This window comes from Paraburkholderia sp. BL18I3N2, assembly GCF_003001875.1.
Lineage (GTDB): Bacteria > Pseudomonadota > Gammaproteobacteria > Burkholderiales > Burkholderiaceae > Paraburkholderia > Paraburkholderia phytofirmans.
On record NZ_PVNC01000017.1, the window covers coordinates 57,303 to 114,103 of the forward strand.

54 protein-coding genes and 3 tRNA genes (2 of these 57 cut by a window edge) are annotated in these 56,801 nt (G+C 63.4%); 26 read left to right on the top strand and 31 right to left on the bottom strand.

Annotated features, from left to right (window positions below; genetic code table 11):
- The 7 genes from B0G75_RS30945 to guaD all read left to right on the top strand — a co-directional run.
- On the top strand, positions 1-1,077 hold the 3' portion of the coding sequence (locus B0G75_RS30945; RefSeq protein WP_106313830.1) for an amidase. Its footprint begins 300 nt before the window's first position; only the last 1,077 of its 1,377 coding nucleotides appear in the window; the start codon falls outside the window, past its left edge; its stop codon occupies positions 1,075-1,077.
- Between the two features lie 123 nt (positions 1,078-1,200).
- Positions 1,201-1,710 carry a disulfide bond formation protein B gene (locus B0G75_RS30950; protein WP_106313831.1) on the top strand — a complete coding sequence of 170 codons (510 nt, stop codon included), beginning with the start codon at positions 1,201-1,203 and terminating at the stop codon, positions 1,708-1,710.
- A gap of 381 nt (positions 1,711-2,091) precedes the next feature.
- Positions 2,092-3,639, top strand: a complete 1,548-nt coding sequence (gene xdhA / locus B0G75_RS30955) for a xanthine dehydrogenase small subunit (RefSeq protein WP_181309389.1) — start codon at positions 2,092-2,094, stop codon at positions 3,637-3,639.
- Positions 3,639-6,044, top strand: a complete 2,406-nt coding sequence (gene xdhB / locus B0G75_RS30960; RefSeq protein WP_106313833.1) for a xanthine dehydrogenase molybdopterin binding subunit — start codon at positions 3,639-3,641, stop codon at positions 6,042-6,044. Before xdhA ends, xdhB begins: the two co-directional genes overlap by 1 nt.
- A gap of 96 nt (positions 6,045-6,140) precedes the next feature.
- Positions 6,141-7,157: a xanthine dehydrogenase accessory protein XdhC gene (xdhC, locus tag B0G75_RS30965; RefSeq protein ID WP_106313834.1), complete on the top strand. Its 1,017-nt coding sequence runs from the start codon at positions 6,141-6,143 to the stop codon at positions 7,155-7,157.
- An 82-nt stretch (positions 7,158-7,239) separates the two neighbouring features.
- Positions 7,240-8,292, top strand: a complete 1,053-nt coding sequence (locus tag B0G75_RS30970; RefSeq protein ID WP_106313835.1) for an adenosine deaminase — start codon at positions 7,240-7,242, stop codon at positions 8,290-8,292.
- Between the two features lie 105 nt (positions 8,293-8,397).
- Positions 8,398-9,771, top strand: a complete 1,374-nt coding sequence (guaD, locus tag B0G75_RS30975; protein ID WP_106313836.1) for a guanine deaminase — start codon at positions 8,398-8,400, stop codon at positions 9,769-9,771.
- A gap of 108 nt (positions 9,772-9,879) precedes the next feature.
- Here the strand turns inward: guaD and B0G75_RS30980 are convergent, their stop codons facing one another.
- From B0G75_RS30980 to B0G75_RS30990, 3 genes are read right to left on the bottom strand one after another with little or no spacing between them, the layout of a single operon-like run.
- On the bottom strand, positions 9,880-10,353 hold the full coding sequence (locus tag B0G75_RS30980) for a DUF3828 domain-containing protein (RefSeq protein WP_106313837.1): 474 nt from the start codon (positions 10,351-10,353) through the stop codon (positions 9,880-9,882).
- A gap of 8 nt (positions 10,354-10,361) precedes the next feature.
- A complete protein-coding gene (locus B0G75_RS41880; protein WP_308705938.1) occupies positions 10,362-10,973 on the bottom strand; it encodes a hypothetical protein in 612 nt (203 codons plus the stop codon).
- A complete protein-coding gene (locus tag B0G75_RS30990) occupies positions 10,973-12,217 on the bottom strand; it encodes an NAD(P)/FAD-dependent oxidoreductase (RefSeq protein WP_106313839.1) in 1,245 nt (414 codons plus the stop codon). The genes B0G75_RS41880 and B0G75_RS30990 overlap by 1 nt, the downstream gene beginning before the upstream one ends.
- 136 nt (positions 12,218-12,353) lie before the next feature.
- On the opposite strand from B0G75_RS30990, the gene B0G75_RS30995 reads away from it, so the two are divergent.
- On the top strand, positions 12,354-13,082 hold the full coding sequence (locus B0G75_RS30995; RefSeq protein WP_106313840.1) for a class I SAM-dependent methyltransferase: 729 nt from the start codon (positions 12,354-12,356) through the stop codon (positions 13,080-13,082).
- Between the two features lie 139 nt (positions 13,083-13,221).
- Here B0G75_RS30995 and B0G75_RS31000 read toward each other — a convergent pair whose 3' ends face one another.
- From B0G75_RS31000 to B0G75_RS31085, 18 genes are read right to left on the bottom strand one after another with little or no spacing between them, the layout of a single operon-like run.
- Positions 13,222-13,665 carry an excinuclease ABC subunit A gene (locus B0G75_RS31000; RefSeq protein WP_106313841.1) on the bottom strand — a complete coding sequence of 148 codons (444 nt, stop codon included), beginning with the start codon at positions 13,663-13,665 and terminating at the stop codon, positions 13,222-13,224.
- A gap of 60 nt (positions 13,666-13,725) precedes the next feature.
- Positions 13,726-14,148, bottom strand: coding sequence for a hypothetical protein (locus tag B0G75_RS31005; protein ID WP_012434020.1), 423 nt, complete (start codon positions 14,146-14,148; stop codon positions 13,726-13,728).
- Positions 14,149-14,187: 39 nt separating this feature from the next.
- A complete protein-coding gene (locus B0G75_RS31010) occupies positions 14,188-15,429 on the bottom strand; it encodes a beta-ketoacyl synthase (protein ID WP_106313842.1) in 1,242 nt (413 codons plus the stop codon).
- Positions 15,426-16,652: a beta-ketoacyl-ACP synthase gene (locus B0G75_RS31015; RefSeq protein WP_106313843.1), complete on the bottom strand. Its 1,227-nt coding sequence runs from the start codon at positions 16,650-16,652 to the stop codon at positions 15,426-15,428. The genes B0G75_RS31010 and B0G75_RS31015 overlap by 4 nt, the downstream gene beginning before the upstream one ends.
- The gene (locus B0G75_RS31020; RefSeq protein WP_012434023.1) at positions 16,652-17,377 is read right to left on the bottom strand and encodes a 3-ketoacyl-ACP reductase FabG2; all 726 of its coding nucleotides are present in this window, start codon (positions 17,375-17,377) and stop codon (positions 16,652-16,654) included. The genes B0G75_RS31015 and B0G75_RS31020 overlap by 1 nt, the downstream gene beginning before the upstream one ends.
- Complete coding sequence (locus B0G75_RS31025) at positions 17,374-17,859, bottom strand: hotdog family protein (RefSeq protein WP_106313844.1); 486 nt, start codon at positions 17,857-17,859, stop codon at positions 17,374-17,376. Before B0G75_RS31025 ends, B0G75_RS31020 begins: the two co-directional genes overlap by 4 nt.
- A gap of 20 nt (positions 17,860-17,879) precedes the next feature.
- A complete protein-coding gene (locus tag B0G75_RS31030; protein ID WP_106313845.1) occupies positions 17,880-19,061 on the bottom strand; it encodes a beta-ketoacyl-[acyl-carrier-protein] synthase family protein in 1,182 nt (393 codons plus the stop codon).
- On the bottom strand, positions 19,058-21,466 hold the full coding sequence (locus B0G75_RS31035; RefSeq protein ID WP_106313846.1) for an MMPL family transporter: 2,409 nt from the start codon (positions 21,464-21,466) through the stop codon (positions 19,058-19,060). Before B0G75_RS31035 ends, B0G75_RS31030 begins: the two co-directional genes overlap by 4 nt.
- Positions 21,466-22,152 (bottom strand): outer membrane lipoprotein carrier protein LolA, encoded by a 687-nt coding sequence (locus tag B0G75_RS31040; protein ID WP_106313847.1) that lies wholly within the window; start codon positions 22,150-22,152, stop codon positions 21,466-21,468. The genes B0G75_RS31035 and B0G75_RS31040 overlap by 1 nt, the downstream gene beginning before the upstream one ends.
- A complete protein-coding gene (locus B0G75_RS31045) occupies positions 22,140-22,571 on the bottom strand; it encodes a thioesterase family protein (RefSeq protein WP_106313848.1) in 432 nt (143 codons plus the stop codon). The genes B0G75_RS31040 and B0G75_RS31045 overlap by 13 nt, the downstream gene beginning before the upstream one ends.
- A complete protein-coding gene (gene hutH, locus B0G75_RS31050; protein WP_106313849.1) occupies positions 22,568-24,163 on the bottom strand; it encodes a histidine ammonia-lyase in 1,596 nt (531 codons plus the stop codon). The genes B0G75_RS31045 and hutH overlap by 4 nt, the downstream gene beginning before the upstream one ends.
- Positions 24,150-25,874: a glycosyltransferase gene (locus tag B0G75_RS31055; RefSeq protein ID WP_106313850.1), complete on the bottom strand. Its 1,725-nt coding sequence runs from the start codon at positions 25,872-25,874 to the stop codon at positions 24,150-24,152. Before B0G75_RS31055 ends, hutH begins: the two co-directional genes overlap by 14 nt.
- Positions 25,874-27,580: an AMP-binding protein gene (locus B0G75_RS31060; protein ID WP_106313851.1), complete on the bottom strand. Its 1,707-nt coding sequence runs from the start codon at positions 27,578-27,580 to the stop codon at positions 25,874-25,876. Before B0G75_RS31060 ends, B0G75_RS31055 begins: the two co-directional genes overlap by 1 nt.
- Positions 27,577-28,236 (bottom strand): hypothetical protein, encoded by a 660-nt coding sequence (locus B0G75_RS31065; RefSeq protein ID WP_106313852.1) that lies wholly within the window; start codon positions 28,234-28,236, stop codon positions 27,577-27,579. The genes B0G75_RS31060 and B0G75_RS31065 overlap by 4 nt, the downstream gene beginning before the upstream one ends.
- On the bottom strand, positions 28,236-28,487 hold the full coding sequence (locus B0G75_RS31070; protein WP_007180827.1) for an acyl carrier protein: 252 nt from the start codon (positions 28,485-28,487) through the stop codon (positions 28,236-28,238). The genes B0G75_RS31065 and B0G75_RS31070 overlap by 1 nt, the downstream gene beginning before the upstream one ends.
- Before the next feature lie 3 nt (positions 28,488-28,490).
- Entirely contained in the window at positions 28,491-28,790 is a 300-nt protein-coding gene (locus B0G75_RS31075; protein ID WP_106283313.1) for a phosphopantetheine-binding protein, read from the bottom strand.
- Positions 28,765-29,559: a 1-acyl-sn-glycerol-3-phosphate acyltransferase gene (locus tag B0G75_RS31080; protein WP_106313853.1), complete on the bottom strand. Its 795-nt coding sequence runs from the start codon at positions 29,557-29,559 to the stop codon at positions 28,765-28,767. Before B0G75_RS31080 ends, B0G75_RS31075 begins: the two co-directional genes overlap by 26 nt.
- Positions 29,543-30,298, bottom strand: coding sequence for a beta-ketoacyl synthase chain length factor (locus B0G75_RS31085; protein WP_106313921.1), 756 nt, complete (start codon positions 30,296-30,298; stop codon positions 29,543-29,545). Before B0G75_RS31085 ends, B0G75_RS31080 begins: the two co-directional genes overlap by 17 nt.
- Positions 30,299-30,604: 306 nt before the next feature.
- Between B0G75_RS31085 and B0G75_RS41555 the strand changes: the two genes are divergently transcribed.
- Positions 30,605-30,727 carry a hypothetical protein gene (locus B0G75_RS41555; protein ID WP_258194794.1) on the top strand — a complete coding sequence of 41 codons (123 nt, stop codon included), beginning with the start codon at positions 30,605-30,607 and terminating at the stop codon, positions 30,725-30,727.
- Between the two features lie 256 nt (positions 30,728-30,983).
- On the opposite strand, the gene B0G75_RS31090 is transcribed toward B0G75_RS41555, so the two are convergent.
- Positions 30,984-31,688, bottom strand: a complete 705-nt coding sequence (locus tag B0G75_RS31090) for a DUF4136 domain-containing protein (RefSeq protein ID WP_106313854.1) — start codon at positions 31,686-31,688, stop codon at positions 30,984-30,986.
- Between the two features lie 227 nt (positions 31,689-31,915).
- Between B0G75_RS31090 and pepN the strand changes: the two genes are divergently transcribed.
- From pepN to B0G75_RS31125, 6 genes are all read left to right on the top strand, one after another.
- Entirely contained in the window at positions 31,916-34,612 is a 2,697-nt protein-coding gene (gene pepN / locus B0G75_RS31095; protein ID WP_106313855.1) for an aminopeptidase N, read from the top strand.
- A 203-nt stretch (positions 34,613-34,815) separates the two neighbouring features.
- Complete coding sequence (locus B0G75_RS31100; protein ID WP_012434039.1) at positions 34,816-35,097, top strand: type II toxin-antitoxin system RelE/ParE family toxin; 282 nt, start codon at positions 34,816-34,818, stop codon at positions 35,095-35,097.
- 16 nt (positions 35,098-35,113) lie between these two features.
- A complete protein-coding gene (locus B0G75_RS31105) occupies positions 35,114-35,569 on the top strand; it encodes a HigA family addiction module antitoxin (protein ID WP_106313856.1) in 456 nt (151 codons plus the stop codon).
- A 121-nt stretch (positions 35,570-35,690) separates the two neighbouring features.
- On the top strand, positions 35,691-36,707 hold the full coding sequence (locus tag B0G75_RS31110; RefSeq protein ID WP_106283319.1) for a class 1 fructose-bisphosphatase: 1,017 nt from the start codon (positions 35,691-35,693) through the stop codon (positions 36,705-36,707).
- Between the two features lie 55 nt (positions 36,708-36,762).
- Positions 36,763-36,838, top strand: a tRNA-Thr gene (locus B0G75_RS31115).
- A gap of 546 nt (positions 36,839-37,384) precedes the next feature.
- A complete protein-coding gene (locus tag B0G75_RS31125; protein WP_106313858.1) occupies positions 37,385-40,072 on the top strand; it encodes an excinuclease ABC subunit UvrA in 2,688 nt (895 codons plus the stop codon).
- Positions 40,073-40,090: 18 nt separating this feature from the next.
- Here B0G75_RS31125 and B0G75_RS31130 read toward each other — a convergent pair whose 3' ends face one another.
- Positions 40,091-41,002 carry a LysR family transcriptional regulator gene (locus tag B0G75_RS31130; RefSeq protein WP_219908307.1) on the bottom strand — a complete coding sequence of 304 codons (912 nt, stop codon included), beginning with the start codon at positions 41,000-41,002 and terminating at the stop codon, positions 40,091-40,093.
- A 128-nt stretch (positions 41,003-41,130) separates the two neighbouring features.
- Here B0G75_RS31130 and B0G75_RS31135 point away from each other — a divergent pair, with 128 nt between their 5' ends.
- The 4 genes from B0G75_RS31135 to B0G75_RS31140 all read left to right on the top strand — a co-directional run bounded on the left by B0G75_RS31135 (position 41,131) and on the right by B0G75_RS31140 (position 43,780).
- Entirely contained in the window at positions 41,131-42,246 is a 1,116-nt protein-coding gene (locus B0G75_RS31135) for an aldo/keto reductase (RefSeq protein ID WP_106313860.1), read from the top strand.
- A 201-nt stretch (positions 42,247-42,447) separates the two neighbouring features.
- Positions 42,448-42,609, top strand: coding sequence for a hypothetical protein (locus B0G75_RS40855; protein WP_181309390.1), 162 nt, complete (start codon positions 42,448-42,450; stop codon positions 42,607-42,609).
- Between the two features lie 153 nt (positions 42,610-42,762).
- A complete protein-coding gene (locus B0G75_RS40860) occupies positions 42,763-42,912 on the top strand; it encodes a hypothetical protein (RefSeq protein WP_181309391.1) in 150 nt (49 codons plus the stop codon).
- A 271-nt stretch (positions 42,913-43,183) separates the two neighbouring features.
- The gene (locus B0G75_RS31140) at positions 43,184-43,780 is read left to right on the top strand and encodes a chorismate mutase (protein ID WP_106313861.1); all 597 of its coding nucleotides are present in this window, start codon (positions 43,184-43,186) and stop codon (positions 43,778-43,780) included.
- 131 nt (positions 43,781-43,911) lie between these two features.
- Here B0G75_RS31140 and B0G75_RS31145 read toward each other — a convergent pair whose 3' ends face one another.
- Both B0G75_RS31145 and B0G75_RS31150 read right to left on the bottom strand, forming a co-directional pair.
- On the bottom strand, positions 43,912-45,063 hold the full coding sequence (locus B0G75_RS31145; RefSeq protein WP_106313862.1) for an exonuclease domain-containing protein: 1,152 nt from the start codon (positions 45,061-45,063) through the stop codon (positions 43,912-43,914).
- A 352-nt stretch (positions 45,064-45,415) separates the two neighbouring features.
- Complete coding sequence (locus tag B0G75_RS31150; RefSeq protein ID WP_064268598.1) at positions 45,416-45,619, bottom strand: cold-shock protein; 204 nt, start codon at positions 45,617-45,619, stop codon at positions 45,416-45,418.
- Positions 45,620-46,030: 411 nt separating this feature from the next.
- On the opposite strand from B0G75_RS31150, the gene B0G75_RS31155 reads away from it, so the two are divergent.
- Together B0G75_RS31155 and B0G75_RS31160 are read left to right on the top strand one after the other, a co-directional pair.
- Complete coding sequence (locus B0G75_RS31155; protein ID WP_106313863.1) at positions 46,031-46,279, top strand: hypothetical protein; 249 nt, start codon at positions 46,031-46,033, stop codon at positions 46,277-46,279.
- Between the two features lie 530 nt (positions 46,280-46,809).
- On the top strand, positions 46,810-47,955 hold the full coding sequence (locus B0G75_RS31160; protein WP_106313864.1) for a porin: 1,146 nt from the start codon (positions 46,810-46,812) through the stop codon (positions 47,953-47,955).
- A gap of 115 nt (positions 47,956-48,070) precedes the next feature.
- Here B0G75_RS31160 and greB read toward each other — a convergent pair whose 3' ends face one another.
- On the bottom strand, positions 48,071-48,640 hold the full coding sequence (gene greB / locus B0G75_RS31165) for a transcription elongation factor GreB (RefSeq protein ID WP_106313865.1): 570 nt from the start codon (positions 48,638-48,640) through the stop codon (positions 48,071-48,073).
- Positions 48,641-48,760: 120 nt separating this feature from the next.
- Between greB and B0G75_RS31170 the strand changes: the two genes are divergently transcribed.
- Together B0G75_RS31170 and B0G75_RS31175 are read left to right on the top strand one after the other, a co-directional pair.
- Positions 48,761-48,837, top strand: a tRNA-Arg gene (locus tag B0G75_RS31170).
- Positions 48,838-48,916: 79 nt separating this feature from the next.
- Positions 48,917-48,993 (top strand) — tRNA-Arg (locus B0G75_RS31175).
- Between the two features lie 114 nt (positions 48,994-49,107).
- On the opposite strand, the gene B0G75_RS31180 is transcribed toward B0G75_RS31175, so the two are convergent.
- The 5 genes from B0G75_RS31180 to B0G75_RS31200 form a co-directional block, all read right to left on the bottom strand.
- Positions 49,108-49,617 carry a phage protein NinX family protein gene (locus B0G75_RS31180; RefSeq protein WP_106313866.1) on the bottom strand — a complete coding sequence of 170 codons (510 nt, stop codon included), beginning with the start codon at positions 49,615-49,617 and terminating at the stop codon, positions 49,108-49,110.
- A 109-nt stretch (positions 49,618-49,726) separates the two neighbouring features.
- Positions 49,727-52,090, bottom strand: a complete 2,364-nt coding sequence (locus B0G75_RS31185; protein WP_106313867.1) for a bifunctional (p)ppGpp synthetase/guanosine-3',5'-bis(diphosphate) 3'-pyrophosphohydrolase — start codon at positions 52,088-52,090, stop codon at positions 49,727-49,729.
- Between the two features lie 148 nt (positions 52,091-52,238).
- Positions 52,239-52,442, bottom strand: a complete 204-nt coding sequence (rpoZ, locus tag B0G75_RS31190; RefSeq protein WP_006025620.1) for a DNA-directed RNA polymerase subunit omega — start codon at positions 52,440-52,442, stop codon at positions 52,239-52,241.
- Positions 52,443-52,502: 60 nt separating this feature from the next.
- Positions 52,503-53,183, bottom strand: coding sequence for a guanylate kinase (gene gmk, locus B0G75_RS31195; RefSeq protein ID WP_106313868.1), 681 nt, complete (start codon positions 53,181-53,183; stop codon positions 52,503-52,505).
- An 18-nt stretch (positions 53,184-53,201) separates the two neighbouring features.
- The gene (locus B0G75_RS31200; protein ID WP_012434053.1) at positions 53,202-54,125 is read right to left on the bottom strand and encodes a YicC/YloC family endoribonuclease; all 924 of its coding nucleotides are present in this window, start codon (positions 54,123-54,125) and stop codon (positions 53,202-53,204) included.
- Positions 54,126-54,335: 210 nt separating this feature from the next.
- Between B0G75_RS31200 and rph the strand changes: the two genes are divergently transcribed.
- The 3 genes in view from rph to hemW are tightly spaced (each overlapping or abutting the next) and all read left to right on the top strand, a layout consistent with a single transcriptional unit that may run on beyond the window.
- Entirely contained in the window at positions 54,336-55,076 is a 741-nt protein-coding gene (rph, locus tag B0G75_RS31205) for a ribonuclease PH (RefSeq protein WP_106313869.1), read from the top strand.
- On the top strand, positions 55,069-55,716 hold the full coding sequence (rdgB, locus tag B0G75_RS31210; protein WP_106313870.1) for an RdgB/HAM1 family non-canonical purine NTP pyrophosphatase: 648 nt from the start codon (positions 55,069-55,071) through the stop codon (positions 55,714-55,716). The genes rph and rdgB overlap by 8 nt, the downstream gene beginning before the upstream one ends.
- Positions 55,713-56,801, top strand: partial view of a radical SAM family heme chaperone HemW gene (gene hemW / locus B0G75_RS31215; RefSeq protein ID WP_106313871.1) — the 5' portion only. 141 nt of this gene lie beyond the right edge of the window; only the first 1,089 of its 1,230 coding nucleotides appear in the window; it begins with the start codon at positions 55,713-55,715; its stop codon lies off the right edge, out of view. Before rdgB ends, hemW begins: the two co-directional genes overlap by 4 nt.

The window sequence follows — 56,801 nt, forward strand, 5'->3', positions numbered from 1 at the left end:
GCCGACGCCCCCGCCGCCAAGGCGGACGCCGTCGCGGTCGCGCGTTTGAAGCGCGCGGGCGCGGTGATCGTCGGCCGGACCAATATGAGCGAGTTCGCGTTTTCCGGACTGGGCCTGAACCCGCACTACGGCAATCCGCTGTCGCCGTACCAGCGCGGCGTGAAAGGCGACGAACGGATTTCCGGCGGCTCGTCGTCGGGCGCGGCGGCCTCCGTCGCGGACGGCATGGCGGCCATTGCGCTCGGCACCGACACCGGCGGCTCGATCCGCATCCCGGCGGCGCTGTGCGGCCTGACCGGCTTCAAACCGACCGCCGACCGCATTCCCAAACAGGGCGGCGTGCCGCTTTCGTCGACCCTCGATTCGTTCGGGCCGATCGGCGTTTCCGTGGCCTGCTGCGCGTTGGTCGACCGCATGCTGGCCGGGCTCGAGCCGCGTATTCCTGCCGCCCGTCCGCTGGAAGGCGTGCGCCTCGGCGTGCTGACCAATTTCGTCACGGACGGCGTCGAGCCGGCGGTCGCCGCGGCAATCGACACGGCGCTCAAGCATCTGGAAGCGGCCGGCGCGATCGTCAGCGAAGTGCGTTTCGCACCGCTCGACCGTTTGCCCGAGATCAACCGCTTCGGGTTCTCGCCGATCGAGGCGTATGCGTGGCATCGTCCGCTGCTGGAAAAGCATCGCGACCAATACGATCCGCGCGTGCTGGTGCGCATTCTGAAGGGCCAGCCGGCCAGCGCCGCCAATTATCTCGACCTGCTCGCCGAACGCGAGGCGATGTTGGCCGAAGCCGCCCGCACGCTGTGGCAACGTTTCGACGCGGTCGTGGCGCCCACGGTGCCGGTGGTGCCGCCGCGCGTCGCCGATCTGGTCGACGACGACGTCTTCGGCCGCACCAACGCGTTGATCCTGCGCAACCCGAGCGTGTTCAACTTCCTCGACAGCTGCGCGCTGTCGCTGCCGTGCCATCTGCGCGGCGATGCGCCGGTCGGCCTGATGCTGGCCGGCGCGCCGCACGCCGACGACGCCCTGCTGGCCATCGGCCGCGGCGCCGAAGCGGTGCTCAAGGCGATTCGCTGATCGAGGGACAACCAGGACGCCGATCGGGGAATACGTCGTAAAAGCAGGATAAGCGGCGGGGCGGGGGTTCGCGCTAGAATCGCGGGCACCCGCCCTTTCCGTTTCGAGACAGCCACACGATCCATGAATAACGACACTGCAATGCTGCGCCGAGAGCGCTCCCTGCTGGTTCTGCTTGGCCTGATCTGCGTCGCCCTTGTGGGTGGCGCGCTGTATCTGCAGTATTTCCTGCACGAAGACCCCTGCCCGTTGTGCATCATCCAACGGTATTTCTTCCTGCTGATCGCGATCTTCGCGTTCCTCGGCGCGCGTTTCAACAACTGGCGCGGCGTGCGTCTGCTCGAAGTGCTCGCGGCCTTGTCGGCGCTGGCCGGTATCGTCACGGCCGTGCGCCATGTGTATGTTCAGGCGAATCCGGGCTTTAGCTGTGGCTTCGACGCACTGCAGCCGTTGGTAGACAGCTTGCCGCCCGCGCATTGGCTGCCGGGCGTGTTCAAGGTCGCCGGCCTGTGCGAAACAGCCTATCCGCCGATTCTGGGTCTGACGCTGCCGCAATGGTCGCTGGCCGCATTCGTGGTCGCTTTCATCCCGCTGGTGCTGACGCTGGTTCGCAACCGTCGCCGGATTGCCTGACCGGGGTTCTGCCGCCCCGCGTTCGCCACGCTGAACAACGAACGCCGGATTTTGCGCCGCCGAGTGCGAGGACGCGAAATCCGGCGTTTTTCGTCCCGAAGCCGCGCCGCTTCTGGTCCGCCAGACCATCCATTTCTCCTGCAGCGCCCCGCCCCGCCTGGCTTTCTGCCTTCCGCCCCGACTCACGCAACTTCCCGCCTTGGTGCGAATCGTACCTATCTCATGACCGCTTCCGAATAAGCTTCATGCGACATGGGAAATCTTTTTGGGACAAGGTAATGCTATCTTCGGAACTGGATGGCGATCTACGTGCGCGAGGCCGGCTTTGGCGCGACCCCATGCGTAACGCGCGCCCGGTCCGCAGTGTCTTCTGGATTCGCCATGACAACGCAAACCATCCGCTTTTATCACCAGGGGGCCGTCCGTGAGGTCGCGGGCGTTCCTGCGTCGCGCACCGTGCTCCAGCACCTGCGCGAAGATCTGCACTGCACCGGCACGAAGGAAGGCTGCGCGGAGGGCGACTGCGGCGCCTGCACAGTCGTCGTCGGCGAGCTGGACGCGCAAGGCGGCCTCGCGCTGAAAGCGGTCAATGCCTGCATCCAGTTCCTGCCAACTCTAGATGGCAAGGCACTTTTCACCGTCGAGGATCTGCGCGCCGCCGACGGCGCCCTGCACCCCGTGCAACAAGCCATGGTCGACTGCCATGGTTCGCAATGCGGCTTCTGCACGCCCGGTTTCGTCATGTCGATGTGGGCGCTGTATGAAAATCAGCCGGCCGCCGCCGGCCTGCCCACCCGCGACGAAATCAACGCCGCCCTCTCCGGCAATCTGTGTCGCTGCACCGGCTACCGGCCGATCGTCGACGCGTCGCAGAAGATGTTCGACTATCCGCAATACCCGCGCGTAACGCTTGACCGCAAGGCCGTCGCGGATCAGTTGCGCGAACTGCAACGGCGCGACACCTTCGAATACCGCGCGCCCGACGCGCGCGGCGCCGCTTTCGGTTCACCCGCCTTTCATGCACCCGTCTCGCTCGACGCATTTGCCAAACTGCGCGCGGACCATCCGCATGCGCGATTGCTCGCCGGCAGCACCGATGTAGGCCTGTGGGTCACCAAGCAATTCCGCGATCTCGGCGACATTCTGTACATCGGCAACGTCGCCGAATTGAAGACGATCGAGCGGGATGCGCAGACGCTGACAATCGGCGCCGCCGTCACGCTCGAAGATGCCTATGCGGCACTCGCCATCGACTACCCCGAACTCGCCGAACTGTGGACGCGTTTCGCGTCGCTGCCGATCCGCAACGCCGGCACGCTCGGCGGCAACGTCGCGAACGGCTCGCCGATCGGCGATTCGATGCCGGCGCTGCTCGCGCTCGACGCCGAAGTCGTGCTGCGCCACGGTCCGAAAACACGCACGCTGCCGCTCGACGCGTTCTACCTCGGCTACCAGAAGACCGCGCTCGTGGCCGGCGAATTCGTCGCGGCGCTGCGCGTGCCGCGGCCGGCAGGCAACCTGCGTTTTCGCACCTACAAAGTGTCGAAGCGTTACGACCAGGACATCTCCGCCGTGTGCGCGGCGTTCGCGCTCCACCTCGACGAACACGGGGTCATCGAGCAAGCGCGTATCGCGTTCGGCGGCATGGCGGCCACACCGAAGCGGGCCGCGCAAACCGAAGCCGTCCTGAATGGCGCAAGCTGGGACGAAGGCACCGCGCGGCAAGCCATGAATGCGCTCGTCGCCGATTACCAGCCGCTCACCGACATGCGCGCGTCGAGCACGTATCGATTGAAGGTGGCGCGCAATCTGCTGTGGCGCTTTCACCTTGAAACGCGCGATGACGCGCCGCTGGCCCTCTTCGACGTGAATGCGTTCGCGTTCGAAGCCGGCACGCCGGACGCCGCCGTTGCGAAGGAGCCGTCGTGATGAACCGGACCGATGCTTTCGTCGAACACGCTGGCAGGCACGTCGCTCACGAGAGCGGCGCGGCGATCGGCGTCTCGCTGCCGCATGAATCGGCTGCGCTGCACGTAAGCGGCGAAGCCACCTACACGGACGACGTGCCCGAGTTGCAAGGCACGCTGCATGCGGCGCTCGGCCTGTCGCGCCATGCCCACGCGCGGATTGTGTCGATGGATCTGGACGCGGTCAGGAAAGCGCCGGGCGTAATCGCCGTGCTGACCGCCGAAGACATCCCAGGTGAAAACAATTGCGGTCCGGTATTGCACGACGATCCGATTCTCGCGGTAAATGAGGTGCTCTATCTCGGCCAGCCGGTGTTCGCCGTGATCGCCGAAAGCCATGAGCTCGCACGCCGTGCAGCCGCGCTGGCGAAAAGCGACGACGTGATCCGCTACGAACCGCTCGAAGCCATTCTCACACCCGCCGATGCGAAAGCCGCGAAGCAGTTCGTACTGCCGCCGCTGCATCTGAAACGCGGCGAGCCGGATGCAAAGATTGCCGCAGCGCCCAACCGGATCAGCGGCACGTTCGAAGTCGGCGGCCAGGAACAGTTCTATCTGGAAGGCCAGATCGCCTACGCCGTACCGAAGGAAATGGACGGCATGCTCGTCTACAGTTCGACGCAGCACCCGAGTGAAATGCAGCAGGTGGTCGCGCATATGCTCGACTGGCCGCAGCACAATGTATTGTGCGAATGCCGGCGCATGGGCGGCGGCTTCGGCGGCAAGGAATCGCAATCGGCAGTGTTCGCCTGCGTGGCTGCGCTGGCGGCGCAACGGCTGCGCCGTCCGGTCAAACTGCGCGCCGACCGCGACGACGATTTCATGATCACCGGCAAGCGCCACGACGCGGTCTACGTGTACGAAGCAGGCTTCGACGACAGCGGGCGTATTCTCGGCGCGCGCGTCGAAATCGCGTTACGTGCAGGCTATTCCGCGGATTTGTCCGGTGCTGTCGCCACGCGTGCTGTCTGCCACTTCGACAACGCGTACTACCTCTCCGATGTCGACATCGTCGCGCTGTGCTGCAAGACCAACACGCAATCGAATACCGCGTTCCGTGGCTTCGGCGGTCCGCAAGGCGCGCTCGTGATGGAAGTGATGCTCGACAGCATCGCGCGTCAGTTGAACTGCGATCCGCTCGATGTGCGCCTCGCCAACTACTATGGCGTCGGCGAGCGCGACACCACGCCGTATGGACAGCGCGTCGAAGACAACATCATCGCGCCGCTGACCGACGAACTGCTCGCTACCAGCGACTATCGCGCGCGCCGCGCAGCGATCGCCGCATTCAATGCAAGCAGTCCGGTGCTCAAGCGCGGCCTCGCGTTTTCGCCGGTGAAGTTCGGCATCTCGTTCAATGTGCCGTTTCTGAATCAAGCGGGCGCGCTGGTGCACGTGTACAAAGACGGTTCCGTGCTCGTCAATCACGGCGGCACGGAAATGGGCCAGGGGCTCAATACCAAAGTCGCGCAAGTGGTCGCCAACGAGTTCGGCTTGCCGCTTTCGCGCGTGCGGGTCACGGCAACCGACACGTCCAAGATCGCGAACACGTCGGCAACGGCCGCGTCCACCGGCAGCGATCTGAACGGCAAAGCCGCCGAAGCGGCGGCAAAAACCATTCGCGCGCGGCTCGCTGAACTCGTCGCCAAACAACTCGGCGGCACTGCGAACGATGTGCAATTTGCCAACGGCGAGGTTTCGGTGAACGGCGGCGCGATGCCGTTCGAACAGCTGGTCGGCGCTGCGTATCTGGCGCGCGTGCAGTTGTGGTCGGACGGTTTCTACACCACGCCGAAAGTGCATTGGGATGCGAAAACGCTGACCGGTCACCCGTTTTATTACTTCGCGTATGGCGCGGCGGTATCCGAAGTCGTGATCGACACACTGACGGGCGAGTGGAAACTCGTGCGTGCGGACGTGCTGCACGACGCCGGGCAGTCGATCAACCCGGCCATCGACATCGGTCAGGTAGAAGGCGGCTTCATTCAGGGCATGGGCTGGCTCACCACCGAGGAACTCTGGTGGAACCGCGATGGCCGTCTGATGACGCACGCGCCATCCACCTACAAGATTCCCGCGGTCAGCGACACGCCCGCCGCGTTCCACGTGCAGCTCTATCAGAACCGCAATGCCGAGCCGACCGTGTTCCGCTCGAAGGCCGTCGGTGAGCCGCCGTTGCTGTTGCCGTTCTCGGTGTTCCTCGCGATTCGCGACGCGATCGCGGCCGCGGTGCCAAACGCGCAAGAGGCACCTCGATTGCGCGCACCGGCCACGCCCGAAGCGATTCTCGACGCACTGGACGCCTTGCAGCCGCAGCCCGCACCCCGACCGGCAACGGAACCCGCGACGACCGACACGACCGCGTGAAAAGATAACCCCACGGCCTAGCGCGACACGAACGCGCCAGGTCAAACTCAACCGGCCGCACGGACACCCCGCGCGGCCACGTATGGAGAACGCCGGATGCAAGCCTGGCTACCTGACCTGCAACAACTGCTCGCGCACGGCGATGCCGCCGTGCTGGTGACGGTCGCGCGCGTCGAAGGTTCGGCGCCCCGCGAAGCCGGCACCAAGATGATCGTCACGCGCGATTCGGCGAAACACACCATCGGCGGCGGACACCTGGAATGGAAAGCCATCGAGACCGCGCGTCAGGTTCTGCGCGACGGCATGCGCTCGCCGCATATGCGTCGTCTGGAGCGTTTCGCGCTCGGCCCAAGTCTCGGCCAATGCTGTGGCGGCGCGGTGATTCTCGCCTTCGAGCGGCTCGATGTGGGCGACCTCGGCTGGATCACGACGCTGGCGAAACGCGTGGCCGCGGGCCAGTCGACGGTGCGTAGCGTATCATTCGGCCCCGCACCGGATGCGGTGATGCTGTCCGACCCCGAGTCGGGCGTCGACGCCGCTGACTGCCTGCTGTGGGACGGCGCCGGTTTCGACGACAGCGGCGCGCTGCTCACGGAAACCGTCGCGCCAGGCGACTTCTCGGTCGTGCTGTTCGGCGCCGGTCACGTGGGCGCCGCACTGGTTCGCGTGCTGGCCACGCTGCCGTGCGCGGTTCGCTGGGTCGACGAGCGCGACGCGCAATTTCCGCCCGCGGAAACGCTGCATGCGCCGAACGTGAAGATCGATCCGAACGACGCCCCCGACGAAGCCATCGACCAGGCCGCGCCGAATACGTACTTCATCGTGATGACGCACAACCATGCGCTCGATCTCGAATTGGCCGAGCGCATTCTGCGGCGTGGCGACTTCGCGTTCTTCGGCATGATCGGCTCGCATAGCAAGCGCAAGCAGTTCGAACATCGGCTGGCCGCGCGCGGTCTCGATCCGTCGCTGATCGCGCGGATGAAGTGCCCGCTCGGCGTGGACGGTATCGTCGACAAGTCGCCGGAGATCATCGCGATCTCGGCGGCGGCGCAGGTGCTTCAGGCCGTCGAAGCGAACGCGAGCGTGCATCACGCCACGCAGACGGTGTGATGCGCGGCATGTCGTCGATACAACGCTGACGCATCCGGCGCGCGATGACTCCAAAAGCCATTCAACAAACTCCTGACCGACCATGACTACAACGACTGTTACCCCCACGCCGCTGGCCGAAAAAACCGCGCTGGCACCGAAGGCCGAATTGCATATTCATATTGAAGGCTCGCTCGAACCCGAACTGATCTTCGCGCTCGCCGAGCGCAACGGCGTGAAGCTCGCCTACGACTCGATCGAAGCCCTGCGCGCCGCGTACGCATTCACCGACCTGCAATCGTTCCTCGACATCTACTATGCGGGCGCGAGCGTGCTGCTGCACGAGCAGGATTTCTACGACATGACGATGGCGTATGTCGAGCGCTGCCTCGCCGACAACGTGATTCACAGCGAAATCTTCTTCGATCCGCAGACGCACACCGAGCGCGGCGTGCCGATCGCGACCGTCGTGGCCGGCATCGAACGCGCGCTCGCCGACGCCGAAAAGCGCGGCATGACGAGCAAGCTGATTCTGTGCTTCCTGCGTCATCTATCCGAAGAAGACGCGCTCGCCACGTTCGAAGAAGCGCGGCCTTTGTTCGAGCAGTACAAGCATCGCCTGATCGGCGTCGGTCTCGATTCGTCGGAACGCGGCCATCCGCCTTCGAAGTTCGAACGTGTATTCGCCAAGGCGCGCGCACTCGGTCTCAAACTCGTTGCGCATGCCGGCGAAGAAGGCCCACCGTCGTATATCTATGAAGCGCTCGATCTGCTGAAGGTGGACCGCGTCGATCACGGCGTGCGCAGCATCGAAGATCCCGCGCTCGTCACGCGTCTCGCGGATTCTCGCGTCGCGTTGACCGTGTGTCCGCTGTCGAACCTGAAGCTCTGCGTGTTCGACGACCTGACCAAGCACACGCTCAAGGACCTGCTCGATCGCGGTGTGGCCGTGACGGTGAATTCCGACGATCCGGCTTACTTCGGCGGCTACGTGAACGCCAACTATTTCGCCACCATCGACGCGCTGAAGCTCAACGATGCCGAGGTCTACACGATCATCCGCAACAGCTTCGAAGCGTCGTTCGTCACGCCCGAGCAACGCAGCGAACTGATCGCGAAGCTCGACGCGCACTGGCACCCAAGCGGTCCGCACTGACGGGCCGATATATCGCAGCCGGCGGCGGCACGGGTTCGACTGAGAGCCAATGATCGAACCGTCGTCCGGACTGTGCAGCTTCTCACAATCGGAGACGGTTTTTCCATGACTCAATCTGCCAAACCGGCCAAAGCAGCCAAATCGGCCCAAGCGGCATTCCGCGCGCAACTGCTGACCTTCAACGGCGATCCCGCGCAATCGCCTAACGCGGCGGTCTTCCACGAGGACGGCCTGCTGATCGTCGAAGACGGCCATGTCGTCGCGGCCGGCGCGTATGCCGCGCTCGCGCCGCAACTCGCGCCCGGCACCCAGGTGCAGGAAATGCGCGACAAGCTGATCGTGCCGGGTTTCATCGATACGCACATTCACTATCCGCAGACGGACATGATCGCGTCGCCGGCACCGGGTTTGCTGCCCTGGCTCGAGACATACACCTTCCCGACCGAGCGCCGCTTCACGGATCCGGCCTACGCGCGCGACACGGCGAGCTTTTTCGTCGACGAACTGCTGGCGTGCGGCACGACCACCGCGCTCGTGTATTGCACGGTTCATAAGGAATCGGCCGACGCGCTCTTCACCGAGAGCGAAGCGCGCAATCTGCGCATGGTGGCCGGCAAGGTGCTGATGGACCGCAGCTGCCCCGAGTTCCTGCGCGACACCGCGCAATCGGGCTACGACGACAGCGCCGAGTTGATCGGCCGCTGGCACAATCGCGGCCGCCAGATGTATGCGCTGACGCCGCGTTTCGCGCCGACTTCGACCGAAGCGCAACTCGAAGCGTGCGGCGTGCTGGCGGGCAAGCATCCGGACATCTTCATTCAGAGCCACGTCGCGGAAAATCACGACGAGGTGAAGTGGGTCGCCGATCTGTTCCCCGGCCACCGCAGCTATCTGGACATTTACGATCACTACGGACTGCTGCGCCGCCGCGCCGTATACGGCCACTGCATCCACCTCGACGCGGAAGACCGCAGACGTATGGCGCAAACCGGCACGGTCGCCTCGCATTGCCCGACCTCGAACCTGTTCCTCGGCAGCGGCCTGTTCGATTTCGACAAGGCCGATGAGGCCGGCATGCCGATCGCGCTGGCGACGGACGTCGGCGGCGGGACCTCGTTCTCGATGTTGCAGACCATGAATGAGGCGCATAAGGTCGCGCGTCTGGGCGGCCATCATCTGACGGCCACGCGCATGTTCTATCTGGCTACCGCCGGCGCGGCCGAAGCGCTCGATCTGGCGGACAAGGTCGGCACGCTGAAGCCGAAGTCCGAAGCGGACTTCGTCGTGCTCGATCCGCGCGCGACGCCGCTGCTCGCACGCCGCACCGCGCGCACTGAAACATTGGAAGAGTTGCTGTTCGCATTCGCGCTGCTCGGCGACGATCGCGCGATCTATGAGACGTATGCGGCCGGCAAGCGCGTGCATCGTCGCGATGATGTGCGGCAGAGTGCGTCGAGCGCGGCGAGGATCGCTGCTTGAGCTGGTGAGTTACGCAACTGAGTAGAAAACGGCGCTTCGATCCTGAAGCGCCGTTTTCATTTGCTGCCCGCCGCGCGTGCCCCTCGCGCTCATCCCTTGAAACAACGGCTATTCGGAGCCGTTAAGATCATCGACCTTGATGACTTTCCACTGACCGTCGGGTTGCTTCCGCATGAACGCCAGAACCGTCTGAAGCGTGGCCTTGGTATCGCGTCCAAGAACGACCGGAACGACAGCGGTGTCGCCGAACATTAGGGCTGGTCGCGCATCAATATGTGCGGCCCAGTCCTTCCCGTCGTAATCCTGAACTTTCGTAAAGGGATCGCTGTCGCCGGCGAACTTGTTCGCCTTATACGCCGCACGCAAAAACTCGACAGTCGGCTTTGCTACGTATTGGAAAATTTCTTTATCCAGCAAGGGAAACCCACGATTTTCCGAATCGCGCTTGATGTACCACGCGTAAAACGCCTTCGCGCTTGCCTCGGGCGTGGCCGGTTCCCCATGCGCCAGAGCGAGCGGGTGAAAAATCAAACCGAAAACCATGCTGAGCGCGACGGCTAGAACCGCTAGATATTTTTTCATTGTCGTGTTCAGTTGTGGCGGTAGATTTTGTACGGCGGTTGTACGGTCCGATATTCCTGATTCGGATAGAACCCGTGATATTGCTTGAAGTCCGAAACCCAGATTTGCCCGTCGAACATCGCCATATGTCCAGCAGGATGGTTCGCGATGGGGTGAATCACAACCACGTCCCCCTTTGTAAGGTATGCGGAATTGACTTCATAGAACCCGGCGCTCATCAATGATTGTCCGTAGTCTTTCGCGTCTCGCGTTCGATCAATCATGATCCCGCCTCGCTCAATCGCCAGTCGCACAAACTTTGCGCAATGACCCGTGCTTATCACCGAGGCATGAGCGCTGACATACTGGGCGGCGGCAGTTCGATCATAAGCAGGCATTCGTGTGTCCTCGAGTTTTAATTGAAATTGAATGCTAGCCACCCCCACTCGTCTTGAAATCAATTGTTGACACTTGTTTGCAATTGCACGCCTTGCGCGGCGACCTCGACACAGCGCGCCCAGATCTGGTGGAAGGAACAACCCGGCCTTGATCGGGACTCGAATTGATTCCCGGAAATGGATAGAAAACGGCGCTTCGATCCAGAAGCGCCGTCTTCTTTGATGCCTGCCGCGCAGTTGCATTAACGCTGCATGCACACCTCATGCAACGCATTCAACCGACGCACCGGATCGGCCACATACGGATTCGTCTCGTCCCACGCATAACCCGCCAGCACCGCGCTGATCATGCGGCGAATCGACGGCGTCTGGTCCGGATAAAAAATGATGTCCTGCAACGCACCCGAATACCAGCGCTCGACAAAAGCGCGGAACGTATCGATCCCCTTGCGCAACGGCACGTCGTAAGCTGTCGACCAGTCGACCTGCTCGCCGTCCAGTTGCCGGTTCAACGTCTGCACCGCGAGATGCGCCGAGCGCAGCGCGATCGTCACGCCGGACGAAAACACCGGATCGAGAAACTCGCCCGCATTGCCGAGCAGCGCGTAACCCGGCCCATGCAAACGCTCCACGTTCGCCGCATAGCCGCCAATGTGGCGCACCGGCATCAGGAACGGCGCGTTGGCGATCAGGCGGTTCAGCGTCGGCTCCTGCTGGATCAGCGCGCGAAGCTTCGCGTCGCGCTCCGCGTCCGGCACGTCGAGGAAACTCGCCTCGGCGACACACCCCACCGACGAACGGCCACCCGCCAGCGGAATCATCCAGAACCATACGTCGCGATGTTGCGGATGCGTCGCCACGCAAATCTTGTTGCGGTCCGTCATGCCCGCTGGAATGCCGTCCTGCACGTGCGTGAAGATCGCGGCGCGCGTCGGCATGCGCGTCGGCGCTTCGAGGTTCAGCAAGCGCGGCAGCACGCGGCCGAAGCCGCTTGCGTCGAACACGAAACGCGCTTCGATCTGATAAGCGTGATCCGCTTCGTCGATCACATCGACCAAAGGCGTGGCGCCGGTATGAACCGCGCGCACCGTATGGCCGAAGCGCACTTCGGCGCCCTGCTCCGCCGCGCAGCGAATCAGAATGTCGTCGAATACCGCTCGCTCGACCTGATACGTGGTGCCCCAACCGGGCGAATGCTTGTCGCGAAAGTCGAACGCCGACGACTGGTCGCGATACACGAAATGCGCGCCATTCTTGTACTGGAAGCCCGCTTCGACCACGACCCGCAGCATGCCGGCCTCTTCGAGGTAGGCCATGCTTTGCGGCAACAGACTCTCGCCGATGGAAAAGCGCGGAAAGTGCTGGCGTTCGAGCACCAGCACGGAGCGCCCGGCTTTGCGCAACAAGGCTGCCGCAACCGCGCCCGCCGGTCCGGCACCGATGATCACGACATCGACCGTCGTGTGCTTTGACGAATGTGTACTCAAATTTGCCTCAATCGTTTGGCTTGCCCGGAGCAGCGTTTCGCTGCATCCTTACGTCTCGTTACAATTTCGCTTCAACGCCCCGAAGGATAGCTACGGGGCGGGCACAACAAGAACGCTATTTCGCCGGGAGCCCAGCGTGTCGCCATCCGAAACATCCAGTGTGCCTTTCGTGCCGGAAACGGCGTTCGGGATCTGGTTCCTGCGTACCTATACCTGGGAACATCATGTGCTGCGGGTCGCGATCAACGACCTTAAACGTCTGATCGACACGCCCTTGCCCGAGGCGCCGGTGATCGTCGACGTCGGCTGCGGCCAGGGCATCTCCTTCCGTTTGCTCGCCGATGCGTTCAAGCCGCGCCGCCTCGTCGGCATCGACTTCCACGAACCGTCGTTGACGCTCGCCGCTCAGGCGGCAAACGCCTGCCGCGACAAGCTGGCAGATATCGAACTGCTGCACGGCGACTGCGCGAAACTGCCGCTGCCGGACGCGAGCGCCGATATCGTGTTCTGCCATCAAACTTTTCACCACCTCGTCGAGCAGGACCGCGCGCTCGCCGAGTTCCACCGCGTGCTCAAACCGGGCGGCGTGTTGCTATTCGCCGAATCCACCGATGCGTACATCAAATCGTGGGTAATCCGGCTGCTGTTCCGTCATCCGATGCACGTGCAAAAGAGCGCCGGCGGCTACCTCGACATGATCCGCCACGGCGGCTTTAACTTCAGCGAGCGCAACGTGTCGCTGCCCTACCTCTGGTGGAGCCGAGCGAAAGACTTCGGTCTGCTCGAACGGCTCGGCCTGTCTCATCCGCAACCCGGCAAGCGTCGCGAAACGCTGGTCAACGTCGCGGCGGTCAAAGCCGGTTAATTCGTCGCAAGGCACGCAGCAAAACACGCAGCAAGGCACGCGCCTGATGCGATAAAACTGCGCGAAGCGGCGTACACCGCCTTCCCGCTTGCCCCGCGCGCATGCGTGCTACTCCGCGCTGGCTCGCGCGGACCCACTCTTACTTGCGCAACGTCACCACTTCACCCGTCAGCGCGACGCCGGCAATCACAGCGCCCGCGCCGCACGTGTACTCAGTGGCGCTCTCACGCAACTCGTTCTTGTAGTTGCTCTTGATGTTGATCACCGCGTTGCCGCCTTCCTTGCGCGCGCGTTCCTGCAACTCGATCACCGCCGAGAGGAAAACGTGCTGGCAGGCTTGCAGATCGCTCTTGCCGAACGCGTTGGTCTTCTTGTTGGTGGCGAATTCACCCATTGTCTTCGCGACTGCCGGATGGCGCTGGCCCGCAAAATACAGCCCGATGTCTTCGCTCACTTTGCCCGGTTCGCTTTGCAAGGCCTGCTCGACCGGAAAGTAGCTGACCGTATCACGAGCGAAGGCCGGCGCTGCGCTCAGCGTGGCAAACGAAGCAAGCAATGCGGCAAACAGCAGATGGCGTTTCATAGAGACTCCTTGGTGGTTGTTGTTGCTCTGTGAGTTCTTTTTCAATCAGCCTGATTCGGCTCAGTTCGATTCCAGCACGACGAGTTGACCGCTTACCGCAATCGCGGCGGCGCTCGGACTAACGCCGCAGGTGAACTCGGTCGACGAGTTGCTCTCGGTGCTATGAAAACGCGTCGACACATCGATCACGGCATTGGCGTGGCGTTCGTTGGCCGCCGCGCGCAGTTTCTGCATGGCTTCGGCGAGCGCTGCGTGACAGGCGTCATCGGGACCGGCGACCTTGCGCGCGATCCGCACGGAATACGACACGTCGCCCAGTCGGCTCTTAACCGCCGGGTGGTTCTGTTGCCCGAAATACACCGGCACGTTGCCGCGCGATTCGCCGCCGGCCGCGGCGAGCGGCAGCGACTTTACCTGCGTGGCGCAACCCGCCAACGTCAACGCCATGACTGCCAATGCGCCCAGTACACCTGTTCTTTTCATTTTTTTCTCGCCTTCGTTTTTTATAAAATCGCGGCCGTTTCAGCCGCCCTGCCATGCTTGGAACACCAAACTTGCGCAACTTCCGCCGAACCCGTATGACACCGACATCGCCGTGCCGATGCGCGCGTCGCGCGCCGTGCGCACGAGCGGCATGCCGTCGAGCGCGGGCTCCGGCGCGTCGATATCCGCCGTGCCCGCGATAAAGCCGTCGCGCATCATTAGCAGCGTGTAGATCGCTTCGTGCGCGCCGCACGCGCCGAGCGGATGCCCGGTCATGCCCTTGGTCGACGAAAACGCCGGCACGCGATGATCGAACGCCGCGCCGAACACTTCGTTCAACGCGTGCAGTTCTTCCAGGTCGCCGAGCGGCGTCGACGGTGCGTGCGTGTTGATGTAGTCGGGACGCTTGCCCGCTTCGTTCAGCGCGCCGCGCATGGCCCGCGCGATCCCCGCCGCGCGCGGCGTGACCATGCCGGCGCTGTCCGTGCAGTCGCCGAAGCCGGTGAGCTCCGCGTAGATCCGTGCGCCGCGCGCGAGCGCATGATCGAGCGCTTCGAGCACCAGCACGCCGCCGCCCGACGCGATCACGAAACCGTCGCGCTCCGTGTCGTAGGGACGCGATGCCTTCTGCGGCGTGTCGTTGAAGCGGCGCGACAACGCGCCCATCGCGTCGAACATCAGCGTCATGTTGTCGTGCAGCGACTCGCTGCCGCCGGCCAGCACGATCTGCTGACGGCCGGTCTGAATCAGCTGCATCGCCTGGCCGATCGCGAGCGCCGAAGTCGTGCACGCCGACGAAGGCGAATAGCTGACGCCTTCGAGCCCGAACACCTGCGCGACGTTGGCCGACGCGGTGCTGCTCATCGCTTGCGGCACGACGTAGGGCGGCACTTTCTCGACGCCGCGCGAATTGGCGACCGCCATGGCCGCGTCGTAGCTCGGCATGTTGCCTACACCCGAGCCGATCACCGTGCCCGCGCGCGGCGAGCGTAGCGCCTGAGCGTCGAGTCCGGCATCGCCGATCGCCTTGCGCGCGGCATGACACGCAAACCGTGCGGTGTCACCCATGAAACGTTCGAGCTTGCGCTCGAACGGCGTTTCGTGCGCGACCGACGCAACGCCCGCCACCTGCGAGCCGAAGCCACGCTCGCGCCATGCGTCGATCCGTTCGATCCGCGAGCGGCCCGTGCGCAAAGCAGCGGAGACTTCGTCGAGCGTATTGCCGAGACACGATACGATCCCCATGCCGGTCACGACCACGCGTTGCATCGCGACGCTCATCGAACGCGCCTGAAAATCAGCGAAGTGTTGATGCCGCCGAACGCGAAGTTGTTGCTCATCACATATTCGGCGTCGATTTCGCGCCCCGTGCCGACGATGTAATCGAGCGGCGCGCAGGCCGGATCGACATTCGCCAGGTTCAAGGTCGGCGCATACCAGTTGCGCTTCATCATCTCGATAGTCCACCACGCTTCGAGCGCGCCGCACGCGCCGAGCGTGTGGCCGACATAACTCTTGAGCGAGCTGATCGGCATGCGCGCGCCAAAGGTCTGCGCGGTCGCATGGCTTTCGGCAATGTCGCCGCGATCCGTCGAGGTGCCGTGCGCGTTCACATACGCAATCGCTTCGGGCGGCAGTTGCGCGTCATCGAGTGCGAGCTGCATCGCGCGCGCCATGGTTTCGGCGGTCGGCTGGGTCATATGCGCGCCGTCCGAGTTGCAGCCGAAGCCGACAATCTCCGCGTGAATCCGCGCGCCGCGCGCAACCGCATGTTCGTATTCTTCGAGCACCAGCGTAGCCGCGCCTTCGCCGACCACGAGGCCGTCGCGCGCGGCGTCGAACGGACGCGGCGTCAGATGCGGCTCGTCATTGCGCGTGCTGGTGGCGTACAGCGTGTCGAACACGGCGACAGCCGGACCCGACAATTCCTCCGCGCCACCGGCGAGCATCAGCGTCTGCTTGCCGCTCTGGATCGCTTCATACGCATAGCCGATCGCCTGGCTGCCCGACGCGCACGCGCACGATGTCGGAATGATCCGCCCTTTCAGATCCCAGAACAGGCTGACGTTGACGGCTGTGGTATGCGGCATCATCTGCACGTAGCTGTTCGACGTGACGTCGCTCATCGAGCCGGTTTCGAGCATCGTGCCGAACGCGCGGATCGGCTGCACCGAGCCCGACGACGATCCATAGGCGACGCCCATGCGGCCGTCCTTGATGGTGGCGTCGTCGGCGAGGCCCGCGTCGGCGAGCGCCAGTTCGCTGGCGCGCACCGAGTACATCGACACAGGCCCCATCGAACGCGTCTTCTTGCGCGGATAGTGCGCGGGCGCCGTGAAATCCGGCAGCGGACACGCGAGCCGCGTATGCAGCGATTCGAAGTAATCCCACTCGGGCATGCGGCGCACGGCGTTCACGCCGCTTTTCAAGCGCGCTTCGATCACGTCCCAGCTATCGCCCAACGCCGTGACGCCGCCCATGCCGGTAATGACAACGCGCTTCATCAGATCATCCCGCCGTTGACGCCGATCACCTGACGCGTGACATACGAGGCCGCATCCGACATCAGGAAGCTGACCACGGACGCCACCTCGGCAGGCTGGCCGACGCGGTTCATCGGCACCGTCTTGAGCGCCTGTTCGAGCGGCATTTCATCGAGCATGCCGGTCTCGATCAGACCCGGCGCCACGCAATTGACGGTGATGTTGCGCGACGCCAGTTCGACGGCGAGCGCCTTGCTCGCGCCGATCAGGCCGGCCTTCGCCGCGCTGTAGTTGACCTGGCCGCGGTTGCCCATCACGCCGGACACCGAAGCGATCGTGACAATGCGGCCGCCCTTGCGGGCGCGCACCATCGGCATGGTCAACGGATGGACGACGTTGTAGAACGAGTCGAGACCGGTTTCGATCACAATGTCCCAATCTTCTTCGGTGAGCGCGGGAAACGCGGCGTCGCGGGTCACGCCGGCGCTGCACACGATGCCGTAGTACGGGCCGTGCGCCGCAACGTCCGCTTCGAGCACTTCGCGGCACACCGCGCGCTCGCGCACGTCGAATTGCAGCACGCGCGCCGTGCCGCCCTGCGCGGCAATGCCCGTCGCCACCGCATCGGCTTCGCTGCGCCCCGTGCGGCAATGCACGGACACCGCGAAGCCGTCGGCGGCCAACTTGTACGCAATCGCGCGGCCGATGCCGCGGCTTGCGCCGGTAACGAGAACACGCCGGCTCATGAACTGAAACTCCCTTCGATGAATGACTGAAAATCGCGCGGTTGAAAAACCTTGATGACGGCTTCGGCGCATACCGTGTCGCCGTGCCGGATGATGCATTCGTAGGCGCCATGGCCCTCTTCGCTGCGCAGCAGTTCCACGACGTGGACGGATAACCGCGCGCCGCCCGCGAACGACGGCTGCAATGCCTTGTAGCTGCGCGAGCCGAGCAACACGCCGGGCCGCGCGCGGCCGCCGCCGCGCATGGCCAGCAACGCGACGTGCGCGGCGATCGCCTGCGCCATGAGTTCGATGCCGATCCACGCGGGCATGGCGCCGTCGGCGTCGGCATACCAGGCGTCGGCGCGCACCGTGGCGCGCGCGGTCAGCGTTTCTTCGCTGAATGTGTCGACAGAATCGATCAGCAGCATGGTGCCGCGATGCGGGATGATCGCTTCGATCGGCTGCTGGAGCAGTTCGTCAACGGTGGGCGTCGGGTTCATTGCCTGGCTCATCGTGCAAGTCATCGGGCAAGAACGAGGCTGACATTGCTGCCGCCGAACGCAAATGAATTGCTCATCGCGTATTGCGCGCCGCCTCGCGGCATGAAGCGTTCGCTAACGACCAGGTCCAGTGCGGGCAACGCGGGATCCGCCTCGCCGTCCCACAGATGACGCGGCAGCGGCACGTTGTCGTGCGCCAGCGAGAGCCACGTGAAGGCGAGTTCGGTGGCACCCGCAGCGCCGAGCTGGTGGCCGGTCAACGGCTTGGTGCCGCTGGTCGCCACGCCTTGCGGAAACACTCGCGACATCAAACCCGCTTCCATTTCATCGTTCTTGCGCGTGGCGGTGGCGTGCAGATTCACATAGCCGATCGCCGACGACTCGATGCCCGCATCGGCCAGTGCCGCGCGCAAAGCGAGTTCGCCGCCCACGCCTTGCGGGTCCGGCGACGAAATGTGATGCGCGTCGCTCGATTCGCCGACGCCCGCAAGCCGCACCGCCGCTTCGTCGCGGCTCATCAGGAACACGGCTGCGCCTTCGCCGACGTTGATCCCGCACCGGTTGCGGCTCATCGGATTGCTGCGCACATTGCTGGTCGATTCGAGCGATGCGAAACCCTGCACCGTCAGCTCGCACAACGAATCGACGCCGCCCACCACGACGGCGTCGCACAGTTGCAATTGCAGCAACCGGCGTGCGGACGCAAAGGCCTTCGCGCTCGACGTACACGCAGTCGAGATAGTGAATGCCGGACCGTGCACGCCCAGCACAGCGGCGGCGAACGGCGCGGCGGTGCCGATTTCCATTTGCCGGTAGTTGAAGTTCACGGGCAGATCGCCCGCTTGCGCCTGATAGACGAACGCCGCTTCGGCGGCTTCGATACCCGACGTGCTGGTGCCGAGCACCACGCCGATGCGATGCGCGCCGTAGCGCTCGCGCGCCGCCTCGACAGCAGGCGCGATTTGCGTCAGCGCGGCGAGCAGCAAGCGGTTATTGCGGCAGTCGTAACGGGCGAGTTCGGCAGGCGGCGCCAGCTCCAGCGGCGCGAGTACGCTGCCGACGAAAGCCTCGCCGATCCCTGTGTGCGCGTTCGCCATACCCGGCGAACGACCGGCGGCGAGCGCCGGGACAATACTGTCGAGGTCGCCGCCGAGCGCGTTGATCATGCCGAGCGCGTGCAAATAAACTGATGGCGCTTTCATGCGGCCCTCCTTGATTCCAATGGCATGCCGATCGGCGCGAGCAGCACCGAAACCGCAATGCCGAGCGCGAGCGTCGCGCCGAAACTCTTCAGCGCAGGCATTGCGCTCATGCCGAGCATGCCGAACGACAACAATGTCGTGGCCGCCGACAGCAGTACGCCCGTCCACACCGCGCCGAGATCCGCGTCCGCGCGCAGGCAGCCTTCGCGCAGGAATACGGCATAGTTTGCGCCCACGCCGAGCACGAGCATCAGCGCGAGCCAGTTGAACAGATTGAGCGGTACGTGCGCATAGCCGAACACGGCGAGCGTGACGCCCACCGCGAGCAGCACCGGCAAGGTCACGGCGATGCCCCCACGCACTTTGTATCTCAGCATCAACAGAACGAGCACGAGTGCAAGCGCGCCGCCGAGCCACCAGCCGCTATCCACGCGATACGCGCCGAACAGTTTCGACACGCTGGCAGCCTTGTCGACGAACACCACCCCGGACAAGCTCTGCGCGGCCGCGATCAACGCGGGTTCATTCTGCGGCGTCACGCCCTGCGGGATGACGACCGCCGCATAGGCTTTCGTCGACGAATCGACTTCGCCGAGCCAGAGATGTTTGTACGGTTGCGACCACGGCGTCGCGAGCCACGTATCGATCGTGAGCGGCGCTTGTGGTTTCGCGTACGCGGCGAGCCAGGCGTCGGCGACTTCGTCCTTGAAGCCGGCTTGCAGAAGCGTGGCGCGCAACGTGGCCGGATCATTGAACACGTGTTGCGCGAGCAACGCGCGGTCTTCGTTCTGCTGCTTCGCGGAGGGCACGAACTGCGCAACCGATTGGTAGCTGCCGACCTTGTTCGCGGTGCCGTTCAACGCATCCAGTTTCGCGCCCAATGCTTCCGCGCGTTGCAAAACGAGTTCCGGCGTCTCGCCGCGCACGACGAAAAACTGCGCACTGTTATCCACACCGACCGCCGCACGCACTTTGTCTTCCTGAGCGACCAGCGCCGGATCGCGCTGGATCAGCAGATGGATATCGTCGTCGCTGGTCAGGCGCAGCCAGCCGGGAATCGCCAGCAGCAACAACAGCGCCGCCACGAACCACGCTCGCCTGCCGCCGATCGTGCGATGCCACACCGTCAGCACGCGCGCCGCACCTGCAAACACGCGCTTCGGGCTGCGTTTGGGCGCGCGGGTGAGCAACGCGGGCAGCAGCCAGAGCACGGAGGCGAACGCCGTCGTAATGCCGGCAATCGCGAAACAGGCGATCTGCTTGAGCGCGGGAAACGGCACCCACGTGAGGATCGCGTAGCCGAGCAGGCTCGTCGCGAGCGCCACGCTCAGCGCGGGACGCACCCCGCGCGCGCCACGCCGCGCGTCCCAATCGCGTTGCGCGCCGAGATACACGACAAAGTACTGAATCGAATAGTCGACGGCCTCGCCGATCAGGCTCGCGCCGAACACGAGCGTCAACAGGTGCAGCTTGCCGAATATCAGCATCGTCACCGCCAGCGCGCAGACGATGCCGAGCGCGGTCGACACGAAGCCGAGCAACAACAGACGCGGCGAACGGAACACCCACATCATCAGCAGCGCGATGCCGCACAGCGACGCGACGCCGATCAGATGCACTTCATGTTCCGACGCGCTGCGTGCCGACTCCGCGTAGAACACGGCGCCGGTTCGCGCCACGGAGACATCCGGGAACGATTGTTTTAATGCGCCTTTGCCTTGAGCGAGCGCCGCGAGCACCGCGTGCTGCGTTTTGGTTTCGTAAGCGGAGCCCGGCAGCGTCGCGACGATCAGCACGCTGGTGGCAGCGCCGCGATGGGCGACCAGCATGTTGTCTTCAAGTTCGAGATTCGATGTGGCGAGCGGCAGGCCGCCGAGCCAGTGTTCGAGCCAGCCGAACGGATCGTCGGCGAGCGGCGTGGTGAGTCCGCCGCGCAGCGGGCTGTAGATGCGCTGGGCGAGCGTGTCGTGCAGCGTGGTGCCAACCGTGCCGTTCGCGAGCGCCGCGCGGTCTGCCGGCGCCAGCAAGCCGAATCGATATGGCATGTACAACGCCGCGATCTGCGACAGATCGAACGGCGGCAACTCGGCCGTCACCGAACCAAACGCGCCGCTCTTTTGCAACGACGCGCCCAGTTGTTTCGCCGCGGCTTTCGCATGCGTGTCGTCGTTGCTGGTGACGAGAAAAACGGTGCGGTCGCCGAGCGCGCTCGCCAGTGTATCGACCGCCTTTTCGGCGACCGGGTCGGCCTCGGTCGCCGGCAACAACGCGAGCAGATTGGTTTGCAGCGGCGACGGCCCGACGAATCGCCAGCCGCAGTACAGCGCCGCAACGAGCGCGAGCAGCAGCCACGCGGCGCGCATGCCCCACGCCTGTTTCGCGGATCGCTGCTGCAGCATGTCCATTACGGCGCCCCGAGCAGACCGCGTTCAGCCGCGGTGAGTTCGGTCACGGCCGCGCTCTTCGTGAATTCGAGTTGGGTAATGTCACCGTTCGCGAGCGTGATGCGCAAGCGCTGCAGATAGTCGCCTCCGTTCATCTCCAGAGCTTTGATCGACTGCGCGATCTGCGGCTGATTCGGCGTGAGTTGCATACGCCATTGCGCGGCGCTGCCTTCGGCTTGCACGTCGAATTGCGAGTACAGCGCCGATAGATCGCCGCCGAGCATCGCGCGCATCATCTTCGAGACTTGCGCGACACCGCGCGTGCCCTGCGCGCTGTGAGCCGTGACGCGCTGGCCGTTGGCGTTGACTTCGGTCACTCCGGCATCGGTGATCACGTAGGTGGCTTTGTATGGCGTGTCGATCTGCCAGATCACGCCACGTTCGCGGAAGAACAGCAGCGAGCCGGTGCTCACGAGCGGCTGCTTCATCGCGGCGAGCGTTTGCGTCTGCGTGAATTGCGCACGCACGCCCTTGGCCTGCGCGAGATGTGCGGCAATCTGCGAGACGAGCGCGGGATTGCCGGGCGCGGCTTCTTTCGTCGAAGCGGATGCAGCCGATGCGGGTTCGGTCCATACGACTGTCGCGGCGACTACGCTCAACGCGCTCAATGCGCCCGCGATCACAGCGCGGAATTTCATCGTGCCCATACGTGCTCCAGTTTCTCGAACACGACCGGCGGCGAGACGAACTGCAACTCCTGGGTGACGGCATCGACCGCGACCTGGATCGTGTAACCCTTGGTCAGCCGCGTACCGGTCGCGCAATCGACGATTTCATAGCCTATTTTCAGGCGGTTTTCGTGTTCGAGCAGTTGCGTGCGCACTTCGATCTGCTGACCGTACGTAGCCGGCTTCACGTACTTGAGATGCGCTTCCACGATCGGCCACAGATAACCCGAAGCCTGCATCTCGCGATAGTCGTAGTCGAACGCGCGCAACAGCGCCGCGCGGCCGATCTCGAAGTACTTCAGATAATGGCCATGCCAGCAGACGTTCATTGCGTCGACATCGTGGAACGGCACTTCCACCGTCGCGCTCGCGCTCAACACTTTGCTGGAACCGGTCATGCGCTCGGTCCTCCGCGATAGTCGCTCGCCAGATCGCACGCGGCAATGCGCGCGGTCAGCGCGCGCAGCTCGTGTTCGAGTGCGCGGTCTTCGTCGACGAACGGCGACTGCGCGCCCACGCTGTCCATGAACGCCTGCAGCGGCGCCGGCATCGGCGTCGCGCTATCGATCTTCAAGCGCAGGCGCGCGGCTTGCACCGTCGCAAGCGTATGCGCGGCGGCCACCTGTTCGGTCAGTTCCAGCACGCGCAAACAGTCGCGCGCGGCGATCGTGCCCATGCTGACCTTGTCCTGATTGTGCGCCTCGGTGGAGCGCGAAAAGACGCTCGCGGGCATCGTGTTCTTCAATGCCTCGGCAGTCCATGCGGACGACGAAATCTGCACCGCCTTGAAACCGTGATTGATCGCGGCGCGCGCGGGCGTCGCGCCCGACAGATTGCGCGGCAAGCCATTGTTGAAATTCACGTCGACCAGCAATGCGAGTTGGCGGTCCATCAGATCGGCGAGATTGGCGACCGCGACCTTCAGCGAATCCATTGCGAAGGCGATATGGCCGCCGTAGAAATTGCCGCCGTGCAGAACGCGCTCGTTGTCTGGATCGATCAACGGGTTGTCGTTCGCGCTGTTCAGTTCGTTCTCGACATCGCGGCGCACCCAGGACAGTGCATCGCGCGCCACGCCGATCACATGCGGCGCGCAGCGAATCGAATAACGGTCCTGCAGACGGTGGCCCGGCGTGTCGTCGCGTCCGGACAGGTCATCGCGAATCCATGCCGCGGCTTCGGCCTGGCCGGCGTGCGGCTTCACTCCGAAGAGCATCGCGTCGAAGTGCGCGGCCCGGCCGTCGAGCGCGACGGTGCACAGCGCGGTCAGGCGCGCGGTGAGGCGCGTCAGATGATCGGCGCGCGCGAACGCGAGACAGGCGAGACCCGTCATCACCGCCGTGCCGTTCATCAGCGCGAGGCCTTCTTTCGGCGCGAGCGTGAGCGGCGCATGGCCGAGTTCGGCCCACACTTCGCGCACGTTACGCAGCTGTCCTTCGAACATCACGTCGCGTTCGCCCGCGAGCGCGGCGGCCACATACGAGAGCGGCGTGAGATCGCCGCTCGCGCCGACCGAGCCTTCCGACGGAATGCGCGGCAGCACACGGTGATTGACCAGGTCGGCGAGACGTTCGAGCAACACGGGACGCACGCCGGAAAAACCATAGGCGAGCGAGTTGAGGCGCGCGGCGATCACCGCGAGCGTTTGCGCGTCGTCGAGATATTGGCCCATGCCACAGCCGTGATAGCGCGTGAGTTGCAGCGGCAACGCTTCGACCAGTTCCGTCGGCACGTCGACCACGCAGGCGTCACCGTAACCGGTGTTGACGCCGTACACGGTCGCGCCCGCGGCCAGATGCCGGCGCAGGAAATCCGCGCCGCGCTGGATGCGCGCGCGCCATGCCGGATCGTCGCTCAAGGCAACCGGCGCGCGATGCTGCGCAATCGCGACGACCTCTTCGATCGTCAGCTTGCGGCCGCCGATCACGACAGCGGCGTTGTTCACATTTGCGTGCGCATTCGGCACATCGATCAGATCATGTTCGGCCATTCGCGCCTCGCTTGGGGCTGGCCCAGAAATCGAAGAAATTGAACCATTGATAAGGTGCCTTGCGGCAATAGTGTTCAAGACGCACGGCATAGCGCTGCGCCCACGCGGCGAGATGCTGCGCGCGTTCACGGCGCGGCAGTTCGATGCGCTCGGCGAACGGTTCGAAATACAGACGGTAGCCGTCGCGCTCTTTCAGGCAGAAGAACAGGTAGACGGGGCAGCCGAGCGCATGCGCGAGCACGTATGGACCTTGCGCGAACGGCGCGGTCGAGCCGAGGAATTGCGCCTCGGTCGTGCGGCCCGCTTCGTGCGCGGGCACGCGGTCGCCGACGATCACCAGCAGCTCGCCGGCATCGACGCGCTCCTGCATCATCATCGCGGTCTCGGGACCGAAGTCGCTGACTTCGAGCAGATGCTTCGCGAACTCGCTATTGGCCGAGGCCAGAATGCTATTGAAGCGGCGCGCGTGTTCCGTATAGACGACCGCCGTGACCTTCGCATAAGCGCCCTGCGCGGCGAGCGCGCGGGTCATCTCCAGATTGCCGAGATGCGCGCCGATCACGAGCGCGCCTTTGCCGCTCGCCACCAACGCTTCGAACGCCGAAGGATCTTCGAATTTGACGTCGGCGTTGTTCACGCGCCCCGACCATGCCGCGAGTTTGTCGAAGCCCGATTGCGCGAACGCCAGCATATGGCGATACGCGGACAGCCAGCCTGGACGCGGCGTGTCCGCGTGCGGCGCAGCCTCGCCGAGATGCTTGAAATAGTTGCTGGAAGCTTCGCGCGCGGCGCGGCCCGTCACTAGAAAATACGCGACGATCGGATGCAGCCACAGCGCGGTAAAGCGCCGGCCGAACAGCTTGCAACTCAGCGCGAGCAGCGACATGCCCAGATGACTGCCGCGTTCGGCGATGCGCCACCAGTCCTGTTCGTTTTCTTTGCCCTGCTCGCCAGCACGTGCGGAGCGACGCGGCATGACCTTGTGCGCGAGCAGCATCGGCAGACGCCACAGCATGCCGAACACGAGCCGCGTATGACTGCGGCTGATGCGCACGTTGTCCCACAGCACGTCGAAATGCGAGACGCCGTCGTTCGCGTAGGTGACGCGCGTTGGAATCGAGCGGAATGCCGCGCGCCGCCAATACAGACGCACGAGGATCTCGATGTCGAAGTCCATGCGCGTCGGCAACTGCACGCTGTCGATCAGATCGCAGGCCAGCGCCAGCGGATAAAGACGAAAGCCGCACATCGAGTCGCGAATCGTCAGCGAAAGCGTTTCGATCCATACCCATACGTGCGTCAGATAACGGCCGTAGAGACGCGCCTTCGGCACGCTCTCGTCGTAGACCGGACGGCCGAGAATCACCGCGTCCGGTTCGGCGCGCGCCGCTTCGATGAAACGCGGCACGTCGGTGGCATCGTGCTGGCCGTCGGCGTCGATCTGCAACGCGTGCGTGTAGCCCGCCTTGCGCGCGGCGCGCAATCCCGCCATCACGGCAGCGCCTTTGCCGCCGTTCACCGGCAGACGCAGCAGCGTGAGCCGCCCGGCGTACTGCTGCGCGAGCGCGGCGAGCACCTGCTGGGTGGCCTCGTCGCTGCCGTCATCGACGACGAAAAACGGCAGGCCGTGAACCGCCAGATGCGCAACGGTCGAGCCGATCGCGTCCTTATGGTTGTAGATCGGAATGACGATGCATGGGGAGACCGTCATCACGCGGCCTCCCCGTAGACGATCACGCCGGACGCGCATTCACGGCCGTTCATGCGATAAGCAAACTGCACGCGCCGGCGCGCCGCATCGTGCGCGAGCGTGAGCTCGAGCACCGCGCCCGGCGAGACCGGCGCCATGAATTTCAGTCGATCGATCGACGCCAGCGCGCGCACGCCCGGCACGTGCTCGGCGGCCAGACGCATAGCCCAATCGACCTGGACGACGCCAGGCAGAATCGGCAGGCCGGGAAAGTGGCCGGCGAAATGCACGAGCGTCGGCGGCACGCGCAACTCGTAGTGCAGCGTATCGCCGCTGCGCGCTTCGGCGAGTACTTCCATGCCTTCGCTACGCGGTGCGAACGCGGCCGCCACGGCAGCGACCGGCAGTTTGCCGCGTGCGTCGAACGGCAACGTGACGCGAAAACGCCAATGGCGCGGCAGCACGACGACATCGAAATACTCGGCGAGATGCCGGCGCAGGACCTTCGCGAGCGCCACGCGGCCTTCGTCGCGCAAAGCCGCGCCGCCCGCTTCGGTCAGCGCTACGACTGCGCCGACGCGCTCGCGCGAGGCGCCTTCCAGCGGCACGATTGCCGCTTGCGCCACATACGGGTGCAGCGCGAGGCGCGCTTCCAGCTCCGGCAGCGAGACGCGTTTGCCGTCGAGCTTGAGCACGCGATCGAGCCGGCCTTGCAGGCGGAAACGGCCCTCGTCGTCGAAGGCGATCTTGTCGTCGGTGCGATGCCAGCCGGCGTGATCGAGATGCGGCGAGCGGACGTTCAGCGCGCCGTCGTCGTCGCGGCGCACTTCGATGCCGGACACCGCTTGCCAGGCGTCGGTCTGATCCTGGCGCCGCCACGCGATGCCGCCGGTTTCCGTGCTGCCGTAAATTTCGAGCGGAGCAGCGCCGTACGCGGCGGCGTATTGCTGTGCGGCTTCGAGCCCGAGCGGACCGCCCGATGAAAAGAACGCGCGTGGCGCCGGCGTCAGGTCCGCGAAGCCGGGCAATGCGGGCCAGCGCGACAGTTGCGCGGGTGTCGAGACGATCACTGCCGCGCCGCATTGGTCCATCTGCGTTTGCAGATGCAACGGCTCGATGCTCACCGCGCGATCGAACGCGCGGCCGGCTGCGAGCGGCCATAGCACGCGGAACAGCAAGCCGTAGATGTGGTGATGCGGCACGCTCGCGAGCATCGTCGCGTCGCCGACTAGCGCGCCCCACTGCTTTTCGAGCGTGTGCACTTCGGCGTTGAATTGCGCGAGCGTCTTGCGGATCGGCTTGGGCCGGCCGCTGCTGCCTGAGGTGTAGAGCGTGAGCGGAGCTTGCGGATCGATCGGGTAAGCGCCGCGGGATGTGTGCGCTGAGGCAGCGGCGGCGGCAGACGCGAACGGCGGCAAATCCGCATCCGTCAGCACCACTTGATACGCGTCGGCAAGATCGGCGAGATAACCGGGCGTCGAGTTGGCCGGAATCACCGGCTCCTTGCCGCACGCGAACAGCGCAAAGAGCGCGCAGGCGAAATCGAACGGATCGTCGATGCACAGCGCGTAGCGTTGCGCGTCTTGCGTTTGCACTAGGGTGATTAGCGCAGCAACACGCGCGCGAAACGCCGCGCGATCGAGCAGCGTGGCGCCGTCCCGGCATACGGCTGCATGCACCGCGGCAGCGTCATCGGCCACCGACAACAGATCATGCAACGCGATCATGCCGCCTCCGAACGCGCGGCGCGCGGCAGCACGACCAGATAACGCCAGATGACCTCGGCCACCAGCAGCACGCCAATCAGCACATAGGCGATCGCGCCGTTGTAGAGCGACCAGCTCGCCTGGCTCCAGTACAACGCCGTGTACGCGGAAAACACGCCGTTCAGCGCGAAGAACGCGCACCACACCTGGGTCACGCGCAGCGTATGGCGCACCGCGCCCGGCGGCAAATTCGGATTGCCGAGGCGTGCGAATTTTTCGATCATCGACGGCCCGTGCACGAGCGTCGCGCCGAACGCGATCAACAACCCCAGATTGACGAGCGACGGGTAAAGACGCAACAGCAGCTCGCTATTGGTCAAGACGATCGCCGCCGACGCGCAGCTGAGCAGACCGACCACGGTCCAGTCGACCGCGGAGAGCCGCCGCAGCGAGGTCGCGACCGGCCCGCTGCCGGCCCAGCGCTGCAGCCACAGGATCGCGAACAGCATGCAGCCGACGTAGCGCGGCGTGTCCCATTTCCACGCGCACAGAATCAGCGCGGGGTACGCGAGCTTCAACAGCACCTGCACGACGGTTTTGCCCAGATGGCGCTCAGTGCCGGGCGAGGCATCGGCGGCCCGATCCGCCGCTTGCGTTCGCGAGCGCACGGCGGGCATCAGCCTTGTGCCGCCAGCAGCGATTCGACCGCACCGATCACGTCGCCGACGGTGCGCACCGACTTGAACTCTTCCGGCTTGATGCGGCGGCCGGTCATTTCCTGCAGTTTGATCGCGAGGTCGACGGCGTCGATGCTGTCGAGATCGAGGTCTTCGAACAGATGCGCCTCGGGCGTGACGCGCTCGGGCTCGATAGCGAAGTTCTCTTTGAAGATGGCGCGGATGCGCTCCAGAATCTCTGCCTCGGACACGGTTTATTCCCCTTTTCTGGTTGTTTCGTTCACGGCGTGCACCGCTTCGCGCTGGCTCGCCACCAGCGCCGCCAGCGTGCTGATCGAGCGGAAGTGTTCGCGCGTGCGCTCGTCGTTCGCTGCGATGGTCAGTTGGTATTGTTTGCGCAGCACGATGCCGATTTCGAGCGCATCGATCGAATCGAGACCGATGCCGTCGGTATCGAACAACGGGGCATCGTCGTCGATATCGGCCGGGCTCAGGTCTTCCAGATCGAGAGCTTCGATCAGGAGCTGTTTAATTTCCAGTTTTAAAGAATCCATAATCGAACAGGTGCTGGGTAATGTGGGCTTCGACGGCGCTCGTCACGCTGCGCGCCGCGAGAGCCGGTGGAGTGTCATTGGCCGCGAGCTGGTCGACACCGAGCGGCTCGAGCACGTTCACGCGTATTCTGAACGCGCGCGCCGGCACGTCGTACCAGCGCATCTGCTTGGTGAACGCGGGCGGGTCGCAGTCCATCAGCACCGGGACGATCGGCGCGCCGACCTTCAGCGCCATGTGCGCGAAACCGCGCGAAAATGCGTGCAGCCGGTTCGGCGCGGGGCTGCGCGTGCCTTCCGGAAAAATGATCATGGTATAGCCTGCCGCCAGTTGCTTCGCGCCGGCCTCGACGAGTTCCGCGGGATCGGCATTGCTGACGTATTCCGCCGAGCGCACGATGCCCCAGAAACACGGGTTGCTCCAGTGCGCGTTCTTCACCACGCAGCAGGCATGCGGCGTGAGCGACAGCAGCACCATCACGTCGAGATAGGTTGGGTGATTGGCAACCACGATCGCCGGGCCGCCCGCGCGCAACGCCTGCACACCCGACACCTCCAGTTCCATCACGCCGATGCGTTGCAATACCGCGACCAGCGCGCGGAAAAACCAGTGAATCACGCTCGTCACCGCGAATTGGCGCGAGGCGCGGTGCGGCCACAACCAGGCAAGCGGAAACACCACCACGGAAAACAGCACGCCGCACACGCCGAAGACCACGAAAGCCATGCCGGTCGCGCAGAATCGCCAGAAGTAATCAAGCCGCGCGGTCATGCCACCTCCAATGCCAGGTGGCGCCGGCGTTTTGCCAGGCGGTGGGCAAGCCGGTTTCCAGACAGTGCTGCAGCGCCTGGCTCTGGGTCGCGAAGAGGGTTTCCGGGGCGGCGCTTTCCGTCCCGTCTGTTTCGCCTGTTTTGTCTGCGCGGGTTTGGCTCACCGGCGCGGAGTCTGACTGGACTGCGCGTGACACCGTACACTCCAGCTCGCCCGTCGCCGATTCGCTATCGAGCAGGATGGCGATCGCGCCGCCCTGCACTTCGTCTTCGATCGTGCCGTATGCCGGATCGGCCGGTTCGTCCGCGTAGACCAGCAGCGTCGGCGAATCCGGCTGCGCGGCATATTGCGCATGGGCTTCCAGAAGCGCGTAACCCAGCGTTTCCGCACCCGCGGAGATCGCGCTCGCCGCAGAGCGGTCGCCGCGCGCAATGCCGAACACGCCGGTCATGGCATTGAGCACCGAGAGGCTGAAGGCGGTCGGCGAGACCGGCTCGCCCGCGCTGATGGCGCGCAGGATATCCGTGGTGCGCCGCAATTCCCCGTGGCGCGAGGCGAACACGACCCGCACCGTATCCGTGGCGACACAATCGTGCGCAACCTTCAGCGCCACCCTGGACAGAGTGCTCAGACGACGCCGCACGATCGGCTCGATGAAGCCGATATCGGGTGCGGCAGATGCGGCAGCAGGCCAGCTAGACCAGCGAGCGACCGGAATGGTCCAGTGCAGATCGGGCATATCGGTGTTCGCGCGTAGAAGCGAGGAGAGGCTGAAGCGCCTGACGGAATACGGCACCGTCACAGCGTGTACGCGCCGCGCGGACCGGCAATCTCCAGCCGGGTCGATCCAATCTTCTTAGATAGGGTTCAGCGGATTAACGGCACTTGGCCCTGATTATTTAGGCGCCTTTGTCAATTCGTCCGAAGGATTGTAGTGGGCGCCCTATGGTCGCCGGAATCATACTGAATATTCTGAGATAAATCAGCCACAAAAGACGTATCCATCTGTATCCGTATCTCTCATGCGACGCCAGCTTGAAAAGCCATGGCACTGGCCTCCGGCGGCATTTTCCGCACCGCGAACAAACCCTCTGCCCATCAGCAGCGCGGCTTGCCGCCGATCCGGACCCGAAAACATTTCGCCGAATACAGCGTTGCTTTCAATTAACTTTCTTAAAAAGTGTTTCAGATTGGAAGGCGCTTGCGTTGTTACCCGGCCTCATTTATGAATGCGCGACGCCGGGAAACTCGGGTCTGCTGTTCGCGCGATGCAAATGGGGTCCGCGGAATGCTCGAAGGCGGTATCGGCCGCGGCGCGTAGCGCTCTCCGGCGTTGAAAAAGCAGAACGGCCCGACAGGGTGACCTGTCGGGCCGTTTATCCACCACCGACGTCGCCGTCTGACGCGCGCCAGCCAGGTACTATTCACTGAACGACTTTCGCGCTGGAGGCCGGCATCGGCGCGGCGGCGGGCGCCGTGTCGGTCGCCACCATTTCGTTCGATGGCCCGCCACTCTTACCGACCGGAATCTTTACCGTATGAACCACGCCGTTGCCGAGCGGGAAATCGGCCAGCGCGCTACGCGCCAGATACGGCATGGCCCGAACCAGCGACGACTCGCCACCCGTATTGCGCGCCGTCACGTTGTAGACCTCCTTGCCGCTCGCACGCTCGGTAATCCGCACGCCCAGCAGGTGAGTGAAGATCGGATAGCTCTGGTTCACGTAAGTGGCCGGGAATGCGCCCCACGGGCCCCACGGATCGAACGGCCGGCCATAGCCCCAGTACGGCGCCGGCCACGGGTTGTAATACACCGGCTCCGACACCGTCACCATGTCCGAACGGATCCCGTAGGCCAGTCCGACCAGATAGCGCGCTTGCGCACTGTCGACCTGACGGAACGAATGCGTGGCGAGTTCGTTCGCGACCAGGCGCTCGTAAGTGGTGAGTTCAAGATTGTTCTGCTGGTCCGCCGCTCGCGTGAACGCATAAGTTCGGGTGGCGTCGTTGCCGCTCCAGTCGGAGAAGGCTGTGACCTGAGTGGTGACGTAGGTCGTGCAGCCGGAAAGCAGTACCGCCAGTGCGCCCAACAGCAGCGTGGCGTGGCGGGTCCATCGATCGATTTTCATGGTCTACCTCGTGAAGCTTTCAAGTTGCCTCTGTATTGTCCGCCAAACCCGGCCCCGTCGACGCACAGGCTTTCCCGCACCGGGGCGCCCGATAATACGCTGACCGGCCGACTCGGTAAAAAGTTCGCTCCGCACAATTCGCCGAGGCTTTGTACAATGGCTCGACATGCCCGGCCCGCACGCCAGAAGCGCGCTCGCCGGCTCGAGTTCCAACACTACAGAACGCCATGGCCGATACCGCAACGCCCAATGTGATTCGCCGCGCCGACTACGCGCCGCCCGCCTTCCTGATCGACACAGTCGCACTGGAGTTCGATCTGGTCCCCGAACGCACGGTTGTCCGGAACACGATGCGCGTGCGTCGCAATCCGGAGGCGTCGCGTGCCGCGCACCTGGAGCTGATGGGCGAACAACTGGAGTTCGTCGGCGCCGAGATCGACGGCCAGCCGTTCGCCAATGCCCACGCGCACGAACACGGCTTGCGGCTCGACAACGTGCCGGATCAGTTCGAGCTGACGCTCACGAGCATCTGCAATCCGGCTGAAAACACTACGCTGTCGGGCCTTTACGTGTCGGGCGGCAACTTCTTCACGCAGTGCGAGGCCGAGGGCTTTGGCCGCATCACTTACTTCCTCGACCGTCCGGACGTGATGGCGACCTTCACGGTCACGTTGCGTGCCAATAAAGCCGATTATCCGGTGCTGCTGTCCAACGGCAACCTGCTCGAGGAAGGCGATTTGCCCGACGGCCGCCACTTCGCGCGCTGGGAAGATCCGTTCAGAAAGCCGAGCTATCTGTTCGCGCTGGTCGCGGGCAAGCTGGTCGCCCTGGAAGAGCGCGTGAAGAGCGGCTCGGGCAAGGAAAAGCTGCTGCAGGTGTGGGTCGAGCCGCACGACCTCGACAAAACCCGTCATGCAATGGACTCGCTGATCCATTCGATCCGCTGGGACGAGGAGCGCTTCGGGCTAGAACTCGATCTGGACCGCTTCATGATCGTCGCGGTGAGCGACTTCAACATGGGCGCGATGGAGAACAAGGGGCTCAACATCTTCAACACGAAGTACGTGCTGGCGAACCCGGAAACGGCCACCGACACCGACTTCGCGAACATCGAGGCCGTGGTCGGCCACGAGTATTTCCACAACTGGACCGGCAACCGCGTCACGTGCCGCGACTGGTTCCAGTTGAGTCTGAAAGAAGGCCTGACGGTGTTCCGCGATCAGGAGTTCTCCGCCGACATGGCAGGCGGTGCGACGGACGAAGCCGCGCGCGCCACCAAGCGCATCGAAGACGTGCGCGTGCTGCGCCAGATGCAGTTCGCCGAAGACGCAGGCCCGATGGCGCATCCGGTGCGCCCGGAAAGCTATGTCGAGATCAACAACTTCTACACGATGACGGTCTACGAAAAAGGCTCGGAAGTCGTGCGGATGTATCAGACGCTGTTCGGCCGCGACGGCTTCCGCAAGGGCATGGATCTGTACTTCAAGCGTCACGACGGCCAGGCCGTGACCTGCGACGACTTCCGCCACGCGCTCGCCGATGCGAACGGCCGCGATCTCACGCAATTCGAGCGCTGGTACAGCCAGGCCGGCACACCGCGCGTGTCCGTGCGAACGCAATACGATGCCGCGCAGCAACGCTACAGCGTGACACTCACACAAGGCTACGGCGAAGGCGCGCCGGCCGCGCGCGAAACGCAAAAAGGCCCGCTGCTGATTCCGTTCGCGATCGGTTTGATCGGCAAGGACGGCCACGACCTGCCGCTGCAATTGCAAGGCGAAAATACGGCCTCGGCCTTCACCACGCGCGTGCTCGAATTCACGCAGACCGAACAGACTTTTACGTTCGTCAACGTGACGCACGAGCCGCTGCCCTCGCTGCTGCGCAATTTCTCGGCGCCGGTGATCGTCGAATACGACTACTCGGCGGAACAGCTCGCGTTCCTGCTGGCGCATGACAGCGACCCGTTCAACCGCTGGGAAGCTGGGCAACGACTCGCCACGCGCGAGTTGCTCACGCTGGCCGGACGCGCCGCCACCGGCGTGCCGCTGCAACTCGACGACTCCGTGGTGGCCGCGTTCGCCCGCGTGCTGACCGACGAAACGCTCTCGCCATCGTTTCGCGAACTCGCGTTGATGCTGCCTTCGGAAGCGTATCTCGCCGAGCAGATGGCCGAATCGAATCCAGCGGCCGTGCACGCCGCGCGGCAGTTCGTGCGCAAGCGTCTCGCCAACGCGCTCAGGAGCGACTGGCTCAAGGTGTACGAGCAACATCGCACGCCGGGCGCTTACGAAGCCACGCCCGAAGCGTCCGGTCATCGCGCGCTGAAGAATCTCGCGCTGTCGTATCTTGCCGAACTGGACGATCCGGCCGAGGCCGTGCGTCTCGCATCCGCGCAGTACGATGCGGCCAACAACATGACCGACCGCTCGGCGGCGCTCTCCGCGTTGCTCAATGCGTCGGCGGCGAATGGCGGCAGCGCCGAGGCGCAGCAGGCGCTGGACGACTTCTACCAGCGCTTCGAAAAGGAGCCGCTCGTCATCGACAAATGGTTTGCCTTGCAAGCCACGCAGCGTGGCAGCGCGCAGCGTCCGGTGATCGAGATCGTGCGCAAGCTGATGACGCATCCGGCGTTCAACCTGAAGAACCCGAACCGCGCGCGCTCGCTGATTTTCAGCTTCTGCGCGGCGAACCCGTCGCAGTTCCATGCCGAAGACGGCTCAGGCTATGCGTTCTGGGCCGATCAGGTGATCGCGCTCGACGCCATCAATCCGCAAGTGGCCGCGCGCCTCGCCCGCTCGCTGGAACTGTGGCGCCGCTTCACGCCTACGCTGCGCGACGGCATGCGCGCGGCGCTGGAGAAAGTGGCGTCTCAGGTGAAATCGCGCGATGTGCGCGAGATCGTGGAAAAAGCGTTGGCTTGATGCTCGCCTGAGCACAGTTGTCGCATCGAAAAGCCGGCACGCGTTGCCGGCTTTTTTTCGCCCTGGATTTTCTGGAGGCGCGACGCGGCCGCGCGCGGCAATAACGTTAGCCATCCGGACGACTGTTCGACTTGCGCTGAAGGGATGAAAGTAAACGCATTCATTTAACGGTTTACGTTTAACGCATTGTGTTATATCATTCCATGATCACGACATTCGGCGACAAAGCTACGGCGGGAATCTTTCAGGGCAAGTTCGTGTACTCATTGCCGCTTCACATGCAGGCGCTCGCGCGCCGCAAGCTGTTCATGATCGACGCCGCGGAATCCATCCGCGACCTGCATGCGCCGCCCGGTAACCGGCTCGAAGCATTGCAGGGTCAGCGCAGCGGGCAATGGAGTATCCGGATCAATGCGCAATGGCGCATCTGCTTTCATTTCGTCGAAGGGGAGGCGCTGAATGTCGAAATTGTCGACTATCACTGATTATTGGGAGACCGGCATGGTCATCAAACGCTCCGATCTGGGCAGCATCGATTTCTCGGACATCGACACCGGCGACAGCATCCCGGAAGGCCATCCGGGCGAAATTCTGCGCAGCGAGTTCCTCGAACCGCTCGGCATGTCCGTCAACGCGCTCGCGCTTGCGCTGCGCGTACCGGCGCCGCGCATCAACGACGTAGTGCGTGGCAAGCGCGCCATCTCGGCCGACACGGCGCTGCGGCTCGAGCGCTACTTTGGTGCGAGCGCGCAGTTCTGGCTCAATCTGCAAATTGCCTATGACCTGCGCGTCGCCACCGCGGCGGCCGGCGAGCAGATCGAGCGGGAAATCGAACCCATGCCGAAGGCTGAACGCCCGAAAATGCCGAAGGTTTCAGCCGAACACGCCCGCGCCGCCGCGCTCGCGGCGAGCGTGAGCGGCAAGCTCACAACCGGCAAGGCACGCCGCAAAGCCTGAATTTCGCCACGCACCGGCATGTCCGGTGCGATCGCTGTGCAAGGTTCGCGCGCAAAAGCGCGGAAGCGACACAACGAACGGTTAAAATCAGAATATTCCTCAAGCCTTCCCGGAGTACAGCATGGCTTTGCAACGTCGTACCACACTCACGAAGTACCTGATCGAGCAGCAGCGGGAAACCAACAATCTGCCGGCCGATCTGCGCCTTTTGATCGAAGTCGTCGCGCGGGCGTGCAAGGCAATCAGCTACCACGTCAGCAAGGGCGCGCTGGGCGATGCGCTCGGCACAGCGGGCAGCGAGAACGTTCAAGGCGAAGTGCAGAAAAAGCTCGACATCCTGTCGAACGAAATCCTGCTCGAAGCGAACGAATGGGGCGGCAATCTCGCCGGCATGGCGTCCGAGGAAATGGAACAGTTCTTCCCGATCCCCGCGAACTATCCGAAGGGCGAGTATCTGCTCGTGTTCGATCCGCTCGACGGCTCGTCGAACATCGACGTCAATGTGTCGATCGGCACGATCTTCTCCGTGCTGCGCTGCCCGGACGGTCAACAACCCACCGAACAGTCGTTCCTGCAGCCGGGCACGCAGCAGGTCGCCGCGGGCTATGCGGTCTACGGTCCGCAAACCGTGCTGGTGCTGACCACCGGCAACGGCGTGAACTGCTTCACGCTCGACCGTGAACTCGGCTCGTGGGTGCTCACGCAAAGCGATATGCGCATTCCGGTCGAAACGCGTGAATATGCGATCAATGCTTCGAACGAGCGCCACTGGTATCCGCCGGTCGAGCAGTACATCGGCGAATTGAAGGCTGGCAAAGATGGTTCGCGTCAAAGCGACTTCAACATGCGCTGGATCGCGTCGATGGTGGCGGACGTGCACCGTATCCTGAATCGCGGCGGCATCTTTATGTACCCGGCCGACAAGCGCACGCCGGACAAGCCAGGCAAGCTGCGCCTGATGTACGAGGCGAATCCGATGGCCTTTATCGTCGAGCAGGCGGGCGGCGCCGCGACCAACGGCGAGAAGCGCATTCTGGACATCCAGCCGAAAAGCCTGCATGAACGCGTCGCCGTGTTCCTCGGCTCGAAGAACGAGGTGGACCGGGTTACGCGCTACCATCTCGAAACAAAAAAGTGAGCTGAGGGGCTTGCCAAGCTGACAAAGAAGTCCCTATAATCTCGTTTCTCCTGATGCCGGAATAGCTCAGACGGTAGAGCAGCGCATTCGTAATGCGAAGGTCGGGGGTTCGATTCCTCTTTCCGGCACCATCAAGATTCAAGCAAAAAGCCCAGTCCTCGCGACTGGGCTTTTTGTTTTTCCGCACGTGCTTTGGCCGGGTCCGCGCAAAGCCACCGCGCAAGCAAACCGGGCTAACGCTCACCCACGAAAACCAGGCCGATCGAACTGCGCTGTCACGCCGAGGTTGCGTGCCACAACCGAACTTTCCGCGCGGGCCGGCTCCGGCTGATGAACGCCGTAGGCCGCGACCGCCTCTTGCGGCGCCGAAGAAAACCACAAAATCCGGCCGGCACACTCGATTCCGACCTGACGACCTTTCCAGTACACAGCGTTTTCCATGACGAACTCTCTGAGGGGCGAAGACTGCCATCTTCCGCGCCGGCAGTGGCGCGTCCGTTAGCCACCGCACTCTGCGCGCGGATAGTCGCTTCAATGACAGGCGTGATTTCAGGGTTGAAGGGCTGCATGCGGCCCGCTTTCACTGGCATCATCAGCGTTCATCGTCGGGCATGCTCCGTGCAACTTCATTAGCGTCGCCCGATGCGCCGGGCCATGCTTATTCGCTACTCATCGATATGGACGCCATCCGCAACGAACCTCGCTCGACGCCGCCGCCTTCCGACGAACCCGCTTTCACCGGCTTCGTGCGCGTGCGCGGCGCTCGCGAACACAATCTGAAAAACATCGACGTGCAGATTCCGCGAGATGCGCTGGTCGTCTTCACCGGCGTGTCGGGATCGGGCAAATCGTCGCTGGCATTCGGCACGTTGTACGCCGAAGCGCAGCGGCGCTATTTCGAATCGGTCGCGCCTTATGCCCGACGCCTGATCGAGCAGGTCGGCGTGCCCGAAGTGGACGCGATCGAAGGCCTGCCGCCTGCGGTCGCGTTGCAGCAGCAGCGCGGCACGCCGAGCGCGCGCTCGTCGGTTGGCAGCGTGACCACGCTGTCGAGTCTCGTGCGCATGCTCTATTCGCGCACCGGCGACTATCCGCCGAAGCAACCCATGCTGTTCGCCGAGGATTTCTCGCCGAACACGGTGCAAGGCGCCTGCCCGACTTGCCACGGACTCGGCCGCGTGTACGAGGTCACGGAAAAATCCATGGTGCCGGACGACTCGCTGACCATTCGCGAGCGCGCAATCGCCGCATGGCCGCCCGCGTGGCACGGACAAAATCTGCGCGACATTCTGGTGACGCTCGGCTACGACGTCGACAAACCGTGGCGCGATTTGCCGAAAAAAGACCGCGACTGGATTCTCTTCACCGACGAACAGCCGACCGCGCCCGTGTACGCGGCCCTCACGCCGAAAGAAACCCGCGCCGCGCTCAAACGCAAAGACGAACCAAGCTATCAGGGCACCTTCACCGGTGCGCGCCGCTACGTGCTGCACACGTTCGCGAACACGCAAAGCGCGCTGATGAAAAAACGCGTGTCGCAATTCATGATCGGCAGCGTCTGTCCCACCTGTCATGGCAAGCGGCTCAAGAAGGAAGCGCTGTCGGTGAAGTTCGCCGGACTCGATATCGGCGAGTTCGCCCAGTTGCCGCTCGCCAGACTTGCCGAGATGCTCGAACCGATCACGCGCGGCGAATGGCCCGAGCCGGATGTCGCGCATTCGGGCAAAGGCGCCGGCAAAGGCAGCGTGCTCAGCAAGAACGCCATGCGCGATGCCGTCGACAAACGGGTCGCCGCAGGCGGTTCCGCGCACAAAGCCGCGCCCGACGTGCGGCGCACGCCCAACCTGTCCGAGGAAAAACGCGTGGCCGCGCAGCGCATTGCCGCCGAGTTGCTCGAACGCCTGACGACTCTGGTCGATCTGGGTCTGGGCTATCTCGCGTTGGAGCGCAGCACGCCCACGCTGTCATCCGGCGAACTGCAGCGCTTGCGACTCGCCACGCAGTTGTCGTCGCAGTTGTTCGGCGTCGTGTATGTGCTCGACGAGCCATCGGCCGGCCTGCATCCCGCGGATGGCGAAGCGCTCTTCAGCGCGTTGCAGAGCCTGAAGGCCGCAGGCAATTCGCTGTTCATCGTCGAACACGATTTGCAGATGATGCGGCGCGCCGACTGGCTTGTCGACGTCGGTCCCGCAGCCGGCGAAGCCGGTGGCCATGTGGTTTATAGCGGGCCGCCCGCCGGCCTCGCGAAGGTCGAAGCGTCGCACACGCGCCGGCATCTTTTCGCGCCGCCCGCGCCCGTCGCGCGCGCGACACGCGAACCGGCCGGCTGGCTGCGGCTCGCCGGCATCACGCGCAATAATCTGCACGGGCTGGATGCCGCGTTTCCGCTCGGCTGCCTGACCGCCGTCACGGGCGTGTCGGGCTCGGGCAAATCGAGCCTCGTGAGCCAGGCGCTGCCGGAACTGGTCGCCAGCCACCTTGGACGCGTCTTCGAAAACCCGGACGACGACGAACAAGACCCGTTGCTCGCCACCGCGAGCGCGCCGACCGGCGGCCGCATCGCCGAAGGCATGGACGCGCTGCGGCGGCTCGTGCGCGTCGATCAGAAACCGATCGGGCGCACGCCGCGTTCCAACCTCGCCACCTACACGGGCCTCTTCGACCACGTGCGCAAGCTGTTCGCCGACACGCCGCTGGCCCGCAAGCGCCGCTACGGTGCGGGCCGCTTCTCGTTCAACGTGGCGCAAGGCCGTTGCCCGACGTGCGAAGGCGAAGGCTTCGTCAGCGTCGAGCTACTGTTCCTGCCGAGCGTCTATGCGCCCTGCTCGACCTGTCACGGCACGCGCTACAACACGCAGACGCTCGAAGTCACATGGCGCGATAAAAACATCGCCGAGGTGCTCGGCCTGACCGTCGACGCCGCCTGCGATTTCTTCGCCGACGAAGCCAGCGTGATGCGCGCGCTGAAAGTGCTGCGCGACATCGGGCTCGGCTATCTGCGGCTCGGTCAGCCGGCCACCGAATTGTCCGGCGGCGAAGCTCAGCGCATCAAGCTCGCCACTGAACTGCAACGAGCGCAACGCGGCGACACGCTGTATATCCTCGACGAGCCGACCACCGGCTTGCATCCCGCCGATGTCGACCGTCTGATGGTGCAACTGCAGGGACTCGTGGATGCCGGCAATACCGTCGTCGTGGTGGAACACGACATGCGGGTGGCCGCGCAAAGCGACTGGGTCGTCGACGTCGGTCCGGGCGCCGGCGATGCCGGCGGCAAGATCGTGGCGAGCGGCACGCCGGCTGAGATCGTGCGCGTGAAGGAAAGCCGCACCGCCGAGTATCTGCGGCAGCACCTCACAGCGTGAAAGAAGGATGCGTGTGCGCTAGCGAGCGCCGCGCTTCTCTTTCAGGAAGTCGATCAGCGCGCGCAGTTTGAGCGGCATTTGCGCTCGACTCGCCGTGTAGAGATAGAAACCCGGAAAGCTCGGACACCATGCGTCGAGTACGCGCACAAGGCGGCCATCGTCGAGTTGCTCGCGTATGTAGTCCTCGATGACATGCAGCAGGCCCACGCCCTGTACCGCCGCTTGCACCATCGTGCGCAGGTCGTTGGTGACGAGCGCGCCGCGCGTCTCGACTTCGAACACGCGCGCCGGATCGTCGGGCGGCGCGAACTCCCATCGATAAATGCCGCCGCTCGACGCAAAGCGGTAGCGCAGGCAGTCATGCGCGGCGAGATCGGCTGGCGTCGCGGGCGATGGATAGCGTTCGAAGTAGTCCGGCGAGCCCGCCACCGCAATGCGAATCTCGCCGCCCAACGGCACCGCCACCATGTCCTGCGCAACCCGTTCGCCGAGCCTGATGCCGGCGTCGAAACCTTCGCCGACGACATCGGCCAGGCCGTCGTCGAGCGTCAGGTCGAGACGAATCTGCGGATAGCGGCGCGTAAATTCCGCCAGATGCGGTTGCACCAGCAACTCGCTCGCGACCCGCGGCAAATTGATGCGCAAATTACCCGCGGGCTGATCGCGGGTTTCGTCGAGCGCCTCGAAGGCGGCCTCGAGTTCGCCCAGCGCCGGCCGCACGCGCGCGAGAAACTGTGCGCCGGCTTCGGTCAGCGCCACGCGCCGCGTGGTCCGGTTGAACAGACGCACATTCAATTGCGTTTCGAGCGAGCGGATGCTTTGCGACAGCGCCGAAGCCGTCACGCCGGTCTCGGCGGCCGCGTGCGTAAAGCTGCCGTGACGCGCCACGCTCACGAACGCCATCAACGCCGGCAATTGCGCAGGATCCATCGCGGCCCCCATTATTAAGTGAGACTTCACAATCCTTGCAGACAAGCGGCATTTTTCCACGAAAAGAATCGGCGCACGATTGGGCCATCGATTCAATTTTCCCTACGACACCGCTCAAGGAGACTGACATGACGATGAACCGCTATACCCTGCTTGGCCGCTCAGGCTTGCGCGTCAGCCCGATCGCGCTCGGCACGATGACCTTCGGCACGGAATGGGGCTGGGGCGCCGAGGAAAAATCGGCGCAACAGCTGTTCGATCTGTACGTGGACGCCGGCGGCAATTTCATCGACACCGCCGACCTCTATACGGAAGGCACCAGCGAAAAATGGCTAGGCAAGTTCGTCGCGGCGCGCGGCCTGCGCGAGCGGCTGGTGATCGCGACCAAGTACGGCTACAACGCGGAGTCCGGGAACCCGAACGCGGGCGGCAACCATCGCAAGAATTTGCTGCGCGCGCTCGACGGTTCGCTCAAGCGGCTAGGCACCGACTACATCGACCTGTACTACCTGCACACTTGGGACCGCGTCACACCGGTAGACGAAGTAATGCGCGCCATGGACGACGCCGTGCGCGCCGGCAAGATCCGCTATGTCGGATTGTCGGATACGCCCGCCTGGTTCGCCGGGCGCGCGCAGACGCTCGCCGACTGGCGCGGCTTCGAACCGGTCGCCGCCATGCAACTCGAATACTCGATGATCGAACGCAACGCGGAGAATGAATTCGCCGATCTCGCCGCCAATCTCGGCATGGGACTCGTGCCATGGAGTCCGCTCGGCATGGGCGTGCTGTCCGGAAAATACCGGCCTTCGCAGAGCGGCGCGGCAGGTGGTTTTTCCGGCGACGGACGCCTCGCCAGCATGGCCAGCGCGCCGCCGCCGGGATTCGACAAACTGACCGAGCGCAACTTCCGCATCGTGGCGGAACTGGAGTCGGTCGCCCATCTCGCCGGCCGGCCGATGGCGCAAGTCGCGTTGAACTGGCTGCATCAGAAGCGCGGCGTGTCGAGCATCATCGTCGGCGCGACGCGGCCGGAGCAGTTGCAGGAGTCGCTCGGCTCGCTCGACTTCACGCTCGCGCCGGAACTGATCGCGCGGCTCGACGCGGTGTCCGAACCGGCCCGCCCATTCCCCTACTACATGTTTGCGGACGGTCATCAGGCGCGGATTCACGGACAGGTCGAAGTGACTGACAAACCGGCTGCATTTTCCGCGTCAGTGAAAATCCCTGCACCGACAGCGTAAAAATAGCGTCTGACGAAAGCCCAGCGTTCGGTGCCGAACGTTGAGTTTTCTTATTCAGGCAAAAAATCTTAAAAAGTGTTTTTTTAGTCGTCAACGAAATGTGAGAATCGTTCGTTTACAAAAGATTAGAGGGCCGAATGGCCAGTACTGAACCGATGGCAATTAACGAACGTTCGGCCTCTTAATTGGAAAATCCCGTCGATGCGGCAGCGCAAAAAAATTCGCGGCGCTTGGCTGATATCGACCGATATGAATGTCGAGTGCGGGCAAACCGAGGGCTATGTGCTGGCCGGCCTGCAGGACAAGGCCAAGGGAGAAATGGCGCGGAGTATTGGATTGGCTGGAACGGTGACCGCGAAATAAGTCTATTAGCAGTCAACCGATAAATTCTATTCAAACATTCCGTTCCATTGTTGACCTGTGCCGTTAAAGCAACAAACAACATGTGACCCGCATCAGCAGGCTGGTGCAAAACGGGGACCGAGGCAGATAATCGGTTCGTAAAGGAGAAAGATCATGGATGCCAAACCACCGAAAGTTCCGACCCCGGATAAAGTCCTTTGCCCGGATCCGGAACCCGCTGGCGTCGAGTTTCTGGGTGCTGAACTGCCGGAGCATGTTCGCGCTTTTTTCGACGAACAACGCAAGTCGTGCGATTCGAAGTAACTGTGCCGTGGCGCAATGCAGCATTGACATCCGCGCGTCTGGCGCGCGGCGACCGTTTGCATACGTTTAACCGCTCGTTTTCTGCTCGATTCGTGACGCGGGGTCAGCCCGTCTGATTCGGACGACGTTCGGCCGTGCGGCCGGACGTCTGTCTTCGGTCGCTTGTTCGGGTTGTCTTCCGACCGTTGTCGTCAGAAGACAACCGCACGTTGGGCGCATCGTCTATTCTTCTGGTTTTTCTTCCGCGGCCGCTCGGCTGCTGCCATTTTCCATGAATCGTTCTTACCGCTTCGGCGCGTCATGCATGCTCGCGCTGCTGGCTGCACTCGCATTCGCGCCCGCCCCCGCCATCGCGGACGGTGACGACACCGCGCTCACCAATCTGATCGCGCTTGCCTCGCAGCGCCTCGCGCTGGCGGAACCCGTGGCGCGCTGGAAGTGGGCCAATCACCAGGACATCACCGACACCCCGCGCGAAAACGCTCTCCTCGCCGATGTCGAGAAGCGCGCTGCCGCGGCGAACGTCGACCCGGCGTTTGCCCGTGCTTTCTTTCAGGATCAGATCGACGCCAGCAAGGACGTGCAAAACGCGCTGTTCGCCACGTGGCGCGGCAGCCAGCCGCCGCAAGGGCCCGCGCCCGATCTGGCGACCAGTACGAGACCGCAGTTGGACCGGCTGACGCAATCGCTCGTGGCCGGCCTTGCGCGCGTTCAGCCGTTGCGCGCGACACCGGATTGTCCGTCGCGCGTCGCGCAATCGCTGGCTAACTGGAAGTCGCTAACGCGCTACGACTCGGCTCATTCGAACGCGTTGACGCGCGCCCTTGGACACGTGTGTGAAACGGGCGGCGTGGGCGCGACGGGTTAGTTCGGGTGGGATGAAGCGCGCAGTTTGAGGCTGGCTAATAGCCGCGGAAGCGGCACGCACGCTTGAACCCGCTTGAACAGCGGGCTATCGGTCGAAAACGAAGTCGCTAAAAACCGAACTGGCGAACGCCTTCAGGCAAGACTCGCCACCGCCGCTCCACTCGGCACGCTCAACGGCATCACACGCAAACCGCGGGCGAGATGGCTCTGCAAGATGCGATAGGTCGACAACTCGAACGGTCCCGCCGCGCTCGATGCATGCAACTCCGCCGCCAGCGCGAGCGATGCCGCGTGGCCCACGTAACACCAACGGTCGACGACATGAAACGCGCGCGCCTGTGACGCCTCCTCGCGCTCCTCGAATACGATCGGCCCGTCGAACGGCCAGGGCGCGTCAGCAGGATCGCTCTTTGCGACACGCGGCACCCGGTTATGGCCGGGGCGCAGCGTCGCGATCCACTGCGCCTCCGCGAGCATGGCGCCCAATTCCCCGCCGGTCGCGCGCCATTCGACACGCCGCACCTGCTGCGCAAGCCGGATATCTTTGGATGAGCGCCGCTCGCCCGTCAAATGTGAGCGAAGCCGCTGGCGCACGCGCACGCTTCGCCCGACATACAGCGGCAGATCCTCTTCCCCATAGAACGCGTAGACGCCGCAACCAGCCGGCGCGGTATCGAGCAGATCTTCGGTGATGTCGCCCGCAAGCCGGTAGCGCCGGGTGGTGCGCTCGATCTGCGTACGCAATACGTCGAGCGGCACGAGGCCGTGCAGACGCTGCCAGAACTGCCAGATGAGATCGGCATCGGCGAGCGCGCGGTGGCGATCGGACGGCACGAGCCCGTGACGCTCGACCAGAGCGTCGAGACCGTGACGCTTTTCCGCCGGGAACAGCGCGCGCGACAGGCGCACGGTGCACAGCACGTCCGGATCGAACGCCAGTCCCACCCGACGAAACTCGCCGCGCAGAAACCCGCGATCGAAGCTGGCGTTATGCGCGACGAACAGTTTGCCGTTCAGACGCTCGAAGAGCTCCGGCGCGATCGCGTCGAAGGTCGGCGCGCCCCGCACCATCGCATTCGTGATGCCGGTGAGCTGCTGGATGAATGAGGGAATCGGCTGCTGAGGGTCGACCAGACTGCTCCAGCGCGACACGCCGGCAGGTCCGATTTCGACCACACCCACCTCGGTGATGCGATGTTCGGCGGTCGAGCCGCCCGTGGTTTCAAGGTCGACGAAGACGATCGGCCCATCCAGGGCCGGTTCCGGCAAAAACTGTTCAGACATGGAAAAGGAGACTTTGGACGCGTGGCTTTGCGGCAAGTATGCACCAGTTGGCGGCCGAGTACCCGGATGGCATCGTATTACGTCAAGTGACTTGGGGCGCGATGGTCCCGTTTCCGTGCAAGCGACAGACTTCTCGCAAAACCCGAATCATTTACGTTTTCACGACGGACACAGACGAATGATGGCGAAGCTATTTGGGAGATTTTGGCAGCCCGTTCAAACCAGTCCGAACCGGATAGTTAAAACCATTTGCTTCGGCCAAGTGACGATCAGGTATAAAAAAGCCCACGCGTTTAGCGCAGGCTTTTGTGTGCTCTGCCGCCCGACCATCGGCCGAGCCGCGTTGACTGGCTTACAGCGGCTGGATGTTCGCCGCCTGCTTGCCCTTCGGGCCGGCCTTGACGTCGAACGAAACGCGCTGATTTTCCTTTAGCGATTTAAAGCCTTCCGCGCGAATCTCCGAGAAGTGCGCGAACAGATCTTCGCCACCAGAATCCGACGTGATGAACCCAAAGCCCTTAGCATCGTTGAACCATTTGACGATACCGGTTTCCATTTCCAGTTTCCTTCGATGATTATTGAATATCGGGCATTGCCCTGAAACCGAATATCAGACTCGCGCCACGCAATCCAATCCGGCGGGCTGAAATTCAGCATTGCCGTTATACGGGGAACGAAGAATTGCCGTCAAGCGAATTTTCGGTATGCGTTTATCACGCTGTACGATAAGCCCATGCGTATCTGACTGAAAATCCAGAGCGCATATTGGTATGCGCATCTGAATAATCGGATCAAGTCAATATTACTCATTGAGCGCGGGGATACGTTATAGCGGGAAAATTTTCAGTCTATTGCCGGAAAATGTAACGAAGATGTTTCCGTAAGTGTTTGTCCGACTTGCTGCACGACATGCACAGCAGGATGATTAAATTCAGAAGTGGTAGCAACGCGCATCAGGGAGATTGCCATGCTGTTCAATCAAATCCGCAGCCTCTTTGCGTGGCTGATCCACTCGCACGCAAAGACAGCTTCCGAACCATCCGCACCAGTTGCGGACACGCCGTCGATTTTCGAAATCGATCCCATGTGGCACGGCGATCATTGGCAAAACCTGCTGTCGTCCCCGATGGACGCGCGTCACTACGTCATGGAAGACTGGAGCGTCTCGGTAACCGACGACTGGAACGAAGTGGACGGCGCGGCACCCGCCCACTGAGCGCGTCGTCAATCGGCGCAGCGCAGGCGAAAAAAAAGCGCGACTGGAAAAGTCGCGCCGACAAAGGTTTGGAGATCTTTTTCGTCAACGAAAAAGTCTGCTTCGGAAAGCAGAAACTTCAGTATAGCGGTTCAACTCCATTTCGATTATTCACATAAATAACAATCATCTGTTGCGGCAATAACAACAATCTCATTTTACGTTTTATTACGTTGTTTTTTTGCATCGATTCGTGTCGCGAATCAGCAACGCCACGCCATCCGCGCCTCGCTTACATCTCCTGAAAATCGCTGGAAGCCTTTATTGATAAGGCTTCAACGGCGTTCATATATCGTTTCTTAACGCGTAATACTTTATTGCGGAAATCGGAACGTCCATTGCGCGAAGCGTCTCTCTACACTCTGCCTAACCGGAAACCAGCGCGATTTTGTTCAGCGCGCATCTCACTCGGATTACGCCTCTCGCAGCGCCCGCGTGAAGGTCTCCTTAAGCCTGGGTTCAATGCCCACTCTCGCTCTCGGAGTTACAAGATGAAAAAGACACTCATGGTCGCAGCCCTCACGGGCGTTTGCGCAACCGCTGCGCATGCACAAAGCAGCGTCACGCTGTACGGTTTGATCGACGCCGGCATTACTTATACGAACAACCAGCATGGCCATAGCAACTGGCAGGAAACCAGCGGTTCGGTGAACGGCAGCCGCTGGGGCCTGCGTGGATCGGAAGATCTGGGCGGCGGTCTGAAGGCCATCTTCACGTTGGAAAACGGCTTCGGCATCAATGACGGCACGCTCAAGCAAGGCGGCCGCGAATTCGGCCGTCAAGCGTTCGTGGGTTTGACGAGCGACCAGTTCGGCGCCGTCACCCTCGGCCGTCAATACGACAGCATGGTCGACTATGTCGGCCCGCTGGCGCTGACCGGCACCCAGTATGGCGGCACGCAGTTCGCGCACCCGTTCGACAACGACAACCTGAACAACTCGTTCCGCGTCAACAACTCGGTCAAGTACCAGAGCGCCAACTACGGCGGCTTCAAGTTCGGCGCGTTGTATGGTTTCTCGAACCAGGCCGACGGTTTCGCCAACAATCGCGCCTATAGCGCGGGTGCGTCGTACAGCTGGGGCGGCCTGAACGTCGCTGCCGCTTACCTGCAATTGAACAGCAACGGTGCGACCGGCGCGGCTGCGGCGTTCAATTCGGGTGGCGCGGTGTCGAGCGACAACACGTTCTTCGCCGGCCGCCAGCAAACGTGGGGCGCGGGTGCTAACTACGCGTTCGGCCCGGCAACGGTCGGCCTCGTGTACTCGCAAACCAACCTGTCGAGCCTCGCCGGTATCGGCGCTGGCGCTTCGGGTCAAAGCGGAGGCATCGCCTTCGGTAACAACAGCGCTCACTTCCAGAACTTCGAAGCGAACGCTCGCTATGCGCTGACGCCGGCGGTCAGCATTGCCGGTTCGTACACGTACACCCGCGCGAGCCTGGCCGGCACACGTCCGCATTGGAATCAGTTCAATCTGCAAACCGCGTATGCGCTGTCCAAGCGTACCGACGTATATCTGCAAGGCGAATATCAGCAAGTCAACGAAAACGCTGTCGTGGATGCCGACATCAACGGTCTGGCCGCTTCGGGCAACAACAAGCAAGTCGCTGTGACCGCAGGTCTGCGTCACCGCTTCTAAAGCTGCGGGTAACACCCGTGGGCTCGAAGGCGCCGTTCGCGGCGCCTTTTTTTATGCCTCGTCAGCGGCCGGGTTGAACGGCAGGAAGCTGACGGAGCATCCGTCACCGGGTGATTCAACCGCCCGTATCTGGCGGCGGATATTTGACGTCGAGTATGTCGATTGGCTGCGGGCCGGCGGGCGTGTACAACGTGACCGTATCGCCGACTTTCGCCTTGAGCAGCGCGCGCGCAATCGGCGAGATCCAGCTGACGTGGCCCATATCGAGATCGACCTCATCAATGCCGACAATCGTCACGATATGCGCCTCGCCGTCCTCCGTCGCATACTCGACGGTTGCACCGAAGAAAACCTGGTCGACATTCTCCTGCTTGCTGCTGTCAACCACTTCAGCGAGGTCCAGGCGTTTGGTCAGAAAACGGATGCGCCGGTCGATTTCGCGCAACCGGCGCTTGCCATAGATGTAATCGCCATTCTCGGAGCGATCGCCGTTCGAGGCCGCCCACGACACCAGTTTGACCACTTCCGGCCGATCCACGTCGATCAGATGCAGCAGTTCATCGCGCATGCGCCGGTAGCCGGCGGGCGTGATGTAGTTTTTCGTGCCAGCGGGAACGTCCGGCTGGGCGACGTCGAGATCGTCATCATTCTCTTCGCTCGACTCTTTGACAAAGGCCTTGTTCATGATGATCCGGTAACTGCAGCAAGCGACTGCCTATCAAGGGTACACGATCACGACTATGAGACAAATCGCAGTTACATGCTTCCCTTTTTCGAAACCTTTGCTATAATCTCGTTTCTGCGTGCGGCTGTAGCTCAGTTGGATAGAGTACTTGGCTACGAACCAAGGGGTCGTGGGTTCGAATCCTGCCAGCCGCACCACTTATTCGAGGGCCTTCCTCCGGGAAGGCCCTTACGTTTTACCCCAGTTTCAGTGCAGTAAGCATCACCCGTTTAGCGTGCGGCTGTAGCTCAGTTGGATAGAGTACTTGGCTACGAACCAAGGGGTCGTGGGTTCGAATCCTGCCAGCCGCACCACCTATAAAGGGCCTTCCGATCGGAAGGCCCTTTGTTTTTTTGTCCGTCTGTTTGCGTCTCACCGTGTGATGCAGCACGCTGCCATCACGGCCGGTGCTCGCAAGACACGAACCGCTATCGCGGCGCCGACTGAATATCTCCGATCTGCCCATCCGGGTTCGGCACATCGCCGAAAGACGCTGCTGTTGCCGCCTGCTCGCCGCTGATTTCCCGCTCACCGATGGGTTGCGCCCGATCGCCGGTCAGCGCCTGCGCCTCATGCAGCACATCCTCCACGGTTTCGCCGTAACGGCTCTCGACGAATGCTCTCAGCAGGGCGATCCGCAACGAGTCGCCCTGCCCCTCCACGGTTCGGTGTCCGCCTTCGAATTCCGCGATGCAGTGAGCCGCACCCTGGTAGCTCCGCTCACGCACCTCGAGTCGCTGCGCGCGCTCCAGCACCGCCGCCGCAGCTTCCCACGAGGTGGAAGGCGTAAAACGGCCATCCCACAGACGTCCGCGGTCGTTGCCGCGAACCGCAACGGTTTCGCCGCTATCGGTAAAGTAGATTTCGCGCACGAAGTCGTGCAGGCTGCGGGCAACCCAGTAATCGAGTGCCATGCCGTTGAGGTCGGATACGTTCACGAGCGTTCTCCCTGAGATTCAGGTGAGACTCGCCCGTAGCCGCCGCGTTCAGATTTGAATGATGAAGATGAAAAACGCCCCGCGACCACCCCAAGGCGTCCTGAGACGATCAGTAATCCGCTCGCTCACGGTCGATGCGCATGCCGCCGTCGTGACGGTGATGGCCTTCCTCGCTCGGCCGCTCACGCGCGATGCGCATGACATCCGGGTTAGTGCGCACCCGACGCATGACATTGGCCAGATGCACGCGGTCGCTGACCTGGATCACGAAGCGCAACACCGTGGATTCCTGCGACAGGTCTTCGTCCATTGCAATGTGGACGATGTTGGCATCCGCCGAGGTGATATCCGCCGCCACGCGGGCAAACACGCCCTTGGTGTTCTTGACCAGCACCTTCACGGCGACGTCGAACAGACGCCCCGGCTGCGGCGCCCACGCGACGTCGATCCAGCGGCCCGGATCGCGACGGTGGATTCGTTGCGCGACGCGGCAATCCGTGGTGTGGATCGCCATACCGAGGCCGATACCGATATAGCCCATGATGTCGTCGCCCGGAATCGGACGGCAGCACGCGGACAGCTGCACCGACATGCCCTCGGTCCCGGTGATAACCACCGGCGGCGCATGCGGCAGATCGGAGTGGGAGTGGGAGCGGGAGCCGTCGTCGTCGGCGTCGCGGCCGCTCATCAGCACTTCGATGCGTTTGGCCATGACCGCCGCGACACGCCGTCCCAAACCGATGTCCGCGAAAATTTCCTGACGGTTCTTGTTGCCCGTCCACTGAACGAGCTTTTCCCAGGCTTCCGGCGTCACGTCGGACAGCGCGAACCCGTAGCCCTTCAACGCCTGGTCGACGAGACGCTCGCCGAGCTGCACGGACTCGTTCAAACGCATCGTCTTCAGGTAATGACGGATCGCCGAGCGCGCCTTGCCCGTGCGGACGAAACCCAGCCACGCCGGATTCGGCTTCGAATAAGGCGCCGTGATGACTTCGACAATATCGCCGCTCTTCAACTCGGTGCGCAGCGGCAGCAGTTCATTGTTGATCTTCACCGCGACGCACTGGTTGCCCAGGTCGCTGTGGATCGAATACGCGAAGTCGAGCGCCGTGGCGCCGCGCGGCAGCGCCATGATCTTCGACTTCGGCGTAAACACGTAAACCGCGTCGGGGAACAGATCGATCTTGACGTGTTCGAGGAATTCGCTCGAATCGCCCGCTTCGCTCTGAATGTCGAGCAGCGATTTCAGCCACTGGTGGGCGCGCTTCTGCACGTCGTTCAGGTCCGCGCCGCCGTTCTTGTACAGCCAATGCGCGGCCACGCCCGCCTCAGCGATCTCGTGCATCTTGCGCGTGCGCACCTGGAACTCGATCGGCGCGCCGAACGGGCCGACCAGCGTGGTGTGCAGCGATTGATAGCCGTTCACCTTCGGGATCGCGATGTAATCCTTGAACTTGCCCGGCACGGGTTTGTACAGCGCATGCAGCGCGCCGATGCAGGTGTAGCACTCCAGCGCGCTCTCGACCACGACACGGAAGCCGTACACGTCGAGCACTTGCGAGAACGACAGCTGCTTGTCGCGCATCTTCTTGTAAATACTGAAGATGGTTTTCTCGCGGCCGGTGACTTCGGCGTCGAGCTTCGCGTCGGCAATGGCGCGCTGCACCGATTCGAGAATCTTGCCGACCACTTCGCGCCGGTTGCCGCGCGCCGCCTTGACGGCTTTTTCGAGCGTGGCGTACCGGTGCGGATTGAAGTTCGCGAAGCTCAGGTCCTGCAGTTCGCGATACGTATTGTTCAGGCCGAGCCGGTGAGCAATCGGCGCATAGATATCCAGCGTTTCGCGCGCCACGCGGCGGCGCTTTTCCGGCGGCACCGCGCCCAGCGTGCGCATGTTGTGCAGCCGGTCGGCGAGCTTGACCAGAATCACGCGGACGTCGCGCGCCATCGCGAGCAGCATCTTGCGGAAGTTTTCCGCCTGCGCTTCTTCGCGATTACGAAACTCCATCTTGTCCAACTTCGACAAACCGTCGACCAGCTCGGCGACCTTCGCGCCGAAACGCTCGGCGAGTTCGGCCTTGGTCACGCCCTGGTCTTCCATCACGTCATGCAGTAACGCCGCCATCAGCGCCTGGGCGTCGAGATTCCAGCCGGCGCAGATTTCAGCGACTGCAACCGGATGCGTGATGTACGGCTCGCCGCTCTGGCGATACTGGCCGAGGTGGGCTTCGTCGCTGAAATGGAAGGCCGACTTGATGTCCTTGATCTCTTCCGGCTGCAGATAGCTGGACAAGGCGGACGTCAGTTTGGCGATGGAGACGACGTCATGCCGGCGCGGTTGCTCCGGCGTGGCGGTCGGCCCGAACAGGTGGCGAAACGACTGTTCGAGGACCGCGTCGATGTATTTCCGTGCAGACGAGGGCGAGTCGGCGTCGTGTTCCACTTCCGTGGCGGTGGGCGGGGTAGCACTCATGGTCGCCTCCGTAGCGGTTAGGGTTGGACGCCGGTCTGCACGTTGATGCAATTACTTGTGGTGAAGCGGTGAAGCAGAAAGCGTGAAGCAAAAAGCGGTGAAGCAAACGCATGTGGCAAAAGCGCAATCGAAAACGGAACAGTGCGCCTTAAACCGGCACCTTCTTCAGCATTTCGACGCCGACCTGGCCGGCTGCGATTTCGCGCAGTGCGACGACGGTGGGCTTGTCGCGGCTTTCGATCTTCGGCGTGTGGCCTTGAGCGAGCTGACGCGCGCGATAGGTTGCGGCAAGCGCGAGTTCGAAACGGTTCGGGATCTGTTTGAGGCAGTCTTCGACGGTAATGCGGGCCATGTTGGGTTCCTTCTCAGTATGTACGTTATTCTACCTTATGTGCTCGGCTGACCGCCGCGCTCACGCGTGTGGCAAGTGAATGCCGAGCTGCACGAAAAGCTGCGTGTGGCGTGCGTATTGCGAGGCGAAGCGCGAACGCGTCGCGGCCACCAGACATTGCAGTTCGCTGAGCGCGCGCTCGAACTTCTCGTTGATCACCACGTACTCCGCTTCCGCCGCGTGCGCCATCTCGCTGCCTGCTGCCAGCAGACGGCGCGTGATCACGTTCGGCTCGTCCTGGCCGCGCTTTCTCAGCCGCTCTTCCAGAGCTTCCAGCGACGGCGGCAAGATGAAGATTTCGACCGCGTTGTGAAACTGCTTTTTCACCTGCTGCGCGCCTTGCCAGTCGATTTCGAGCAGCACGTCATGGCCGTTCTTCATCTGGTCCTCGATCCACACGCGCGAGGTGCCGTAGTAGTTGCCATGCACTTCCGCGCTTTCCAGAAACTCGCCGGCATCGTGACGCTTCATGAAATCGTCGACGGTGGTGAAGTGATAGTGCTCGCCGTCCTGCTCCTTCGGACGCGGCGGGCGCGTCGTGTACGAGATCGACAGACGGATCGCGTCGTCGCCGGCGAGCAGCGCGTTCACGAGCGTCGACTTGCCCGCGCCCGACGGCGCGACGACCATGAACAGGTTGCCGGGGTAAGCACCGGCGTACGGGTTGCGCGGCGTTTCGCGTGTGTGGTGATGGTCGGTCATGTCGGTGGTGCTCCAGCCTTATTCCAGATTCTGTACTTGCTCGCGCATCTGTTCGATGAGCAGCTTCAGGGTCATGGACGAATCCGCCAGTTCCTTCGCGGCCGCCTTGGAACCGAGCGTGTTCGCTTCGCGGTTGAGTTCCTGCATCATGAAGTCGAGGCGCTTGCCGACCTTGCCGCCCTTCTGGATCACGTGACGGGTTTCGTTCAGGTGAGCCGTGAGGCGCGACAATTCTTCGGCGATGTCGATACGGATGCCGTACATCGTCACTTCCTGGCGAATCCGCTCGTTGATTTCCTCGCGCGAGACGATCGTCGCGGCGGTATCCGGCGCGGCGATGCCGAGCGCTTCCTGCAAGCGCTCGACAATTTTCTGCTGATGCTTGGCGATCAACTCCGGCACGAGCGGCGTAATCTTCGTGACGATCGCTTCCATTTCGGTGACGTTCGCGAGCAGCATGGTCGCCAGTTGCGCGCCTTCGCGGGCGCGCACGTCGATCAGGTCGGTGATGGCCTGCTTGCCGCATGCAAGCACGGCGTCGCGCAGCACTTCGGGCGCCACGCCGCTTTCGGCCAGAATGCCCGGCCAGCGCAGAATCTCGCCGGTGCGCAGCCGCTCCGCTTCCGGAAACGTCGAGAGCACCGTGCGCTCGAGCACCGCGAGTTGCGTGAGCGCATCATGATTGATCGATCCCGCGTTGGCCGACTGTTCGCTGCGTTGCAGGTTGATACGGATATCGACCTTGCCGCGCGACAACTTGTTCATCAGCATCTCGCGCAGCGTGGGTTCGCACACGCGCACGTCTTCCGGCATGCGGAAGTTCAGATCGAGAAAGCGCGAGTTCACGGTGCGCAGTTCGACCGATACGCTCACGCCGCCTGTGCCCGAGGCCGCGACGAGTTCGCGCGTGGCGCTCGCATAGCCAGTCATGCTGTAGATCATCGTATTTCCCGCGATTGTGGCCATGCGTTCGACGATGGCCGGAGAGTCGAATCGCCCGGCGTGTACGAGACGCGGGGCGGGGAAACGGCATTATCCCATTTTTGACGATAGGTCCCCGTGGAGAGCCCCGGCACATGCGGGCAGCCGCCCCGCCCGATCGGCTGTAAAATCGCGCTTTCCCTCCTGCTTTTCTTCCTGACCGATCCCAACATGACCAACGACACCCAACGCCCCAGCGGCCGCCAGGCCAATCAGCTGCGCGACGTGCGCATCACGCGCCACTACACGAAGCACGCGGAAGGCTCGGTGCTGGTCGAATTCGGCGATACGAAAGTGATCTGCACGGCGAGCATTGCCGAGAGCGTGCCGTCGTTTCTGCGCGACCGCGGCCAGGGCTGGCTGACCGCCGAATACGGCATGTTGCCGCGTGCGACGCATACGCGCAGCGACCGCGAAGCGGCGCGCGGCAAACAGACCGGCCGCACCCAGGAAATCCAGCGGCTGATCGGCCGCGCGCTGCGCTCGGTGTTCGATCTGGAGAAGCTCGGCGCGCGCACGCTGCATATCGATTGCGACGTGATCCAGGCCGACGGCGGCACGCGCACGGCCAGCATCACCGGCGCGTTCGTGGCAGCGCACGACGCGGTGGCCAGGTTGCTGGCCACGGGCCGCATCGAAAGCTCGCCGATCACGGATTACGTCGCGGCGATTTCGGTGGGCGTGTACGACGGCCTGCCGGTGCTCGACCTCGACTACGACGAAGACTCGCAATGCGACACCGACATGAACGTCGTGATGACGGGCGCGGGCGGCTTCGTCGAAATTCAGGGCACCGCTGAAGGCGTGGCATTTTCCCGCGACGAAATGAACGCGCTGCTGGATCTGGCGAGCGACGGCATCAATACGCTGATAGCGAAGCAGAAGGCGGCGTTGGAGCAAAAGAGTGAGTGAGGTTTTTCAACGCAATGGCGCAGCCGGTTCAGGTGCGCCGTTGAGAAAAGTCGTGCTGGCGTCGAACAACGCGGGCAAGCTGCGCGAGTTCGCGGCGTTGCTCGGCGCGGCGGGCATCGAACTGATTCCGCAAGGCGAATTGAACGTGCCGGAAGCCGAAGAGCCGCACCCGACCTTCGTCGAAAACGCGCTGACCAAGGCGCGCCACGCGTCGAAGTTGACCGGCCTGCCCGCGCTCGCCGACGACTCCGGCCTTTGCGTGCGCGCGTTGCGCGGCGCACCGGGCGTCTATTCGGCGCGCTACGCGCAGCTTGCCGGCGGCGAGAAGAGCGACGCGGCGAATAACGCACGCCTCGTCTCGGCGTTGCAAGGCGAAACCGATCGGCGCGCGTATTACTTCTGCGTGCTGGCCCTGGTGCGTCACGCGGACGATCCCGAGCCGCTCATCGCCGAAGGCCGCTGGCATGGCGAAATGCTGGGCGCGCCGCGCGGCGCGAATGGATTCGGCTACGACCCGTACTTCTTCCTGCCGTCGCTGAACGCGAGCGCTGCCGAACTTGAACCGGCGGTGAAGAACGCCAGCAGCCATCGCGCGATTGCGTTGCGGCAACTGCTCGCGCGTCTGACGGAGGAAGCGTGATTCCGATCAAACCGGCGCCCGCCGATATCGGCAACGGCGTCATCAAGGCCTTCACGTCGCCGGGCAGTATCCGGTTGACGTCGCTACCACCGCTGGCGTTGTATGTGCATTTCCCCTGGTGTGTGCGCAAGTGTCCGTATTGCGATTTCAACTCGCACGAATGGAAAGGCGACACGTTCCCGGAGAACGAGTATCTCGACGCCTTGCGCGCCGATCTCGAGATGGCGCTGCCGCTGGTCTGGGGGCGGCAGGTGCATACAGTGTTCATCGGCGGCGGCACGCCCAGTCTGCTTTCGGCGGCAGGGCTCGACCGCATGCTGTCGGATGTGCGCGCGCTGTTGCCGCTCGACGCCGACGCGGAAATCACATTGGAAGCCAACCCCGGCACCTTCGAGGCCGCCAAATTCGCGCAGTTTCGCGCGAGCGGGGTGAATCGGCTCTCGGTCGGCATTCAGAGTTTCAACGAAGCGCATCTGGAGGCGCTCGGCCGTATCCACGACTCGGCGCAGGCGCGCCATGCCGTCGAAGTCGCCGCGACCACCTTCGACAACTTCAATCTCGACCTGATGTTCGCGCTGCCGGGGCAGACGCTCGCCGAATGCCAAGCCGATGTTGAGACGGCGTTGTCGTTCGCGCCGCCGCATTTGTCGCTGTACCACCTGACGCTCGAACCGAACACGTTGTTCGCGAAGTTCCCCCCCGCCCTGCCCGACGACGATGCATCCGCCGACATGCAGGACTGGATTCACGAGCGCACCTCCGCTGCGGGCTACGAGCGTTATGAGGTGTCGGCGTATGCGCAGCCGCATCGGCAGAGCAAGCACAATCTGAACTACTGGCGTTTCGGCGACTATCTCGGCATCGGTGCGGGCGCGCATACGAAGCTGTCGTTTCCGAATCGCGTGCTGCGCCAGGCGCGCTACAAGCATCCCACCACCTTCATCGAGCAGGCGTTGGCCGGCACGGCGGTGCAGGAAGAGCACGAAGTCGGGACGCGCGATCTGCCGTTCGAGTTCATGCTGAACGCGCTGCGGCTGGTGGAAGGGTTTCCGGTGCATCGGTTCATCGAGCGCACGGGCATGTCG

Bases quoted from the DNA above. Each gene is read 5' to 3' on its own strand.
- B0G75_RS31085 (WP_106313921.1), bottom strand. From the start codon at position 30,298: ATGCCCGATCTGCACTGGACCATTCCGGTCGCTCGCTGGTCTAGCTGG.
- B0G75_RS31060 (WP_106313851.1), bottom strand. From the start codon at position 27,580: ATGATCGCGTTGCATGATCTGTTGTCGGTGGCCGATGACGCTGCCGCG.
- B0G75_RS31135 (WP_106313860.1), top strand. From the start codon at position 41,131: ATGACGATGAACCGCTATACCCTGCTTGGCCGCTCAGGCTTGCGCGTC.
- B0G75_RS31105 (WP_106313856.1), top strand. From the start codon at position 35,114: ATGGTCATCAAACGCTCCGATCTGGGCAGCATCGATTTCTCGGACATC.
- B0G75_RS31150 (WP_064268598.1), bottom strand. From the start codon at position 45,619: ATGGAAACCGGTATCGTCAAATGGTTCAACGATGCTAAGGGCTTTGGG.
- B0G75_RS31000 (WP_106313841.1), bottom strand. From the start codon at position 13,665: ATGAAACGCCATCTGCTGTTTGCCGCATTGCTTGCTTCGTTTGCCACG.
- guaD (WP_106313836.1), top strand. From the start codon at position 8,398: ATGACTCAATCTGCCAAACCGGCCAAAGCAGCCAAATCGGCCCAAGCG.
- B0G75_RS31080 (WP_106313853.1), bottom strand. From the start codon at position 29,559: ATGACCGCGCGGCTTGATTACTTCTGGCGATTCTGCGCGACCGGCATG.
- B0G75_RS41555 (WP_258194794.1), top strand. From the start codon at position 30,605: ATGGCACTGGCCTCCGGCGGCATTTTCCGCACCGCGAACAAACCCTCT.
- B0G75_RS31065 (WP_106313852.1), bottom strand. From the start codon at position 28,236: ATGCCCGCCGTGCGCTCGCGAACGCAAGCGGCGGATCGGGCCGCCGAT.
- B0G75_RS31155 (WP_106313863.1), top strand. From the start codon at position 46,031: ATGCTGTTCAATCAAATCCGCAGCCTCTTTGCGTGGCTGATCCACTCG.
- B0G75_RS31030 (WP_106313845.1), bottom strand. From the start codon at position 19,061: ATGAAAGCGCCATCAGTTTATTTGCACGCGCTCGGCATGATCAACGCG.
- B0G75_RS31125 (WP_106313858.1), top strand. From the start codon at position 37,385: ATGGACGCCATCCGCAACGAACCTCGCTCGACGCCGCCGCCTTCCGAC.
- B0G75_RS31020 (WP_012434023.1), bottom strand. From the start codon at position 17,377: ATGAGCCGGCGTGTTCTCGTTACCGGCGCAAGCCGCGGCATCGGCCGC.
- B0G75_RS31100 (WP_012434039.1), top strand. From the start codon at position 34,816: ATGATCACGACATTCGGCGACAAAGCTACGGCGGGAATCTTTCAGGGC.
- B0G75_RS30970 (WP_106313835.1), top strand. From the start codon at position 7,240: ATGACTACAACGACTGTTACCCCCACGCCGCTGGCCGAAAAAACCGCG.
- hutH (WP_106313849.1), bottom strand. From the start codon at position 24,163: ATGGCCGAACATGATCTGATCGATGTGCCGAATGCGCACGCAAATGTG.
- B0G75_RS31090 (WP_106313854.1), bottom strand. From the start codon at position 31,688: ATGAAAATCGATCGATGGACCCGCCACGCCACGCTGCTGTTGGGCGCA.
- xdhA (WP_181309389.1), top strand. From the start codon at position 2,092: ATGACAACGCAAACCATCCGCTTTTATCACCAGGGGGCCGTCCGTGAG.
- B0G75_RS31005 (WP_012434020.1), bottom strand. From the start codon at position 14,148: ATGAAAAGAACAGGTGTACTGGGCGCATTGGCAGTCATGGCGTTGACG.
- B0G75_RS31010 (WP_106313842.1), bottom strand. From the start codon at position 15,429: ATGAGCGTCGCGATGCAACGCGTGGTCGTGACCGGCATGGGGATCGTA.
- xdhB (WP_106313833.1), top strand. From the start codon at position 3,639: ATGAACCGGACCGATGCTTTCGTCGAACACGCTGGCAGGCACGTCGCT.
- B0G75_RS31075 (WP_106283313.1), bottom strand. From the start codon at position 28,790: ATGGATTCTTTAAAACTGGAAATTAAACAGCTCCTGATCGAAGCTCTC.
- B0G75_RS31110 (WP_106283319.1), top strand. From the start codon at position 35,691: ATGGCTTTGCAACGTCGTACCACACTCACGAAGTACCTGATCGAGCAG.
- pepN (WP_106313855.1), top strand. From the start codon at position 31,916: ATGGCCGATACCGCAACGCCCAATGTGATTCGCCGCGCCGACTACGCG.
- B0G75_RS31025 (WP_106313844.1), bottom strand. From the start codon at position 17,859: ATGAACCCGACGCCCACCGTTGACGAACTGCTCCAGCAGCCGATCGAA.
- B0G75_RS31140 (WP_106313861.1), top strand. From the start codon at position 43,184: ATGAATCGTTCTTACCGCTTCGGCGCGTCATGCATGCTCGCGCTGCTG.
- B0G75_RS30950 (WP_106313831.1), top strand. From the start codon at position 1,201: ATGAATAACGACACTGCAATGCTGCGCCGAGAGCGCTCCCTGCTGGTT.
- B0G75_RS31200 (WP_012434053.1), bottom strand. From the start codon at position 54,125: ATGATCTACAGCATGACTGGCTATGCGAGCGCCACGCGCGAACTCGTC.
- rpoZ (WP_006025620.1), bottom strand. From the start codon at position 52,442: ATGGCCCGCATTACCGTCGAAGACTGCCTCAAACAGATCCCGAACCGT.
- B0G75_RS31055 (WP_106313850.1), bottom strand. From the start codon at position 25,874: ATGACGGTCTCCCCATGCATCGTCATTCCGATCTACAACCATAAGGAC.
- B0G75_RS31185 (WP_106313867.1), bottom strand. From the start codon at position 52,090: ATGAGTGCTACCCCGCCCACCGCCACGGAAGTGGAACACGACGCCGAC.
- B0G75_RS41880 (WP_308705938.1), bottom strand. From the start codon at position 10,973: ATGCAACTGCGCGGCAGGCATCAAAGAAGACGGCGCTTCTGGATCGAA.
- B0G75_RS40855 (WP_181309390.1), top strand. From the start codon at position 42,448: ATGCGGCAGCGCAAAAAAATTCGCGGCGCTTGGCTGATATCGACCGAT.
- greB (WP_106313865.1), bottom strand. From the start codon at position 48,640: ATGAACAAGGCCTTTGTCAAAGAGTCGAGCGAAGAGAATGATGACGAT.
- B0G75_RS31035 (WP_106313846.1), bottom strand. From the start codon at position 21,466: ATGGACATGCTGCAGCAGCGATCCGCGAAACAGGCGTGGGGCATGCGC.
- B0G75_RS30980 (WP_106313837.1), bottom strand. From the start codon at position 10,353: ATGAAAAAATATCTAGCGGTTCTAGCCGTCGCGCTCAGCATGGTTTTC.
- B0G75_RS31045 (WP_106313848.1), bottom strand. From the start codon at position 22,571: ATGACCGGTTCCAGCAAAGTGTTGAGCGCGAGCGCGACGGTGGAAGTG.
- B0G75_RS40860 (WP_181309391.1), top strand. From the start codon at position 42,763: ATGGATGCCAAACCACCGAAAGTTCCGACCCCGGATAAAGTCCTTTGC.
- B0G75_RS31130 (WP_219908307.1), bottom strand. From the start codon at position 41,002: ATGGATCCTGCGCAATTGCCGGCGTTGATGGCGTTCGTGAGCGTGGCG.
- B0G75_RS31040 (WP_106313847.1), bottom strand. From the start codon at position 22,152: ATGGGCACGATGAAATTCCGCGCTGTGATCGCGGGCGCATTGAGCGCG.
- xdhC (WP_106313834.1), top strand. From the start codon at position 6,141: ATGCAAGCCTGGCTACCTGACCTGCAACAACTGCTCGCGCACGGCGAT.
- gmk (WP_106313868.1), bottom strand. From the start codon at position 53,183: ATGACCGACCATCACCACACACGCGAAACGCCGCGCAACCCGTACGCC.
- B0G75_RS31015 (WP_106313843.1), bottom strand. From the start codon at position 16,652: ATGAAGCGCGTTGTCATTACCGGCATGGGCGGCGTCACGGCGTTGGGC.
- B0G75_RS31145 (WP_106313862.1), bottom strand. From the start codon at position 45,063: ATGTCTGAACAGTTTTTGCCGGAACCGGCCCTGGATGGGCCGATCGTC.
- B0G75_RS31160 (WP_106313864.1), top strand. From the start codon at position 46,810: ATGAAAAAGACACTCATGGTCGCAGCCCTCACGGGCGTTTGCGCAACC.
- rph (WP_106313869.1), top strand. From the start codon at position 54,336: ATGACCAACGACACCCAACGCCCCAGCGGCCGCCAGGCCAATCAGCTG.